Origin of the sequence: Burkholderia sp. E168m22, from assembly GCF_001319805.1 — a bacterium.
Lineage (GTDB): Bacteria > Pseudomonadota > Gammaproteobacteria > Burkholderiales > Burkholderiaceae > Burkholderia > Burkholderia orbicola.
This window is the reverse complement of the sequence record NZ_BBSK01000120.1, coordinates 1-54,180: the sequence shown is the minus strand read 5'-3', so window position 1 is coordinate 54,180 and position 54,180 is coordinate 1. Positions and strand designations below refer to the sequence as shown.

The 54,180-nt window shown below is 68.2% G+C and carries 57 protein-coding genes (1 of these 57 only partly in view); 20 read left to right on the top strand and 37 right to left on the bottom strand.

All coding sequences use genetic code 11. The features are described from left to right. Window positions 1–1,757 carry the 5' portion of a penicillin-binding protein 1A gene (locus AP428_RS28385; protein ID WP_011548983.1) on the bottom strand. It extends 373 nt beyond the left edge of the window, so only the first 1,757 of its 2,130 coding nucleotides appear in the window; its start codon is at window positions 1,755–1,757; its stop codon lies beyond the left edge, outside the window. Between the two features lie 229 nt (window positions 1,758–1,986). Here AP428_RS28385 and AP428_RS28380 point away from each other — a divergent pair, with 229 nt between their 5' ends. Continuing rightward, on the top strand, window positions 1,987–2,781 hold the full coding sequence (locus AP428_RS28380; protein WP_063827318.1) for an aminoglycoside phosphotransferase family protein: 795 nt from the start codon (window positions 1,987–1,989) through the stop codon (window positions 2,779–2,781). Window positions 2,782–2,929: 148 nt separating this feature from the next. Further along, window positions 2,930–3,196, top strand: coding sequence for a hypothetical protein (locus AP428_RS28375; RefSeq protein ID WP_077199992.1), 267 nt, complete (start codon window positions 2,930–2,932; stop codon window positions 3,194–3,196). Between the two features lie 147 nt (window positions 3,197–3,343). Here the strand turns inward: AP428_RS28375 and AP428_RS28370 are convergent, their stop codons facing one another. Next, complete coding sequence (locus AP428_RS28370) at window positions 3,344–4,249, bottom strand: LysR family transcriptional regulator (RefSeq protein WP_011694875.1); 906 nt, start codon at window positions 4,247–4,249, stop codon at window positions 3,344–3,346. A gap of 136 nt (window positions 4,250–4,385) precedes the next feature. Between AP428_RS28370 and AP428_RS28365 the strand changes: the two genes are divergently transcribed. Beyond that, window positions 4,386–5,111 (top strand): hypothetical protein, encoded by a 726-nt coding sequence (locus tag AP428_RS28365; protein WP_011694876.1) that lies wholly within the window; start codon window positions 4,386–4,388, stop codon window positions 5,109–5,111. A 258-nt stretch (window positions 5,112–5,369) separates the two neighbouring features. Here the strand turns inward: AP428_RS28365 and AP428_RS28360 are convergent, their stop codons facing one another. The 5 genes from AP428_RS28360 to AP428_RS28345 form a co-directional block, all read right to left on the bottom strand. Continuing rightward, window positions 5,370–6,206 (bottom strand): bifunctional allantoicase/(S)-ureidoglycine aminohydrolase, encoded by an 837-nt coding sequence (locus AP428_RS28360; protein WP_011548979.1) that lies wholly within the window; start codon window positions 6,204–6,206, stop codon window positions 5,370–5,372. A gap of 865 nt (window positions 6,207–7,071) precedes the next feature. After that, window positions 7,072–7,509, bottom strand: a complete 438-nt coding sequence (locus AP428_RS28355; RefSeq protein ID WP_006496212.1) for a hypothetical protein — start codon at window positions 7,507–7,509, stop codon at window positions 7,072–7,074. A gap of 377 nt (window positions 7,510–7,886) precedes the next feature. Beyond that, window positions 7,887–8,546 (bottom strand): isoprenylcysteine carboxylmethyltransferase family protein, encoded by a 660-nt coding sequence (locus tag AP428_RS28350; protein ID WP_011548977.1) that lies wholly within the window; start codon window positions 8,544–8,546, stop codon window positions 7,887–7,889. 154 nt (window positions 8,547–8,700) lie between these two features. Then, window positions 8,701–8,865 carry a hypothetical protein gene (locus AP428_RS37295; RefSeq protein ID WP_011548976.1) on the bottom strand — a complete coding sequence of 55 codons (165 nt, stop codon included), beginning with the start codon at window positions 8,863–8,865 and terminating at the stop codon, window positions 8,701–8,703. Between the two features lie 252 nt (window positions 8,866–9,117). After that, window positions 9,118–9,537, bottom strand: a complete 420-nt coding sequence (locus AP428_RS28345; protein ID WP_011548975.1) for an HIT family protein — start codon at window positions 9,535–9,537, stop codon at window positions 9,118–9,120. 269 nt (window positions 9,538–9,806) lie between these two features. Between AP428_RS28345 and AP428_RS28340 the strand changes: the two genes are divergently transcribed. After that, the gene (locus AP428_RS28340; protein ID WP_011548974.1) at window positions 9,807–11,228 is read left to right on the top strand and encodes a serine hydrolase; all 1,422 of its coding nucleotides are present in this window, start codon (window positions 9,807–9,809) and stop codon (window positions 11,226–11,228) included. An 80-nt stretch (window positions 11,229–11,308) separates the two neighbouring features. On the opposite strand, the gene AP428_RS28335 is transcribed toward AP428_RS28340, so the two are convergent. The 6 genes from AP428_RS28335 to AP428_RS28310 all read right to left on the bottom strand — a co-directional run bounded on the left by AP428_RS28335 (window position 11,309) and on the right by AP428_RS28310 (window position 16,871). Continuing rightward, window positions 11,309–11,932: a glutathione S-transferase family protein gene (locus AP428_RS28335; RefSeq protein ID WP_011548973.1), complete on the bottom strand. Its 624-nt coding sequence runs from the start codon at window positions 11,930–11,932 to the stop codon at window positions 11,309–11,311. Window positions 11,933–12,003: 71 nt separating this feature from the next. Then, a complete protein-coding gene (locus AP428_RS28330; RefSeq protein WP_011548972.1) occupies window positions 12,004–13,503 on the bottom strand; it encodes a TIGR01777 family oxidoreductase in 1,500 nt (499 codons plus the stop codon). Continuing rightward, window positions 13,500–14,369 carry a thiol-disulfide oxidoreductase DCC family protein gene (locus tag AP428_RS28325; RefSeq protein WP_011548971.1) on the bottom strand — a complete coding sequence of 290 codons (870 nt, stop codon included), beginning with the start codon at window positions 14,367–14,369 and terminating at the stop codon, window positions 13,500–13,502. The genes AP428_RS28330 and AP428_RS28325 overlap by 4 nt, the downstream gene beginning before the upstream one ends. 90 nt (window positions 14,370–14,459) lie before the next feature. After that, window positions 14,460–14,930, bottom strand: coding sequence for a DUF2269 domain-containing protein (locus AP428_RS28320; protein ID WP_011548970.1), 471 nt, complete (start codon window positions 14,928–14,930; stop codon window positions 14,460–14,462). Further along, entirely contained in the window at window positions 14,927–16,249 is a 1,323-nt protein-coding gene (locus AP428_RS28315; RefSeq protein ID WP_011548969.1) for an SDR family oxidoreductase, read from the bottom strand. Before AP428_RS28315 ends, AP428_RS28320 begins: the two co-directional genes overlap by 4 nt. 88 nt (window positions 16,250–16,337) lie before the next feature. After that, window positions 16,338–16,871, bottom strand: a complete 534-nt coding sequence (locus tag AP428_RS28310) for a GbsR/MarR family transcriptional regulator (RefSeq protein ID WP_011548968.1) — start codon at window positions 16,869–16,871, stop codon at window positions 16,338–16,340. Between the two features lie 160 nt (window positions 16,872–17,031). Between AP428_RS28310 and fabV the strand changes: the two genes are divergently transcribed. Further along, the gene (fabV, locus tag AP428_RS28305; protein ID WP_011548967.1) at window positions 17,032–18,234 is read left to right on the top strand and encodes an enoyl-ACP reductase FabV; all 1,203 of its coding nucleotides are present in this window, start codon (window positions 17,032–17,034) and stop codon (window positions 18,232–18,234) included. A gap of 58 nt (window positions 18,235–18,292) precedes the next feature. On the opposite strand, the gene AP428_RS28300 is transcribed toward fabV, so the two are convergent. Next, entirely contained in the window at window positions 18,293–18,997 is a 705-nt protein-coding gene (locus AP428_RS28300; RefSeq protein WP_011548966.1) for an SDR family oxidoreductase, read from the bottom strand. Window positions 18,998–19,337: 340 nt separating this feature from the next. Here AP428_RS28300 and AP428_RS28295 point away from each other — a divergent pair, with 340 nt between their 5' ends. Continuing rightward, window positions 19,338–19,925, top strand: a complete 588-nt coding sequence (locus AP428_RS28295) for a TetR/AcrR family transcriptional regulator (RefSeq protein ID WP_011548965.1) — start codon at window positions 19,338–19,340, stop codon at window positions 19,923–19,925. A 42-nt stretch (window positions 19,926–19,967) separates the two neighbouring features. Here AP428_RS28295 and AP428_RS28290 read toward each other — a convergent pair whose 3' ends face one another. Both AP428_RS28290 and AP428_RS28285 read right to left on the bottom strand, forming a co-directional pair. Then, window positions 19,968–20,546: a membrane protein gene (locus AP428_RS28290; protein ID WP_011548964.1), complete on the bottom strand. Its 579-nt coding sequence runs from the start codon at window positions 20,544–20,546 to the stop codon at window positions 19,968–19,970. Between the two features lie 25 nt (window positions 20,547–20,571). After that, the gene (locus AP428_RS28285; protein WP_011548963.1) at window positions 20,572–21,102 is read right to left on the bottom strand and encodes a GNAT family N-acetyltransferase; all 531 of its coding nucleotides are present in this window, start codon (window positions 21,100–21,102) and stop codon (window positions 20,572–20,574) included. Between the two features lie 203 nt (window positions 21,103–21,305). Between AP428_RS28285 and AP428_RS28280 the strand changes: the two genes are divergently transcribed. The 3 genes from AP428_RS28280 to AP428_RS28270 all read left to right on the top strand — a co-directional run bounded on the left by AP428_RS28280 (window position 21,306) and on the right by AP428_RS28270 (window position 22,724). Continuing rightward, window positions 21,306–21,671, top strand: a complete 366-nt coding sequence (locus AP428_RS28280; RefSeq protein WP_041489456.1) for a helix-turn-helix transcriptional regulator — start codon at window positions 21,306–21,308, stop codon at window positions 21,669–21,671. Then, window positions 21,643–22,128, top strand: coding sequence for an SRPBCC family protein (locus AP428_RS28275; RefSeq protein ID WP_011548961.1), 486 nt, complete (start codon window positions 21,643–21,645; stop codon window positions 22,126–22,128). The genes AP428_RS28280 and AP428_RS28275 overlap by 29 nt, the downstream gene beginning before the upstream one ends. 119 nt (window positions 22,129–22,247) lie before the next feature. Beyond that, complete coding sequence (locus AP428_RS28270) at window positions 22,248–22,724, top strand: SRPBCC family protein (protein ID WP_011548960.1); 477 nt, start codon at window positions 22,248–22,250, stop codon at window positions 22,722–22,724. Window positions 22,725–22,739: 15 nt separating this feature from the next. Here the strand turns inward: AP428_RS28270 and AP428_RS28265 are convergent, their stop codons facing one another. The 4 genes from AP428_RS28265 to AP428_RS28250 form a co-directional block, all read right to left on the bottom strand. Then, on the bottom strand, window positions 22,740–23,855 hold the full coding sequence (locus AP428_RS28265; protein ID WP_011548959.1) for an amidohydrolase: 1,116 nt from the start codon (window positions 23,853–23,855) through the stop codon (window positions 22,740–22,742). A gap of 1 nt (window position 23,856) precedes the next feature. Beyond that, window positions 23,857–25,164 carry an MFS transporter gene (locus AP428_RS28260; protein WP_011548958.1) on the bottom strand — a complete coding sequence of 436 codons (1,308 nt, stop codon included), beginning with the start codon at window positions 25,162–25,164 and terminating at the stop codon, window positions 23,857–23,859. An 83-nt stretch (window positions 25,165–25,247) separates the two neighbouring features. Continuing rightward, window positions 25,248–26,540, bottom strand: a complete 1,293-nt coding sequence (locus tag AP428_RS28255) for a CaiB/BaiF CoA-transferase family protein (RefSeq protein ID WP_011548957.1) — start codon at window positions 26,538–26,540, stop codon at window positions 25,248–25,250. Further along, window positions 26,537–27,523, bottom strand: a complete 987-nt coding sequence (locus AP428_RS28250; protein ID WP_011548956.1) for a hydroxymethylglutaryl-CoA lyase — start codon at window positions 27,521–27,523, stop codon at window positions 26,537–26,539. The genes AP428_RS28255 and AP428_RS28250 overlap by 4 nt, the downstream gene beginning before the upstream one ends. A 173-nt stretch (window positions 27,524–27,696) precedes the next feature. Between AP428_RS28250 and AP428_RS28245 the strand changes: the two genes are divergently transcribed. Together AP428_RS28245 and AP428_RS28240 are read left to right on the top strand one after the other, a co-directional pair. After that, on the top strand, window positions 27,697–28,515 hold the full coding sequence (locus AP428_RS28245) for an IclR family transcriptional regulator (protein ID WP_011548955.1): 819 nt from the start codon (window positions 27,697–27,699) through the stop codon (window positions 28,513–28,515). A 145-nt stretch (window positions 28,516–28,660) separates the two neighbouring features. Beyond that, the gene (locus AP428_RS28240; protein ID WP_011548954.1) at window positions 28,661–29,299 is read left to right on the top strand and encodes a 2-hydroxychromene-2-carboxylate isomerase; all 639 of its coding nucleotides are present in this window, start codon (window positions 28,661–28,663) and stop codon (window positions 29,297–29,299) included. 29 nt (window positions 29,300–29,328) lie between these two features. Here the strand turns inward: AP428_RS28240 and AP428_RS28235 are convergent, their stop codons facing one another. After that, window positions 29,329–30,312, bottom strand: a complete 984-nt coding sequence (locus AP428_RS28235; protein WP_011548953.1) for a LysR family transcriptional regulator — start codon at window positions 30,310–30,312, stop codon at window positions 29,329–29,331. A gap of 101 nt (window positions 30,313–30,413) precedes the next feature. On the opposite strand from AP428_RS28235, the gene AP428_RS28230 reads away from it, so the two are divergent. Further along, entirely contained in the window at window positions 30,414–31,652 is a 1,239-nt protein-coding gene (locus AP428_RS28230; RefSeq protein WP_011548952.1) for an MFS transporter, read from the top strand. A gap of 158 nt (window positions 31,653–31,810) precedes the next feature. Here the strand turns inward: AP428_RS28230 and AP428_RS37290 are convergent, their stop codons facing one another. Further along, on the bottom strand, window positions 31,811–32,110 hold the full coding sequence (locus tag AP428_RS37290; RefSeq protein WP_166488162.1) for a hypothetical protein: 300 nt from the start codon (window positions 32,108–32,110) through the stop codon (window positions 31,811–31,813). On the opposite strand from AP428_RS37290, the gene AP428_RS28225 reads away from it, so the two are divergent. Then, entirely contained in the window at window positions 32,069–32,761 is a 693-nt protein-coding gene (locus AP428_RS28225; protein ID WP_041489512.1) for a phosphatase PAP2 family protein, read from the top strand. The two genes, AP428_RS37290 and AP428_RS28225, sit on opposite strands and share 42 nt — an antisense overlap. 102 nt (window positions 32,762–32,863) lie before the next feature. Here the strand turns inward: AP428_RS28225 and AP428_RS28220 are convergent, their stop codons facing one another. Together AP428_RS28220 and AP428_RS28215 are read right to left on the bottom strand one after the other, a co-directional pair. After that, the gene (locus tag AP428_RS28220) at window positions 32,864–33,523 is read right to left on the bottom strand and encodes a glutathione S-transferase family protein (RefSeq protein WP_011548950.1); all 660 of its coding nucleotides are present in this window, start codon (window positions 33,521–33,523) and stop codon (window positions 32,864–32,866) included. 126 nt (window positions 33,524–33,649) lie between these two features. Next, a complete protein-coding gene (locus tag AP428_RS28215; protein ID WP_011548949.1) occupies window positions 33,650–34,720 on the bottom strand; it encodes a rhodanese-like domain-containing protein in 1,071 nt (356 codons plus the stop codon). Between the two features lie 287 nt (window positions 34,721–35,007). Between AP428_RS28215 and AP428_RS28210 the strand changes: the two genes are divergently transcribed. Continuing rightward, window positions 35,008–35,913 (top strand): HTH-type transcriptional regulator ArgP, encoded by a 906-nt coding sequence (locus AP428_RS28210; protein ID WP_011548948.1) that lies wholly within the window; start codon window positions 35,008–35,010, stop codon window positions 35,911–35,913. A 159-nt stretch (window positions 35,914–36,072) separates the two neighbouring features. Next, window positions 36,073–36,285, top strand: a complete 213-nt coding sequence (locus AP428_RS28205; RefSeq protein WP_006480352.1) for a DUF1059 domain-containing protein — start codon at window positions 36,073–36,075, stop codon at window positions 36,283–36,285. A 104-nt stretch (window positions 36,286–36,389) separates the two neighbouring features. Here the strand turns inward: AP428_RS28205 and ltaE are convergent, their stop codons facing one another. From ltaE to AP428_RS28190, 3 genes are all read right to left on the bottom strand, one after another. Further along, window positions 36,390–37,403, bottom strand: a complete 1,014-nt coding sequence (ltaE, locus tag AP428_RS28200) for a low-specificity L-threonine aldolase (protein ID WP_011548947.1) — start codon at window positions 37,401–37,403, stop codon at window positions 36,390–36,392. A 116-nt stretch (window positions 37,404–37,519) separates the two neighbouring features. Continuing rightward, window positions 37,520–38,071, bottom strand: coding sequence for a YMGG-like glycine zipper-containing protein (locus AP428_RS28195; protein ID WP_011548946.1), 552 nt, complete (start codon window positions 38,069–38,071; stop codon window positions 37,520–37,522). A 13-nt stretch (window positions 38,072–38,084) separates the two neighbouring features. Then, entirely contained in the window at window positions 38,085–38,411 is a 327-nt protein-coding gene (locus tag AP428_RS28190; RefSeq protein ID WP_012339266.1) for a hypothetical protein, read from the bottom strand. Window positions 38,412–38,880: 469 nt separating this feature from the next. Here AP428_RS28190 and AP428_RS28185 point away from each other — a divergent pair, with 469 nt between their 5' ends. Genes AP428_RS28185 through AP428_RS28175 form a run of 3 tightly spaced genes read left to right on the top strand, consistent with a single transcriptional unit; the run spans window position 38,881 to window position 41,481 of the window. After that, a complete protein-coding gene (locus AP428_RS28185) occupies window positions 38,881–40,293 on the top strand; it encodes a cytochrome ubiquinol oxidase subunit I (protein WP_011694879.1) in 1,413 nt (470 codons plus the stop codon). A gap of 29 nt (window positions 40,294–40,322) precedes the next feature. Next, window positions 40,323–41,330 carry a cytochrome d ubiquinol oxidase subunit II gene (gene cydB / locus AP428_RS28180; protein WP_011548943.1) on the top strand — a complete coding sequence of 336 codons (1,008 nt, stop codon included), beginning with the start codon at window positions 40,323–40,325 and terminating at the stop codon, window positions 41,328–41,330. Next, window positions 41,302–41,481: a hypothetical protein gene (locus AP428_RS28175; protein WP_011548942.1), complete on the top strand. Its 180-nt coding sequence runs from the start codon at window positions 41,302–41,304 to the stop codon at window positions 41,479–41,481. The genes cydB and AP428_RS28175 overlap by 29 nt, the downstream gene beginning before the upstream one ends. A 122-nt stretch (window positions 41,482–41,603) precedes the next feature. On the opposite strand, the gene AP428_RS28170 is transcribed toward AP428_RS28175, so the two are convergent. The 8 genes from AP428_RS28170 to AP428_RS28135 all read right to left on the bottom strand — a co-directional run bounded on the left by AP428_RS28170 (window position 41,604) and on the right by AP428_RS28135 (window position 48,046). After that, on the bottom strand, window positions 41,604–41,888 hold the full coding sequence (locus tag AP428_RS28170; protein ID WP_006480347.1) for a helix-turn-helix domain-containing protein: 285 nt from the start codon (window positions 41,886–41,888) through the stop codon (window positions 41,604–41,606). 14 nt (window positions 41,889–41,902) lie between these two features. Next, window positions 41,903–43,219, bottom strand: a complete 1,317-nt coding sequence (locus AP428_RS28165) for a type II toxin-antitoxin system HipA family toxin (protein WP_011548941.1) — start codon at window positions 43,217–43,219, stop codon at window positions 41,903–41,905. A 120-nt stretch (window positions 43,220–43,339) separates the two neighbouring features. Beyond that, window positions 43,340–43,534: a YqaE/Pmp3 family membrane protein gene (locus AP428_RS28160; protein ID WP_006480346.1), complete on the bottom strand. Its 195-nt coding sequence runs from the start codon at window positions 43,532–43,534 to the stop codon at window positions 43,340–43,342. Window positions 43,535–43,655: 121 nt separating this feature from the next. Then, window positions 43,656–44,111, bottom strand: coding sequence for a TIGR00725 family protein (locus AP428_RS28155; RefSeq protein ID WP_085962325.1), 456 nt, complete (start codon window positions 44,109–44,111; stop codon window positions 43,656–43,658). 76 nt (window positions 44,112–44,187) lie between these two features. After that, a complete protein-coding gene (locus tag AP428_RS28150) occupies window positions 44,188–45,018 on the bottom strand; it encodes an ABC transporter permease (protein ID WP_011694880.1) in 831 nt (276 codons plus the stop codon). A gap of 10 nt (window positions 45,019–45,028) precedes the next feature. After that, window positions 45,029–46,117 carry an extracellular solute-binding protein gene (locus AP428_RS28145; RefSeq protein ID WP_011548938.1) on the bottom strand — a complete coding sequence of 363 codons (1,089 nt, stop codon included), beginning with the start codon at window positions 46,115–46,117 and terminating at the stop codon, window positions 45,029–45,031. 26 nt (window positions 46,118–46,143) lie between these two features. Continuing rightward, a complete protein-coding gene (locus AP428_RS28140) occupies window positions 46,144–47,187 on the bottom strand; it encodes an ABC transporter ATP-binding protein (RefSeq protein ID WP_011548937.1) in 1,044 nt (347 codons plus the stop codon). A gap of 7 nt (window positions 47,188–47,194) precedes the next feature. After that, window positions 47,195–48,046, bottom strand: coding sequence for an ABC transporter permease (locus tag AP428_RS28135; RefSeq protein ID WP_041489454.1), 852 nt, complete (start codon window positions 48,044–48,046; stop codon window positions 47,195–47,197). A gap of 160 nt (window positions 48,047–48,206) precedes the next feature. Here AP428_RS28135 and AP428_RS28130 point away from each other — a divergent pair, with 160 nt between their 5' ends. After that, window positions 48,207–49,103, top strand: a complete 897-nt coding sequence (locus tag AP428_RS28130; RefSeq protein ID WP_011548935.1) for a LysR substrate-binding domain-containing protein — start codon at window positions 48,207–48,209, stop codon at window positions 49,101–49,103. 105 nt (window positions 49,104–49,208) lie between these two features. On the opposite strand, the gene AP428_RS28125 is transcribed toward AP428_RS28130, so the two are convergent. Beyond that, a complete protein-coding gene (locus AP428_RS28125; protein WP_011694882.1) occupies window positions 49,209–50,885 on the bottom strand; it encodes an alkaline phosphatase family protein in 1,677 nt (558 codons plus the stop codon). Between the two features lie 250 nt (window positions 50,886–51,135). Between AP428_RS28125 and AP428_RS28120 the strand changes: the two genes are divergently transcribed. Further along, on the top strand, window positions 51,136–51,357 hold the full coding sequence (locus AP428_RS28120) for a hypothetical protein (RefSeq protein ID WP_011548933.1): 222 nt from the start codon (window positions 51,136–51,138) through the stop codon (window positions 51,355–51,357). A 68-nt stretch (window positions 51,358–51,425) separates the two neighbouring features. Here the strand turns inward: AP428_RS28120 and AP428_RS28115 are convergent. Then, the coding region (locus AP428_RS28115; RefSeq protein WP_054928428.1) for a DUF748 domain-containing protein at window positions 51,426–54,180 on the bottom strand (2,755 nt) is incomplete at its 5' end.

The following is a 54,180-nucleotide window of genomic DNA, read 5'->3' as shown; positions in this document are numbered from 1 at the left end:
CCCGACGAATAGCCGGCGAACCATACGTCCTTCGATCCGTTCGACGTGCCCGTCTTGCCGGCCGCGTCGTCACGCCTGAGCGCGAGCGCGCCGCGTGCAGTACCGGCCCGTACGACGTCGCGCAGCATGCTGTCCATCACGAACGCATTGCGCGCCGATACGACCCGCTCGCCCGCCGGCACGGTCGCCTCGTACATCGCGCCGCCGTGACGCTGCTTCACTGACAGGATCAGGCGCGGCTCCATCCGCGTCCCGCCGTTCGCGAACACGCTGTACGCGCTCGCGAGTTCGAGCGGCGTCACGGCGCCCGCGCCGAGCGCGAGCGGCAGCGACGCCGGATTGCGCTGCGCGTCGAAGCCGAAATGCACCGCGTGCTGCTGCACGTAGCGCGCGTCGGTGGCCTGCATCAGGCTGACCGCGACCAGGTTCTTCGAGCGCACGAGCCCGCGCCGCACCGGGATGAAGCCTTCGTAGCGATTGCCGAAATTGCGCGGACGCCACGGCCGCGCGCCGGTTTCCGCGTGCGTGAGTGTGCGCTGCGTATCGTCGACGAGCACGCCGGGGAAGTAGCCCTTCTCCAGCGCCGCGGAATAGACGAACGGCTTGAAGCTCGACCCCGGCTGGCGATACGCCTGCAGCGCATGGTCGAACACGTTGCGATCGAAATCCGCGCCGCCGACCAGCGCGAGCATGTCGCCGGTGGCCGCATCGAGCGACACGAGTGCGCCTTCGAGACCGTTGCGCATATCGCGCTTCGCGCGGGACTGGCGGCTCAGCGTACGGTCGAGTGCGGCTTCGGCCGCGCGCTGGTCGCGCATCGAGATCGTCGTCGTCACGTCGAGGCCGAGCGTGTACGCGTCGTCATGAAACCGTTCGACCATCATCCGGCGCGCCCGCTCGGCGACGTACGGCGCCGCGACGATGCCGGGCGGCGGCGTGGTCGCCAATGCGATCGGCGCGTCGACGGCCGCGCGATACGTCGCCTCGTCGAGCTGGCCAAGCGCATGCATCCGGCCGAGCACGTAGTTGCGCCGCGCGGTCGCGCGCGCCGGGTTGACGACCGGATTGAATGCGGACGGCGCCTTCGGCAGCCCGGCGAGCACGGCCGCCTCGCCCGCGCTCAGCGCGTCGAGCGGCTTGCCGAAGTACACGTGCGCGGCGGCCGCGAAGCCGTAGGCGCGCTCGCCGAGATAGATCTCGTTCATGTACAGCTCGAGCAGCTTGTCCTTGCTGTATTCGCGCTCGAGCTTGGCGGCCATCAGGATCTCGGCGAGCTTGCGGCTCAGCACCTTGTCGCGCGTCAGGTAGAAGTTGCGCGCGACCTGCATCGTGATCGTGCTGCCTCCCTGCCCCGGCTGGCCCGTCACGACGTTCGCGAACGTCGCGCGCGCAAGGCCACCGATGTCGACCGGGCCGTGTTCGTAGAACTTCGCGTCCTCGGCCGCGAGCAGCGCATGCCGCATCAGCGGCGGGATGCGTTCGAGCGGCACGAACTCGCGCCGCTCGACGCCGTATTCGGCCAGCAGGTCACCATCGCGCGAGAAAATCCGCAGCGGCAAAGCGGGACGATAGACGGCCAGGTGTTCGACGGACGGCAACTGCGTCCAGATGCGATCGATCGTCCATGCGCCGATGCCCGCGCACGCGAGCGTCAGGCCGAGCAGCGCGCCCGCGAGCGTGCGCCAGATGCGACGGCGGCGCGGCGGTGTGGATGGCGGCGCGGGCGGCGGCGACGGGTTGGCGGTGGGATCGGTCATGTCGGGCTCCTTCTTCAGTGCCGCGACGGCCGGCGCGCGAGCGGCGCCGATCGGTCACGAAAGGCGCGCATTGTCGAAGGGATGGCGCGAAACCGGAACATTCTTTAGCCAAAGTTTGGCTGGCTAAATTTTATTTAGGAAAGCGCTTTAGGTCCTGCTTGGACCGGGTATGCGGGTCGGCGGCATGTCGTTGCGGGCGCGCGAGCCGGTTCGCTTGTACCATCGTCGGATGTTCGATCGATATCTTGACTTGTGGGGTCTCGTTCCCGACGGCGGCCCGATCCTGACCGCGAGCGGCGGCCTGCTGCCGGTCGTCTGGCACGCGCGGCCGGCGATGCTGAAAGTCGCCACGTGCGACGAAGAACGCCGCGGCAATGCGCTGATGGCCTGGTGGAACGGGCAAGGCGCCGCGCAGGTGTGGCAGCACGACGGCGACGCGATCCTGCTCGAACGCGCGCAGCCGGCGCCGTCGCTGGCTGCGTTGTCGGCTGCGGGCCACGACGACGATACGATGCGTATCGCCTGCGACGTCGTCGCGCGGCTGCACGCGCATCGTGCGCCGCTGGTGCCTCCGGTCGTGCCGCTGCACGACTGGTTCTACGCGCTGCTGTCGAACGATGTCGACAACGATGCGCTGCGCCGCTCGGCGGCGATCGCTCGTCAGTTGCTGGCTGGGCCGTCCGTCGACGAAGTCGTGCTGCACGGCGACATCCATCACGACAACATTCTTCATTTCGGCGATCGCGGCTGGCGCGCGATCGACCCGAAAGGGCTGCGCGGCGAGCGCGCGTTCGATTACGCGAACCTGTTCTGCAATCCTGCGCATGACATCGCGGTCGATCCCGTGCGATTCGAGCGACGCGTTGTGCTCGTGGCTGACGCCGCGGGACTCGATCGGCGCCGGCTGCTGCAGTGGATTCTCGCGTGGTCGGGACTGTCGGCCGTGTGGTTGATGGAAGACGAGTTGCCGGCCGATACGCGGCTGGCGGTTGCGATGCTTGCGGCGGGGGCGCTCGGGTTGTAACGATACGCATCGCCAATGAAAACAGGTCCGTCGCAGGTTTCTGGGGAACGCTGCGAAGACCACCGGTATTCGGCCTGTTTTAGGCACTCGACCATAAGGGCTAGATCGCCGACAATCTTCAGTACCCGCTTGCCTTTGGTCAATATCAATGAAAGTTTCGAGAGATTTCGGAATCGTTGTCCGGCGGGCTGCGCTAGCAGCCAAGAATGTCGAGCTATCCACGGTCATGGTCGAATTCAATTTTCGGGAATCTTTTGACGAATCCGATAGCCTCATATCGCTTGGCCCGTTCTTTGGAAGCGATGCGGCCGATGAGTGCACGAAGTCATTGGAGCGGCTTGGGCTGACATACATCGACGACTTTTTTGTCTTCGAGCAGTTTGTGCCCGACTGGTGTTCGTTCGAAGTATTTTGACGTGAGCGCCGATATCGAGTTTCCGAGGTCTGCTATCGGCCACAAGCTGACGTTCGATTGACACACACAGTGCATCTGAACAGCATTGACCGAGACGCATTACGCGATCTGCCTGGCGGCCGCTCCACCCATGAGCATCGAGGCCACCTAATCAGCACAGGTTTGCAGCAGGCAATCCCGCAGCCATCGGTGTGCGGGGTCCGGATCGACCTTCGGATGCCACATCATTGAGACCACGACAGGCTCGGTTTGGACGGGCAGCTCGAACGTATGCATGCCAATGCGACCTGACGCAGTCTGACGAAATGGCACGTTTGCAACAATACTGCCGCCTTGCGCCAGCGCGAGCGCAACCGGAAAACTCGATACCGTCGTTGCAACACGGCGCTTTGCGCCAAGCGCGCTCAGCAAAGCATCGATCGGGCCGTCGCGACGCCCCCTGCGCGAAACGCTCACGTGCGGGTATCGCGTGTATGCATCGATACTGACCGGATCATGGCCAGCAAGCGGGTGAGACATCGCAACCACACCGACAAAACGGTCTCTCAGTAGCGTCTGCACACGAATCTCCGGTCCACTTTTCCCAAGCACCCCAACTTCGATATCCGCCTTGTCCTCTCGCAGCGCGGTGGCGTCCTTCTCGTCCTGCATGGAAAAGCGCAGGTGAACGCCCGGCGCTGCCGTAGTGACGATGTCGAGTAGCTTCGCACCGAATTCCGTCGCAAATCCCTCGTTACAGCGGATGGTGAAGGTTTGCGTCAGCGATGCAGGGTCAACGAGCTCGGCCCGCGTGAGGATGTCCTGCGCCATTGCCAGCATGTCGAGTACGCGGGGATGCAATGACAAGGCACGAGGTGTCGGAATCAGCGAACGGCCGGCCCGGATGAGGATAGGGTCCCCGAACGCGTCGCGCACTCGGCTCAGGGTGCGGCTCATGGCGGATTCGCTCAGATGCAGACGTTTTGCCGCCTTGACAACGCTGCGCTCTGCTACCAGAACGCTGAACGCCTTGAGTAAGTTGAGATCGGCCGACATCCAGGTTTGACGTTTCATGGCAGGCGTTTGACGCAATGTGCACTTCGGGATTTTGCACTGGTGCGCGCCGCGAGGCCAATCAATACTTGATTCCAGCAGCTGGACCTTCCTGGGCCGGGGCTGCGCAGGCACATCTCGATCGCCAGAGGTAAATATGCAAATTGAAAAACCGGTCCAAACCGCGGGAAGCCACGACGGTTTCCCTGAGTTCATCTCCGATTGCTGGCAGGACCATACCCACCACCCCAAAGCCATCCGCACAAAATTGCATCGATTTCTTGCAGCCAACGCAAAAATTGAGCATCTCGTCGAACTATCGGCCCTTGCATGCCATATCAACGCCGAACATCTCGGGGACTGGCAATCGGTCATGGACTACTACGTCAGGTTGGATACCGCGTTTCCATCGTTGCCGAAGGAGGTCCGACATCGACTCAGGCGGCAGCGAGCAATCATCACAAAGGCTCTGGACGTGCGCGCCGACCTTGCCGGATTCGACGAGAGGGACGTGTTGTACATAACCGCATTGGCGCTGCCTGCCGCTACGCTGCAGATCGATGCTTCGGCAGGACAAGCCCTGCTTTCGCAAGTCATGGCATTGCTCGATATGATTGGCTCGGAAGCGGCCGAGCGGAGGCTGGTCGCCGTCGTCACAGCCAATCTGACGTGCGACATCGTCCAGAAGTATGAGCTTCCAGCGGACATGCGAGCGCTGTTGCTCCGCGTTGCGAAAACCAGCCATGAGCTTTGGAATCTTGTCGGCGACGCGTCGGACAGGTCTCGTTCAGCCTACCGCCTTTCCCTGGCGTACGTGCGCTCCGACGAACCGGTCGGCAACGGTAGTGGACGCTATCCGCGTTTCAGTCACATTGAAGCTTAGCCTCGACGTTCGGCCGGTCAGGCTCACGTTCTGTGATGGGCTTTCGTGGTTGGGGGCGATCATACCGATCCTCACCGGCCTGGCGCACGCGCTAAGATCCAGTTCCGATTGAGGTGACCGTGTCGAGTGGCACCTTTGGAGAAAACGGAAAGACCGCTTCGGGTCGCCACCCGACATCCAAGGAAACCCGCGCGGAACCCCGAAAAAAAACCCGCCGGCTCACACCGGCGGGTTTTCATATCCAACTTGCGCGACGCTTCAGCGCGCCGGATTCAACGTCAGGTTCATGTGACGGTTCACATCCTTGTACAGCAGATAACGGAACCGCCCAGGCCCACCCGAATAACATGCCTGCGGACAGAACGCGCGCAGCCACATGAAGTCGCCGGCTTCCACCTCGACCCAGTCCTGGTTCAAGCGATAGACAGCCTTGCCTTCCAGCACATACAGGCCGTGCTCCATCACGTGCGTTTCGGCGAACGGAATCACGCCGCCCGGCTCGAACGTCACAATGTTCACGTGCATGTCGTGACGCATGTCGCTCATGTCGACGAAGCGCGTCGTCACCCATGCGCCGTTGGTGCCCGGCATCGGGATCGGCTCGACGTCCTGCTCGTTGGTCACGAACGCGTCCGGCAGCGGAATGCCGTCGACGGCCTGGTAGTGCTTGCGCACCCAGTGGAAACGCACCGCGGCATCGCTGACGTTGTGCAGCGTCCAGTCCGCGCCCGGCGGAATGAACGCGTAACCGCCCGGCTTCAGCGTGTGCTTCTGGCCTTGCAGCGTCAGCTCGGCTTCGCCTTCGACGACGAACAGCACGGCTTCGGCGTTCTTGTCCTGCTCGGGCTTGTCGCTGCCGCCGCCCGGATTCACTTCGACGATGTACTGCGAGAAGGTTTCCGCGAAACCCGACAGCGGGCGGGCGATCACCCACAGGCGCGTGTGGGTCCAGAACGGCAGCCAGCTCGTGACGATGTCGCGCATCACACCCTTAGGGATCACCGCGTACGCCTCGGTGAACATCGCGCGATCGGTCAGCAGATCCGTCTGCGGCGGGTGGCCGCCATGCGGCGCGTAATACGTTGTCTTAGACATATTGCATCCAGGCAATGGGTTGGTCCGGCCCCGGGCGCAAACGGCATCGGGCGGTTCGCATGCGTGTGGGGCACGCATGCGACGGCGGGACATCGTTGCCGGGGTGGCTTGAAGGCGCATGCGCCTTCGGTCGGTCGGCCAGGCTTCGCGTCGGGTCCGTCCGGTTCAGCGGACACGGCGGCCCGGGTTGTCGGGCCGGCGGCCGGGCCGCGACGCTCGCCGGTCAGGCGGCGAGGCGCGGATGGCGGCACGGTTCGGCTCCGTACGCGAGCATCGCCGACGATAGCGAAGTCGATTGCGATCGACCAATTAAATGTTGCGATGACATCCATTCGATTTCCCACTATCGGCCGGCGGCCACGATACGCGGTCGGCATGCGTTGCGCGGCGTGCCGACTATCAGGGAAATCCTGACAGCGGCGATGTTCGCGCAATGCGCCAGCGCGGCAACGCGGCAACGCGGCGAGACACGCGCTGGTCTCGATGCATCCCGTTACGCAGGGCGAGGCGAAAGCAGTCGATACGTGCGCGGCAGCGGATCGCGGCGTGAGGGTCGCACGGAGACGGTCACGTCAGGTTGGAACGAGCCGACGTGTCGAAGAAAAAGCAGGCGTGATTCGGCCAACCCCGTCCGCGCGCATTGGGACGCGGCACGCGATATCGTCGAGAAGCGGAGAAAACAGCAGGAGGAGAATTGCCGGCCCGTCGATCGGGCATTTGGCAGCGGCTGATTGAAACCGGAAGAGAATCGCCGGTCTGGCCGGCGAAGCGGCCCGGCAGAGCGCCGGGCTGAAGCTCGCGTCGGGATACCGACGCCGTCGGCGCGCCGGTGCGCGAGTCGCGCACCGTGCCGCGCCAGCGACGATCAGTCCCAGTCGCGGTGGTGACGATGCTTGCGGTGACGGTAGCCGCGGTCGCCGTGATCGCGATCGTACGAGCTGCGCGACATGTTGCCGCCGAGCGCCGCGCCGGCACCGCCGCCGACCGCCGCACCCAGCAGGCCGCCCGTGCGGCCGCCCATCGCGTTGCCTGCCGCGGTACCCGCGCCGCCGCCGAGGGCGCCGCCGATGATCGCGCCGGTGCGCTCGCGACGGTTCGACGTCACCGCGCCGCCGGCGCCGCCGCCGATCGCGCCACCGATGACGGAGCCGGTGCTACCGCCGACTGCGCCGCCGACCGCTGCGCCGGCAACCCCGCCGAGCGCGCCGCCGAGCGCGTTGTTCAAGTCACCGGCCATTGCCGGCAGTGCAGTCGCGCCGGTCAACGCGGCGACGACGAGAGCGGGGGCGATTTTCTTCCACATTCCCGTATTCTTCCTTGTTCGCAATTCTGGTTATCGAGGTCCGCTCGGTACGACGATCTGAATCGATCGACGTCGGGCCAGGCATTGTGCCGGACTGCGGACCAATTCATTTCAATGAGCTTGCGGCGAAGAATAGCACCGGTCCCGCATTCCTGCCGTAGACATTGTGGTAACAAGTTGTTTACGAATCACAGACATTCAACGTGCCCGCCGAATCCGGCTGAAACCCTTGCCGGGATTTGCTCCGGCGGCAGTCTGACCCCACGTCGCGACACGCCGATCATGCACGCAGTCGCACGTTCGAGACACACGTGGCAACACATCCGCACACGCCGGTAACGGGCATCCGAACGACGGTAAGAGAAAAGATGACGGGGTCAGTACACGCCGGGCAGCAACCGCCACGTCCGCGCGCAATACGCGTCGTATTCGGCGCCGAATTGCGAACGCAGCAATGCTTCCTCCGAGCGGATTCGCGCGACGAGCGGCACGAGCGTCAGCACGACCAGCAGTACGCCGACGCCCGAGCGGAACACCAGCGCCCAGCCGAGCGAATTGATGACCAGGCCGAGATAGCTGGGATTGCGGATGCGGCTGTAGATGCCGCCGGTCACGAGCGTATGGCCCGGCTGGATCGCGACGAGCCCGCTGAAGCGTTTGCCTAGCACGAACACGGGCCACATGCGCAGCACGCCGCCCGCGAGGTACAGCCCGACGCCGATCCAGCGCACCGTATCGCCGCCGAAAGTCCAGACGTCGAACCGGTCGGTCAGCGCCGGCAGGTACGCGAGCAGGAAGCCGCTCACCCCGAAGGCCGCGAGCACCCAGCGGTTGTCGCGGTTCTCGCGTTCGCCGCTGCTCAGGTTGCCTTCGGTGAACAGCGCGGCGACGGCCATCACAAGGGTCGCGATCGCGACGACGGTCAGTTGCGGATGCGAGAAGAACGCGGCGAACCCGCCGCTGCCGAGCACGGCGAGCCCGAGATAGACGAGCGTGGCTACGCTCGACAGGACGATGACCTTGGGGGTGACTGTCATGACGGCCTCGCGGGGATGCGCTTTCCTGTGAAGTATAGGAACTGCGCACACCGGGTGCCGTGCGCGGCCGTCATGCGGCGCGGAAGTTCGCGCGCATCGTCAGGCCGAAGACGGCCGACCGGGCCAGGACGGCCGGCCGGCGCGCCGCGACGGGTCAGCGAATACGGAAGTTGCCGCCGATCCCGACACTGACGGGCGGCGCGTAATACGCGGGCGCATAGCCGTAGTAGGCCGGCGCGGGCGCGTAGCCGTACGGCGGCGCGACGTAGCAGCCGGACAGGCCGCCGATCAGGGCAAGCATGATGAGAAGTCTGGACATGGTTCGGTTCCCGGCGCGAAAGACCAATGGCACCGCGCGAAGGCCGCGCCGCCGCACCACGCGGCGGCCGGCACGAAGAGGCAACGCCCCTTCCTGTCGCTCGATGAAACGATGCGCGGAGTCTAGCGCCGGGCGTGGCCGGCCGAGTTTCCCGGGCCGTTACACGTGTTACCCCGTGTGACCGCTGAAACAGGCTGGGTCGGCGCAACGGCCCGCCGGTGGGCGGCGGCCGCGCCGACAGCGCTGGGGCTGTTACACGAAGCGGGCACGAATGCGCTGCGCGAGCGCTTCGAGCGTCGCCGCGTCGGCGACGTCGCGCGCATGCATCCGCAGCTCGGCGCCTTCCCAGCGCGGAATCACGTGGAAATGCACGTGCGGGACGGTCTGGCCGGCTGCCGCGCCGTTGAACTGGCCGATGAACACGCCGTCCGGCTCGAGCGCCGCGCGCACCGCCGCCGCGACGCGCTGCGTCATGCGGATACCGGCCGCGGCCGCGTCGCCGGACAGCTCGAAGATCTGCGCGGCCGGCTCCTTCGGGATCACGAGCACGTGACCGTCGGCCTGCGGCATCAGATCCATGATCGCGAGCGTCGCGTCGTCTTCGGCGACCTTCACGCACGGCAGTTCGCCGCGCAGGATTCGGGCGAACGGGTTGTTGTTGTCGTAGGACATGGCGTTTTCCGATCTCGGTTGGACAATTGGACTGGGAGAACAATGCCGGACGATTATCGGCCGATGGCCGGCCCGATATCAACTCGCCCGCCACGCGACGCCGGCCGAACCGTCGGGCACGCGGCAGCGCGAACGCCTGCGACCGTCATCACCGTCGCGCGTCACGCGTCACGCGTCACGCGTCACGCGGCCGCGATTGCACCGCCGCGCCCGAACCTGCGACACTGCCGGATCGTTGCCGGCCGGCACGCCACCGAGGACGCTCGCGCATGACGATTCCCCTCAAGAAGCTGATGCTGCGCGGTGTCGCGCTCGCGCTCGTAGCCGCGATCGGCTACACGGGATATATGCTGTCCCGGCTCGCGCCGATCGCGACCGGCTATGCGGCCAAGGCGCTGTGTTCGGGCGTGTTCGTGTCGGGCCGCCCGGCCGCGTCGGTGATCGACGTCGACATCATGGCCGGCGTCCATCCGTTGCTGAAACTGGTGCGACCGTCGCTCGATCCCGACCATCATCGTGCGGTGGCGACCTTCGCCGGCTTCGCCGAACGCGAAGCCGACTTCCGGCCCGGGCTCGGCTGCACGCTCGCTCTTGGGGCCCCGACCGGCGCGGCGGCGGCCACCTTGCCCGCCGCGTTGCCGCCCCTCCCCGATCCACCGCCCGCGCAGGTCGAGCCGCCCGCACCGGCCTCGCCGCCCGCCGGCGTCGACGCGCACCAGTTGCAGGCCGCGCTCGACCGCGCATTCGACGAACCCGATCCGGCGCGGCCGCGGCGCACGCGCGCGGTCGTCGTGATGTGGCGCGGCCACGTGATCGCCGAACGCTATGCGCCCGGCTTCACGGCCGATACGCCGCTGCCCGGCTGGTCGATGACGAAGACCGTCACGGCCGCGCTGGTCGGCGCGCTGGTCGCGCAACACAAGCTGTCGCCGGACGCGTCGGCGCTGCTGCCCGAATGGCGCGGCAGCGGCGATCCGCGCGCGGCCATCACGCTCGACGAGCTGCTGCGGATGACGAGCGGCCTGCAGTTCAACGAGGACTACGACGACCCGCTGTCCGACGTCGCGGTGATGCTGTTCACGCAGCCCGATACCGCGCGGTTCGCGTCGGCGAAGCCGCTGGCCGCGACGCCCGGCGCGCGGTGGTCCTACTCGAGCGGCACGAGTGCGATCGTGGCACGCGTGATGCGCGAAGCGCTGGGCGGCAGCGACGCGGACTATCTTGCGTTTCCGCGCCGCGCGTTGTTCGCGCCGCTCGGGATGCGCAGCGCGGTGTTCGAACCCGACGCGTCCGGCACGCTCGTCAGCGCGTCGTACATGTATGCGAGCGCACGCGACTGGGCGCGCTTCGGGCAGCTTCTGCTGCAGGACGGCGTGTGGAACGGGCAGCGGCTGCTGCCGGAAGGCTGGGTGCGCTACCTGACGCGCGCGACGCCGCAGTCGTCGCGGCAGGAATTCGGCGCGCAGCTGTGGGTCAAGGTGCCGGAGCCGTTCAACGAACGCGATCCGCACGCGCGGGCGATGCCGGCCGACGCGTTTCATGCGGTCGGCCATGAAGGCCAGTTCGTGAGCGTGGTGCCGAGCCGCGAGCTGGTGGTCGTGCGGCTCGGGCTGTCGCGGCCGGAAGCCGCGTGGAATCACGAGGCGTTTCTCGCCCGCGTGCTCGATGCGGTGCCGGCGCCCGGTGCGTGACGACGGAAGGCGCGCCGGTGAATCGATCGTGAAGCGGCGGCGATTGCACTACCGCCGCTTCAAGCGCGACCCGCGCTGCGTTACGGATTCGCGCTGCCGCCGTATTGCTTGAAACCTTCACGCGTCGCGAGACGTTCGACATAGCGCGACACCGCCGGCAGGTCCGGATGCTCGAACGGCGTGCCGAACCAGCGGTTCGCCGACAGGCCGATCGGAATATCCGCGAGCGTGAAGGTGTTGCCGGCCACGTACGCGCCGGTCCTTTCGAGTTGCGCATTCAGCACGCGCATGTGCGTCGTCCAGCCGGCGATCGACTGTGCGATGCCGTTCGGATCCTGGTGGTCGGGCGACTTGCGCACGAGGCCGAGGAAGGCGCCGACCCACGAGCGGTTCAGGTCCGAACCCTGCCAGTCGATCCACTGGTCGACCCGCGCACGCGCCTGCGGCTCGGCCGGATACAGCGCATCGCCGCCGTAGCGGTTCGCGAGGTAGCGGATGATCGTGTTCGATTCCCAGAGCACGAAATCGTCGTCCTTGATGACGGGCACGAGCGCGTTCGGATTCAGCGCGAGATAGGCCGGATCGTGGGTCGTGCGGAAGCCCGCGCCCCAGTCTTCCTGTTCGAACGGCAGGTTCAGTTCGGTGCACAGCCACAGCACCTTGCGGACGTTGATGGACGGAATCTTGCCGAGGACGTGCAGCATGCAGTCTCCTTGAGAGGTCGGGTGCGGCGTGTTCGGGGCGCACGGCACGCTCCGAACGCGTTCACGCCGATTTATACACGACCGCGCGGGAAACGGCAGACCGCGGGCGCGAAATCGGTGTGCGGCCGGTTCGTCAGGTCACGCAGCGCGTGCTCGGCGGTCGGGAAGCGGAACATGAACCCGTCCTGATGCAGGCGTGCCGGCATCACGCGCTGCCCGTCCAGCAGCAGCTCGGCCATCTCGCCCATCGCGGCGCGCAGCGGCGCGGCCGGCATGTGCAGAAATGCGGGGCGGCGCAGCACCTTCGTCACGACCTGCACGAATGCGCGCTGGGTCAGCGGCACCGGTGCGACCGCGTTGTAGACGCCGTGCATGCCCGGATTCGACATCGCGCGCGCCACGATTCGCAGCACGTCGTCGCGGTGAATCCAGCTCATCACCTGCGCACCGTCGCCGAAGCGGCCGCCCAGCCCGAAGTAATGCGGCAGCAGCATCGGGCGCAACGCCCCGCCGGGGCCGAACACGATGCCCAGCCGCAGCACCACCGCGCGCACGCCGTGGCGTTCGAGCGGCTCGGCGGCCGCCTCCCACCGCCGGCACAGATCCGACATGAAACCGGTGCCTGCGCTGCTGCCTTCGTCGAGCCGTTCGTCGCCCGGCCGCACGCCGTAGTAGCCGATCGCGGACGCCTGGATCCACGTGCGCGGCTTGACCTCGGCGGTTTCCACCCAGCGCATCAGCGCCTGCGTCACGCCGACGCGGCTGGCGAGCAGCAGCGCCTGCCGGCGCTTGCTCCAGCGCGCGCCCAGCACCGGCGCGCCGGCGAGATTGACGACCGTGTCGAAGCGCTCGTGCGGCTGCAACTGGTCGATGGACGTCACGCTGCGCACGCGGCCTTGAAAGAGGTAGGCGGCGCGCAGCGGATCGCGCGCCAGCAACGTGACCGTCTGCCCTGCGTCGAGCAGCTGGTTGACGAGCGTTTCGCCGATGAAGCCGGTGCCGCCGGTGACGAGCATGTGGCCGGGCCGCTGCCCCGCGAACGGGTTGGCGTCCGGCGCGCGGCGCGCGAGGCGGCACGCGGCGATCCCGTCGCGCACGCCCGATACCGTCACGCCGACGGCAAACAGGTTGAGCAGCCAGCCGCGCCAGCCGACGTCGATCGCGTGCAGCGCCGTCGGCTCGGCCGCCCACGCGGCGAGTTGCATCGCGATCATCCCGAACAGCGCGCCGCCGTTGACGGCCAGCAGCGTGTGCAGCACGCGCTCGGTCGCCGGCAGCTTGCGGCTCTGGTCCTCGACGAGGAAATCCCACAACGTCAGCACCACCTCGACGAACACGACCGCCGCGAGGGCCGCGACCCACGCGCCATGAAATGCGACGTTCGCGATCGACGCGAACACGAGGCCGTAGAGCACGGACCGTACCGCGTGAATCGTCAGTTCGAGCCGCGCGCGCGGGCTGTGCGGCAGGTCCTGCGTGAGTTCGTGATGGTAGAGCGTATCGAATGCGCCCATCGCGCCCTGCACGATCAGCAGGTTGAGCGCCCAGTCGAAAGCAGGCAACGTGTTCATGCGGTATCCCTCCTCCACAGCCAGACCAGCGGCGGCACCATCGCGACGAGCGCGACGACGTCGATCACTACATGGCCCCACACCTGCGCCTGCCACGACAACAGCATGTCCTGCGGCGCCCAGATCAACAGGCCGGCCAGCAGCCAGCCCCATACTTCCCGTTTCCGTAACCGGTTGCCGAGATGGACGAGCGCGAGCATCCAGACCGCGGCGCACTGCACCGTCGCGCCGAGCAGCGACATCCACCAGACCTGCTGGGCGCGCGCGGCTCCGGGTGCCGCTGCCGACCAGAAATGCCGCTCGATGCCGCGGTGATACGCGTCGAGCCAGGATGCGCCCGCGATCCACGGGAGCACCACGCCGACGAGCAGATGCACGATTGCGGCTGCGTACATCCAGCGCACGACGATGCGGCGCGGGATGTCTTGTGGCGGGCGATTCGCTGCTGCGCTTTCGGCGTTCCTGCCGATGCTGCACGTACCGCCTTCGCAGCAGGCTTCTGCGCGATACCCGAGCCACCGCGATACCGCTTGCCGATTGCCCGCCAGGCGGCGATACAGCGATGCGAATACGGCACGCATCGCCGGCACGCGAAGCAGCCGGACGAGCCCGCGACGGCCGAGTAGCGTGTGAGCAGCGAGGATGCTGTCGATGCCGGTCAGCATGCGTCCGTCGGGTAGACGCGCATGCAGTTCGCGATTCAGCGCGGGCAGGTCGACGTCCAGCGGCACCGGATCGAAACCCGGCTCGGCGATGTCGACGAACGCGAGCCGGTGTCGCACGTCGTGCTCGCCGAGACGCCGGATTTCCGCGACGCATAACGGACATCGCCCATCGAAATACAGCACCAATTCATTTGCATTCATGCTTTGCACTCCTTCTTGTTTTTTCAAGCATCATGAATCGATCGACTGCTGTCCCGCGTACGCCGTCGCTCCCGTGCGACGACGACCGGCTTACATCGGCTTGACCACCATCAGGAAATAGACGGTCAGCATCGCGAAGAACGCCGGATAGCCGAGCAGTTCCCAGCGCTTCGCGTAGCGCCAGTAGCGCGCCGGCAATGCGGCATCGCCGTTCGCGTGCGCAAGCTTCGCCATCGATGCAAGTTCGAGTTGCAGCCAGACGACCGGCAGCCAGCACGCACCGGCAACCGCGTACAGCACGATCGACGCGAGCAGCCACGGCGTATGCCACGGCCAGCCCGCCGTGTGCGCGAGCCACAGCCCGGACGCCGGCTGGAAGATCACGGCCGGCGTCGTGAACCACCAGTCCGCGCGCACCACGAGCCGCGACACGGCCGCGATCGCGGGCACCGACCGCGTGCGGTTCGCGAAGAACAGGTAGAACGCGGTGCCGAACCCCGTGCCGACCAGCAGCACCGAGGACAGGATGTGAAGGGCCTTGATGACGAGATAGGTGTTCATGCTTGTTCTTCTTCTGAATAGAGGATCAACAGGATGGCGAGAATCGGCACGTTCTTGAGCACGGGGCCGAACGGTTCGGCCAGCAGGCCCGGCATCGTGACCGCGATGACCGCCGAGTACGCGACGATCAGCGCCGCCTGCGCGGCCCACAGGCGCCGCGACGGCGCGACGACGGTCGCGATCCCGAACGCGAAATCCACCGCGCTGGCCGCGTAGAGCGCGATCAGCGCGGGCATGCCCGTCAGGTGCGCGGGCGCAAGCAGCGCGAGGCTCGCGTGCAGCGGATGGATGAATGCGCTGGCGATGGCCGTCCAGATCCACACGATCGCGAGCGCGCCCAACAGCAACGGGCGCCGCCACATCGCGAGCGCGTCGCGGCGCAACGCGGCGGCTTCCGCGCCGATGAAGCTGTCGATGCCGCGCGGCGGCCGGCCGAGCACGGCCGCGGTGGCCACCGGATCGCCGGTGTTGCCGCCGCGCAGCATCGTCCACGTGTCGCGCGTCAGCATCGCCCCCGGCCACACGCCGAGCAGCGCGGCCGCCGCGCCGACCAGCCGGCCCGGCAGCGTCACGCGGGCCGCCGGCGGAAATCCGAGCGCGGCGCGATAGGCGGCCAGCATCTCGCGGTATTCGACTTCGTCGCGGCCGACCACGTCGATCACGCGGCGGGCTCGCGCCGGCGGCGAATCGCTCGGCTGCATCACGAGCCGCGCGACGACTTCGGCGAGATCATCGACATGCACCGGGCGCAGTCGCTGATGCCCGCCTGCCGGCAGCACGTGCACGGGCAGGCTCGCGAGCATCCGGAAAAACCGCGCGGACGCGCCGGCCGCCCCGTAGACGAGCGCGGGGCGCACGATGCGGAAGTCGATCGGCAGCGTCTGCAGGAAACGGTCGGCCGCCTGCTTGCTCGCGAAGTACCGCGTGTCGCCGCGCTCGACGCCGAGCGCCGAGATCTGGATCACGCGCCGCACGCCGGCCCGGCAGCACGCGGTAAAGAGCGCGCTCGGCGCGGCGCGATGCACGGCATCGAGCGTCGCGCCGCGTCGATCGGCCAGCATGCCGACCGCGTTGATCACCACGTCGACGCCCTTCAGCCGCGCGAGCCACGCGTGCGGATCGACGTCGTGCGCGAAGTCGATCGCGACGTCGTACGGGCCGGCCGCGTGACGCACGCCGCGCAGCACGCGATGCCCGCCGGCTTCGAGCTGCGCGCACAGCGCCCGCCCGATGAAGCCGTTCGCGCCGCAGACGAGCACGGTCACGCCGCGTACGCCGGTGCGCTCGGGCGGGCAGATCGACGGCAAGGCTGCGTTCATTTTCACTCTCTATTTACAGTTATTTCTGTACAGACAGAAATAACAACCCCGAAAAAAGCGGGCTGCGTGCCCGCTCTCCCGTTACCGCTTACTTCGACGGCTTGCGCCTGACCGTCTGGCTGATCTTCGCGCCGATGCCGAGCGCCTTCATCAGCGTATCGGGCTTGAGCCGCAGCATTTCGTCCGACCAGGTCGTCAGCGTCTCGACGAACTGCAGCGTGTCGCGGATGCGCTGTTCGGTCTCGCGGCTCTCGTTCGCGATCTCCGGGCTCGTCAGGCAATCGCGCAGCACCGTGAGCGTCGGCTCGATCTCGCGCTGCCGCCGCCCTTCGACGATCAGCTTGAACAATTCCCAGATGTCGGTCGACGTCTCGAAGTGGTCGCGGCGGTCGCCGAGCACATGCACGACCTTCGCGAGCCGCCACGCCTGCAGCTCCTTCAGGCTCGTGCTGACGTTGGAGCGCGCGACGTTGAGCGTCTCGGCGATCTCGTCGGCCGCAACCGGCCGTCCGGCCAGGTAGAGCAACGCGTGAATCTGCGAGACGGTGCGGTTGACGCCCCACCGCGAGCCCATTTCGCCCCAGTGGAGAATGAATCGTTCGGCAATCGGTGTGAGTTCCATGGTGGGGAATTTAGTTTTTTCAGTTATTTCTGTCAAGAGAGAAATAACCGGGCGATCCGGCACCTTCCGGTCGCGCCCGCCCGCGATCGGCCGCTTCCTTTACAATGCGCGGGATTTTTCCGATTTCAGGCCGTCCCCGCCTTTCAGACAAGAGGTTTCCATGATCATCAAACCGCGCGTGCGTGGCTTCATCTGCGTGACGACTCATCCGGTCGGCTGCGAAGCCAACGTCAAGGAACAGATCGACTACGTGACTTCGCACGGCCCGATCGCCAATGGCCCGAAAAAGGTGCTCGTGATCGGCGCGTCGACCGGCTACGGCCTCGCCGCCCGGATCTCGGCCGCATTCGGCTCGGGCGCGGACACGCTCGGCGTGTTCTTCGAGCGTGCCGGCAGCGAGACGAAGCCGGGCACGGCCGGCTGGTACAACAGCGCCGCGTTCGAGAAATTCGCCGCGGAAAAGGGGCTGTATGCACGCAGCATCAACGGCGACGCCTTCTCCGACAAGGTCAAGCAGGTCACGATCGACACCATCAAGCAGGATCTCGGCAAGGTCGATCTGGTCGTCTACAGCCTCGCCGCACCGCGCCGTACGCACCCGAAGACCGGCGAAACCATCAGCTCGACGCTCAAGCCGGTCGGCAAGGCCGTCACGTTCCGCGGCCTCGACACCGACAAGGAAGTAATCCGCGAAGTGTCGCTCGAACCGGCGACGCAGGAAGAGATCGACGGCACCGTCGCGGTGATGGGCGGCGAGGACTGGCAGATGTGGATCGACGCGCTCGATGAAGCCGGCGTGCTGGCCGACGGCGCGAAGACCACCGCGTTCACGTACCTCGGCGAGCAGATCACGCACGACATCTACTGGAACGGCTCGATCGGCGAAGCGAAGAAGGATCTCGACAAGAAGGTGCTGTCGATCCGCGACAAGCTGGCCGCGCACGGCGGCGATGCGCGCGTGTCGGTGCTGAAGGCCGTCGTCACGCAAGCCAGCTCGGCGATCCCGATGATGCCGCTGTACCTGTCGCTGCTGTTCAAGGTGATGAAGGAAACCGGCACGCACGAAGGCTGCATCGAGCAGGTGTACGGGCTCCTGAAGGACAGCCTGTACGGCGCGACGCCGCACGTCGACGAAGAAGGCCGCCTGCGCGCGGACTACAAGGAACTCGATCCGCAGGTGCAGGACAAGGTCGTCGCGATGTGGGACAAGGTGACGAACGAGAACCTGTACGAGATGACCGACTTCGCGGGTTACAAGACGGAGTTCCTGCGCCTGTTCGGCTTCGAGATCGCCGGCGTCGACTACGACGCGGACGTGAACCCGGACGTGAAGATCCCGGGCATCATCGACACGACGGTCTGACGCGTCGATCCGCCGCCGCGCTCACGGCGCGGGCGGCGGGTTCGCACGACCGGCGGCGTCAACGCGGCGCCGGTTCTTCCAGATAGACGCCCGACGACAGCGTGGCCTTCACCTGCCGCGTGAACTCGTCGGTCGACACTTCCTCCGCCCCCGCTTCGATGGCGTCGTACGCCTGACGCACGACGTCGGCCGGCGTGGCCTTCGGCACGTCGAGGCCGGCCGTCAGGTCGGTATCGATGAAACCGGCATGCAGCCCGACGACCTGCGTGTGCTGCTCGCGCAGCGAATGGCGCAGCCCGTTGGTCAGCGCCCATGCGGCCGATTTCGACACGCCGTAGCCCGACAGGATCGGCCGGTTCACCCAGCTCGCGACCGACAGGATGTTCAGGATCGCGCCGCCACCGTGGGCCGCGAGGGTGCCCGCGAACGCGCGCGACATCGCCAGCATCCCGAACACGTTGGTCTCCAGGTGCGCGCGCAATGCGTCGACGGCGCCCTCGTCGGTCAGGCTGCCGAGCCGCGCGATGCCGGCATTGTTGATCAGCAGCGTGACGTCGCGCGCCGCATCGGCCGCCGCGGCGACCGCCGCCGGATCGGTCACGTCGAGCTTCACGGGCACGACGCCCGGCAGCGTCACGCTGGCCGGATCGCGCGCGCCCGCGTAGACCTTCCGCGCGCCCCGTTCGAGCGCCTGCTTCGCGAACTCGAGGCCAAGCCCGCGGTTCGCGCCCGTGATGAAAACGACTGCACCTTCGATCTTCATGACCCTTCCTTTCGGAGATTGAATCCCGCGCGTGCCGGTTCGCCGCACGCCCGGAATCCGGTGAAAAACCACGCTGCCATCGTGTACCGAACCGTTGCCCCGCCGGTGCCGACAGCCGGGCCGTCCCGCCGCCCGCGCCTCGCCGCACCCCAGACCCCGACCGACTTCGATCCATGCTGCGCCGGTTGCTTCGCTTCGTCCGCGAAGTCGGCTACACTCGAATCTCAATGTCGATCACCATCGTCTTTGCGATGCATGGTGCCAGCGCGACTTCGGCACGTCAATGGTGATCGCCATTGTGTTTTCAATCGACGCAATTGCAGGAATGAGGGAGGGATCGATGGGCGTCTCGAGACAACAGGCGGCGGAAAACCGCCACGCGATCGTCGCGGCCGCCGAGCGGCTGTTCCGGCTGCGCGGCGTCGACGCCGTCGGGCTGACGGAATTGATGAAGGAAGCCGGCTTCACGCAGGGCGGCTTCTACAACCATTTCAAGTCGAAGGACGCGCTGGTCGCCGAAGTGATGGACAAGGCGATGCAGGATCGCGCGGATTCGCCGAACGCCGGCAGCGTCGCGAAACAGGTAACGGCGTACCTGTCGGGCGCGCATCGCGACAACGTCGAGGGCGGCTGCCCGCTGTCGGGCTTCGCGGGCGATGCGCCGCGGCTGACCGACGCGGCGCGCGCCTGCTACACGCGCGGCGTCGCCGCGTATCTCGAGCGACTGGAACGCATGGTGGCCACGGAAGGCTCGGCCGCGGCCGACGCGCGCGACGACGCGATCGCCGTTCTCAGCCAGATGGTCGGCGCGCTCGTGCTGTCACGCGCTGTCGCCGGCACCGATCCCGCGTTGGCCGACGAGATTCTCGATGCGGCGCGCCGCACGCTCGTCGGGCAGCCGGACGATCCAGCCGCCGTGCCGGCATAGCGGCTCATCGGCATTCGCGCGCGACCGCGTCGCCATCGCGCGCTATCGGACTGCCCGCGCGGCGTCCCACAGCGGCTGCGCACCGCGCGCCGCATTCCACGCGGCAAACTGCGTGCGCCACGATTCGAACGGCTGCGCGAGCGGATGGCGCGGGTCGTCGCTGAGCGCATACGCCATCCCTTCGATCAGCCAGCGCGGCTTCGTCACGACGGCGAGGTTGCCGAGCACTTCCGCCTGCCGGTGATGGATCAGCTCGTGCGCGAGAAAGTAGGTCTGCCAGCCGCGCGGCGCGATCACCACGCCGAAATCGCCGAGCGTCAGCCCCGCGCGCGCGCCGAGGCCGAACGCATCGGCGCACGTGCGCGTCGAGCAGAACACGACGCGCGGCGCGGCCCGGAACGGGCCGACGGCCGCCGCCGCGCGCGCGGAGCCGTCGCGATAGAGCTGCTGCGCCGCGCCGAGCTTCGCGACATCGTCCGTGCAGATGTCGGCGCTCGGGCACGACACGCCCGGAATCAGCGCGGGCGCGACGACGCGCAACGGCTTGACGAGCGCATACGCGGCAATCGGCAGCGCGACGAGCAGGCCCGTGAGGGCGAAAGCGACGTGGGCGCGTTTCATCGAGGCGGCGGTTCGACGGATGCCATTACGCGAGCTGCTTGTGGAAAAACGTCGTCGCGCACAGCGCGCCGTCGGGCATCAGCGCATAGTTCGGCACGACGCCGACGCGCTGCCAGCCGGCCCGCTCGTACAGCCGTTCGGCGTCGCCGCCCGTCACCGTGTCGAGCACGAGCACGGTCTTGCCGGCGTCGCGCGCGGCCGCTTCGGCGGCCGCCATCAGCCGCGCGGCGACGCCCTGCCGGCGCGCGTACCGCGACACGAGCATCTTCGCGATGTCCGCGCGATGCGGCTGGTTCTCCGGCTGCGCGGTTACGACCTGCACGGTGCCGACGATCCGGCCGGACGCATCCTCGGCGACGAGCAGGATGCGCTCGTCGTTCGCGACGCCCTCGGCCACGCGCGTCCAGAACGCGACGGCGGTCGGCCGCGCGATCGGCAACATGAAGCTGACGGATGCGCCACCTTCGACGCAATCGATCAGCACGTCGGCCAGCGCGTCGACACAAGCCATCGCTTCGCTCGCGCCGACGCGGCGCACGGTAACAGGTTCGGTCATGCCTTCTCCGGTAGTCAGGTGGGCCGCACGCACGGGTTCGGCGTGGGCCGGAATCGGAAACGACACCGGCCAGGCGTCGAGGCGGGCTCAACGGCGACGGGCGTCCGGCAACGCGGCGCCCGGTCGGCGCGTGTTACCGCCCCACTATCGTACGTGACGAAAATGTTCGCTGCATGCCTGCAACATCGCCTACACTTAGCCGAATGGATAACCTTCAAGCCGGCCTCAGCGACGTGTTCCATGCCCTCGCCGATCCGACGCGCTGCGCGATCGTCAGCGCGCTCGGCCAGGGCGAGCGGACCGTCTCCGCGCTGGCCGCGCCGTTCGACATGGCGCTGCCGTCGTTCATGAAGCACGTCGCGGTGCTCGAGCGCAGCGGCCTCGTCGCGACCCGGAAAACCGGCCGCTCGCGCACCTGCGTGCTGGTCGGCAGCCGGCTGACCGAGGCCGAGGCATGGCTCGCCGCGCAGCGCGCGCAATGGGAAGCGCGATCCGATCGTCTCGTCGAATTCGTCGAACGCCGTCACCAGGAGGAGCAAGATGTCAGCCAGCCACGTCGAACCCGCTGAAGCCCACGATCTCGTCATCACGCGCACGCTGCGCGCCCCGCGCCAGGCGCTCTGGCGCGCCTGGACCGACCCCGCGCTGCTGAAGGAATGGTGGTGCCCGAAACCATGGACCACCGAGGTGCGCGCGTTCGACCTGCGGCCGGGCGGCGCTTTCCATACGTTCATGCGCGGCCCCGACGGCGGCACGAGCGACAACCCCGGCTGCTTCCTCGAGATCGTGCCGGAATCGCGGCTCGCGTTCACGTCGATGCTCGCGGGCGGCTGGCGGCCGCAGACGCCGTGGCTGGGCTTCACGGCGATCATCACGATGGCCGACGACGACGCGGGCAGCCGCTACGAAGCGCGCGTGATGCATCCCGACGCCGCGACGCGCGAGCGCCACGAAGCGCTCGGCTTTTTCGAGGGCTGGAACACCTGCATCACGCAGCTCGACGACTTCGCCGCCGCGCTGCGCTGACCGCCGCCTCGCGTGCGGTCATTGCATGCCGCCGCGCCCGCGCCTAGGATTCCTGAAGGAAGCATGACGACACGCCGGGCGCCGGCGTGCACCGTCTCGCACGCTTCGCGGGAGGCGACATGTTGCACACGCACACGCATTCGACCCGGGTCAGCCGGCACCTGAACGCGCCGCGGGGGCGCGTCTATCGCGCGCTGCTCGACCCGCACGCGGTCGAGCAATGGAAGGTGCCCGACGGCATGACCTGCCGCGTGCACGCCTACGACACGCGCGAAGGCGGCGCGCTGCGCGTGTCGCTGAGCTACGACGCACCGTCGGCCGGCAACGGCAAGACCACCGCGCGCACCGACACCTATCACGGCCGCTTCGTCACGCTCGTGCCCGACCAGCAGATCGTCGAGATCGATGTATTCGAAACCGACGATCCGATGCTGCGCGGCGCGATGACGATCACGATCACGCTGTCCGACGAAGCGGGCGGCACGCGCGTGGACGCCGTGCACGACGGCGTGCCGCCCGGCGTGCCGGCCGCCGACAACGAGACCGGCTGGCAGATGGCGCTGGCGCGGCTCGCGGCGCTGGTGGAAGCCGGGTGACGCCGCGCCCGCGCGTCAGCCGAGCCGGTACGCGTGCGTGACCGTGCCGCGGAACAGCGCGTCGCGCTCGTCCGCGCTGGCCTGCGCGGTCAGTCGCTTGAACGCGTTCCAGCCGTTCACGAACGAATACGAGCCCTTGTCGACCGGGAAATTGCTCTCGAACATGCAGCGCCCGGGGCCGAACGCGTCGATGCAGGTCATCATCCACGGCTTCCACGCGTCGGCGAGTTGCGCCGAAGACGGCGGCTTCGCGCCTTTCTCGAAATCGAACCCGTTGATGCGCATCCCGAGGCCGCCGACCTTCACGTACACGTTCGGCAATTGCGCGAGCGTGCGCATCGACGCCGACCAGCGCTCGAACACCTCCGGCCGCTTGTCCGCATAGCTGCCGATCCGCACGACGCCGCCGCAATGGTTGACGATGATCCGCGTCTCCGGGTTCGCTTTGGCGAGATCGAATAATTCGGGCAACTGCGGGAAGAACAGCCACGCGTCGTACGACAGCCCGAGCGGCGCAAGTTGCGCGACGCCGGCCCGGTACGCGGGATCGAGCAGCAGCCCGCGCGGCACCGCCGACAGCGGATTCGCGAGCGTCGGATCGGCATCCCACGTACTCAGGTGCCGCACGCCGCGAAACCGTCCGCGCCCCGCTTCGAGATGCGCTTCCAGCACGTCGCGCACGCGTTCGCCGAGCCGCAGGTCCGCATGGCCGACGATGCCTTTCGCGACAGCCACGGGGCCGTGCTGAAGCGGCTCGGTCACGCCGGCGACGTAAGCCGTCTCGCCCACCGGCTTCAGTTCGGCCGGGCCCGAATCGCGGTAACGCGTCTGCGCCTGCATGTAGACGGACGCCTGGATGTTGTGGCCCGAGCGCGCGTCCCGCAGATAGTCGTCGAGCATGTAGATCCAGCCCGGCCGTTCGTAGAAGTGATGATGCGCGTCGACGATCGGCAGGTCGGGCTCGAGCGCGGGTTCGAGCGCCGACGCGAGCCAGTCGGGGCGGACCGCGAGGTAGTTGCTTTGCGTCATGCGGGAGGCTCCATCATGGGCCGGCGTCTCGGCGAACGCGGGCAGCGCGAGCGAGGCGGCGGCCGCACCGATCAACCGGCGCCGTTTGATCGAAAAGGTCATGTCATTCGCTCCGGTCGAACGCGTACAGCGACAGCGTGAGCAACGTCGTGATCGCCAGCACGATCGCGAGGCCGAGCATCCCGGCCGTGAAGGTGCCGAAGCTGTCCTTCAGGTAGCCGACGAGATAGGGGCCCGCGAAGCCGCCAAGCGCGCCGATCGAATTGATCAGCGCCAGCCCGCCGGCCGCGGCCTGGCCCGACAGGAAGCGCGACGGCAGCGTGTAGAAGATCGTGCGGCCGGCAATCGTGCCGATCAGCGCGAGCGTGATGCCGACGAGCGCCGGCCCGAGCGTCAGGAAATGCGTCGACACGCCGAGCGCCACCGCGCCGATGCACAAGCCGATCGCCAGGTTCGCGACCGGGCCGCCGCGACGGTCCACCCGCTTCGCCCACCACAGCAGCGCGATCGTGGCGAAGAAGTACGGCACCGCGGAGAGCCAGCCGGTCTGCATCGTCGACATCCCGTGCGCCTTCAGCATTTGCGGCAACCAGATGCCGATGCCGTACGAACCCATCGTGAAGCCGAACGAGATCAGCGCAAGCACGTAGACGCGTACGTCGCGCAGCGCGACGCCGAAGCGCTTCTTGCGGCCGGCGGCCGCGCCGTCACGCTCGAACGCGCGCTGCAGCGCGGCCCGCTCGTCGTCCGACAGCCACGCGGCATTCGCCGGCGAATCCGACAGCAGCTTCAGCACGAGGAAGCCGAGCGCGCACGCGGGCAGCCCTTCGACGATGAACATCCACTTCCAGCCGGCGAGCCCGAACGTGCCGTCGAGCTGCAGCAGCCACGTCGACAGCGGGCCGCCGACCAGCGACGACAGCGGCGTCGACACGGTGAACCACGCGAGCACGCGCGTGCGGTAGCTCGCCGGAAACCACACGGCGAGGAAGAAGATCACGCCGGGAAAGAACCCGGCCTCGCCGATGCCGAGCAGCAGCCGGATCGCGTAGAAGCTGGTCGGCCCGGTCGCGAGCGCGGTCGCGGCCGCCATCAGCCCCCACGTGATCATGATGCGGGCGAGCCAGCGGCGCGCGCCGAAGCGGTACAGCGCGAGATTGCTCGGCACTTCGAACACGCAGTAGCCGGCGAACATGATCCCCGCACCCCAGCCGAACTGCGTCGCGGTCAGCCCGAGATCGCGGTTCATCGTGAGCGCCGCGAAGCCGACGCTGGTGCGATCCAGGTAGTTGAAGAAATACGCGAGCGCGAGCAGCGGGATGAAGCGCCACGCGGCCTTGCGCACGGCCCGTTGCTCGATCGACGTGTCGGTCTCGCGATCGGCGGGCAGCGCCGGGGAAGCGGATGTCATGGTTGTCTCCGTGGATGCGGCGCTCCTCTGCCGCGCGGTGCGCGGCCCGGACGCCTTTGTTCGTTCGATGAATCGCGGCCGCGCTACGCGCTCGCCACTTCGTTCGCCGACGGCGCGCCGCCCGGCGCGTCGCCGTGCGCGGCGGCGTCCGCGCCGTACCGCCCCGCGACGACGCCGGCCTCGATCAGCGCACGCGCGTCGTCCGGCGTGTAGCCGAGTTCGCCGAGCAGCGCGCACGTGTCCTGGCCGAGCGCGGGCGGCGCCGAGCGCAGCCGCAGGCGTTCGCCCGCGAGCGTCAGCGGCAGCAGCGCGGTGCGCGTGTCGACCGGCCGCCCGGCGCTGCTCGCGTCGGCCGGCAGCGTCACGGCTTCGAGGCCGCCCGTGGCGAGCAGATGCGGATCGTCGAACAGGTCCTGCGGCTTCGTGATCGGCGCATACGGCAGGCCGGTCGATTCGAAGATCGCGCCGATCTCCGCGGCCGGGTACGGCGCCAGCCGCGAACGCAGCTCGGGCAGCAGCCATTCGCGCGCCTGCACGCGCAGGTTGTTGGTCGCGAGCCGCGGATCGTCCTTCAGCGCGGCCAGGCCGAACGCGTCGCAGAACAACACCCACTGCGTGTCCGACACGACCGCGAGAAAAATCTGTTCGTCGTCCTTGACGGAGAACACGTCGTAGACGGCCCACGCCGAAATCCGGCTCGGCATCGGCGACGCGGCCTGCCCCGTCACCGCGAACTGCATCATGTGCTGCGCGACGAGGAACACGTTGTTCTCGAACAGCGAACTCTGCACCTGCTGGCCGCGGCCCGTACGCTCGCGCTGCGCGAGCGCGGCCATCGCGCCGATCGCGCCGAACATGCCGCCCATGATGTCGTTCACGCTCGCGCCCGCACGCAGCGGCCGCCCTTCGGGGCCCGTCATGTAGGCCAGGCCGCCCATCATCTGCACGACCTCGTCGAGCGCGGTGCGATGCTCGTACGGCCCCGGCAGGAAGCCCTTGTGCGACACGTAGACGAGGCGCGGATTCAGCGCGTCCAGTTGCGGGTAACCGAGCCCGAGCCGGTCCATCGTGCCGCTCTTGAAGTTCTCGCTGAAGACGTCCGCCGTCGCAACGAGCCGCCGCACGATCTCGAGCCCGCGCGGGTCCTTCACGTCGACCGCGACGCTCTTCTTGTTGCGGTTGAACATCCCGAAGAAGCCCGCGCCGGAACCGCGCAGCGCGCGCGTGCTGTCGCCCGCGATCGGTTCGATCTTGATCACTTCCGCGCCGAGATCCGCGAGCAGCATCCCGCACGTCGGGCCCATCACCATGTGCGTCATCTCGATCACGCGCACGCCCGCGTACGGCAGCGCGGCAGCCTGTTGTCGATCGTTCATCGTGCGACTCCCGTCACGCATCCTTCCGGTTGCGCGGCCGACGGCGCGCGGCCATCCGCATAGCGGAAGCCCTTCGGCAACCCTGCGTCCGGCACGTGGCCGTACAGCGTCTCGGACGGCAGCGCCGCCTGCAGGATCGCGCGCGCGGCGAGCAGTGCGTCGACGTCGATGCCCGTGTCGTATCCCATCGCTTCGAGCAGGAACACGAGATCCTCGGTGACGATGTTGCCGGTCGCGCCCGGCGCATACGGGCAGCCGCCGAGGCCGCCCTGACTCGCGTCGATCGTCGTCACGCCGACGTCGAGCGCCGCGACGACGTTCGCGAGCCCCTGCCCGCGCGTGTTGTGGAAATGCGCGCCGCCGGCCTTGTCGCCGACTTCGCGCCGCAGCCGCGTGAACAGCCGGCGCACCTGCGCGGGGTTCGCATAACCGCTGGTATCGGACAGGCCGATTTCGTCGACACCGCATTCGGCCATCGCGACGGCCATCGCGATCGTCTCGTCGTCGGAGACCGCGCCCGCAATCGTGCAACCGAACGCGACCGACACGCCCGCCTCGATCTGCACCGACGGAAACCGTGCATCGCGCAATGCGACGATCGCGCGCACCTCGTCGATCATCTGCGCGGGCGTCTTGCGGATGTTCGCCACCGAATGGGCTTCCGTCACCGAGACCGGCAACGTCAGCTTGTGCACGCCCGCGTCGAACGCGCCCTCGGCGCCGCGCAGATTCGGCGCGAGCGCGGCGACGTGCAGCCCGGGAATCGCAAGCGCGTGCGCGACGACTTCGCGTACGTCGGCCATCTGCGGCAACAGCGCGGGCGGCACGAACGACCCGACCTCGATCTCGCGCAGGCCGGCCGCGGCCAGCGCGGTGATCCAGCGCAGCTTGGCGGCTGTCGGCATCACGGTCTTGATGCTCTGCAGCCCGTCGCGCGGGCCGACCTCGCTGACCAGCACCTTCGTGTTTTCTGAAACCTTCATTCGACACCTCATCGTTCTGCCTGAAAGAACATAGTTCTGTTTGACAGAACTTTAAGCGTGCATCGAATAGGCGATAAGCGGGGTATACCCGTGAAATCGCGTTTTTCTGGAACTTGTGTTCTGTCAGATAGAACGATATAGTCCACCGACCATCATTCGAAGGAAGCAGGTCCGTGCCCAGGAATCCAGCAGATCACGCCGGCGACGCAGCCGATCCGGCGACGGAAGAAACGTCCAGCGGCGTCGCGGTGCTCGACCGCGCGTTCGCGATCCTCCGTGCGTTCGGCCAGACCGACGACCGGCTGTCGCTCGCCGAGTTGTCGCGCCGCACCGGGCTGTACAAGAGCACGATCCTGCGCCTGCTCGCCGCGCTCGAGCATGGCGGATTCATGCGCAAGCTCGACGACGGCCAGTACGCGGTCGGGCACGAGCCGTTGCGGCTCGCCGCGCTGTACCAGCGTTCGTTCCGTGTCGGCCCGGTGGTCGAGCCGCTCCTCGAGACGCTGAGCCGCGAGCTCGGGGAAACGGCGTCGTTCTACGTGCGTCAGGGCGACGTGCGCTCCGTGCTGTATCGCGTCGAGCCCGCGCGGGCGGTGCGCGTGTCGATCCGCGTCGGCGAGGAGTTTCCGGTCGGCCAGGGCGCATCGGGCAAGGTGCTGCTGGCCTTCACCGACACGCACGACGCCCGCTGGAACGACGTGCGCGAACAGCTGTGGGCCGCGTCGTACGGCGAGCGCGACCCGGAAACGGCCTCGGCGTCCGTGCCCGTGTTCGGCGCGGCCGGCGAATGCGTCGGTGCGCTGACGGTGTCGGGCCCGAAATCGCGGCTCGCCGCCGCGCCGGCGATGACGGCGGCGCTCGCGATGCTGCTGCCGCTCGCGCAGAAGGCGACCGTCGCCCTCGGCGGCGCGGGCGCGCGCTACGACGCGCCGGCCGTGCGCGACAGTCTCGCGCGGCTCGCATCGTCGACGGACGACGACGCCCGGTCGTAGGACGCCGGTTGCGGGCGGCACGCGATACGGCAGCGCGAAAAGCGGCCGCATGCGACACTGGCCGCCGATGCACGCAGCGCGCCGTTTGCCGGCGACGCACCGAACGTGCAACCGTCAACCGGACCCGCCCGAGGAGACACCCGCGATGAACGCCGCGCGCACCGCCAGCTGGTATTTCGATTTCGTTTCGCCATTCGCCTACCTGCAACAGGAGCAGTTCGACCGGTTGCCGCCCGCCGCCGCGTTCGAACCGCGGCCGATCGTGCTCGGCGCGCTGCTCGCGCACTGGGGCCAGAAAGCGCCGGCCGAGATCGCGGCCAAGCGCGTGTTCACCTATCGGCATGCGCAATACCGCGCGGACAAGCTCGGCATTGCGTTCCGGATGCCGCCCGCGCACCCGTTCAATCCGATCAAGCCGCTGCGCCTCGCGATCGCGATGGGCAGCTCGCGCGACGCGATCCGGCGGATCTTCCGGCATATCTGGCGCGACGGTCAGGACGTATCGACGCCGGAAGGCTTCGCCGCGTTGTGCGAAGCGGTCGGCTTTCCGGAGGGCGTGACGGCCGTCGAGGCCCAGCCGGTGAAGGACGCGCTGCGCGCGAACACGGATCGCGCGATCGCCGAGAACGTATTCGGCGTGCCGACTTTCGTGCTCGACGGCGACCTGTTCTGGGGCGAGGACGCGACCGACATGTTCGTCGACTGCGCGACGTCGCGCGCGTGGCTCGATTCGCCCGAGGTACGCCGCATCAGTGCCCTGCCGGAAGGAATCCGGCGCGGCTGACCGCGAGCCGCCGCCCGGCACCACCCGCTTCAGCTGTCGCGCCCTTCGACCAGCGCCGGCACGGCCTCGCGCATCATCGCGGCGAACCGCACGAGCCGCGACGGATAGAACTGCGCATGCGGATAAGTGAGGTAGACCGGTAGCGGCGCGGCCTGCCACTCCGGCGCGAGGTGCACGAGATCGCCGCGCGCGAGATCGTCGGCCAGCATCCACGACGACCCGACGCACGCGCCGACGCCCAGCAGCGCCGCGCTGCGCAGCGCATACAGGTTCGCGGTCGTGATGCGCGGGCGGATCGCGATGCGCCGCGTGTCGCCGGTGGCCGCATGCGTCAGCGCAAGCTCGGTGCGGTAGTACGTGCGCAACGCGAGCCACGGCAGCGCGGCGAGCGCGTCCGGATCGGCCGGCACGTCGGCGCCGTTCAGCACGGACGGCGCGGCGACCACGAAGCGCGGCACCTTCGTCAGCCGGATCGCGACCACGCCCGGATCGGTCGGCTCGCCGACCTGGATCGCGCAATCGATGCCGCTGCCGACGAAATCGCGCACCTCGTCCTGCAGCAGCCATTCGACCGACACGCGCGGATAGTCGCGCAGGAACTGCGCGAGCGGCGCGACGAAACGCTGCTGGCCGAACGCGTGCGGCACCGCGACGCGCAGCAGCCCGTCCGGCTCCTCCTGCGCGCCGCGCAAATCGGCCTCGAACGCCGCCCAGCTCGCCAGCAACTCCTTCGCCTGCTTGAAGCACCGTTCGCCGTCGACGGTCAGCCGCATCGTATGGGTCGTGCGTTGCAGCAGCCGCATGCCGAGCGAATTTTCCAGCGCCTGCAGCCGCCGGCTGATGGTCGGCTGCGTCGTATGCAGTTGCACGGCGGCCGCCGACAGGCTGCCGGCCTCGACTATGCGCACGAAGGTTTCCATCAGCTCGAAACGATAGCCGGCGCCGTCCACCGGCACCGCCTGGATGCGCCGAGACCCGCCAGCAGCGGGAGAAGGAGAGGATTTTTCGGTCATTCGTGGAGCGTATAACAAATCTGCGCGGGGTGGCACTACCGTCGCCGGCCGCGTACCGCCACACTCGCGTCCATCCCATTCTTCCACCGAGGATGTACGCGATGTCCACCCCGACCCGTCTCGATGCCGCGCCGCGCGCGGCGCACGCCCCGGCCCGTCCGGCCGCGGCCGCCCATTCGATGCCCGATCGCCGGCTCGTGCTGCTGCTCGCGGCCGCCGCCGGCCTCGGCGTCGCCCCGCTCTACTACGCGCAGCCGATGCTCGGCGCGCTCGCGCCCGATCTCGGCGCGTCGGCGCGGGCGATCGGCTTCGTGCCGACGCTCACGCAGCTCGGCTATGCGCTCGGCATCCTGCTGCTCGCGCCGCTCGGCGACCGCTTCGACCGGCGCCGCGTGATCGTGACCAAGGCCGCCGCGCTGGTCGTCGCGCTGCTGTTGGCGTCGATCGCGCCGTCGCTCGGGCTGCTGCTCGCGGCGAGCTTCGCGATCGGCCTCGCCGCGACGATGGCGCAGGACGTCGTGCCGGCCGCCGCGACGCTCGCGCACGACGCGCATCGCGGCCGGATCGTCGGCACGGTGATGACGGGGTTGCTGCTCGGCATCCTGCTGTCGCGCGTCGTGGCAGGATTCGTCGCCGAGACGGCCGGCTGGCGCGCGATGTTCGCGCTCGCGGCCGCCAGCGTCGCCGTGATCGGCGCCGTGGCCGCACGCGGATTGCCGCGCTTCGAGCCGACCACGCGGCTGCCGTATCGCGCGCTGATCGGCTCGCTCGGCGCGCTGTGGCGCGCGCATTCGGCACTGCGCCGCGCCGCGCTCGCGCAGGGGCTGCTGGCCGTCGGGTTCAGCGCGTTCTGGTCGACGCTCGCGGTGATGCTGCACGGCGCGCCGTTCCACCTCGGCAGCGCGGCCGCCGGCGCCTTCGGCCTCGCGGGCGCCGCCGGCGCGCTGGCCGCGCCGGTCGCCGGGCGCCTGGCCGACCATCACGGCCCGGAGCGCGTCACGCGCATCGGGATCGGCATCGCGACGCTGTCGTTCGCATCGATGGCCGCTGCGCCGCTGATGTCGCCGCATGCGCAGCTCGTGCTGCTCGCGGTCGCGACGATCGGCTTCGATCTCGGCGTGCAGGCGACGCTGATCGCGCACCAGTCGATCGTCTACCGGATCGATCCCGCGTCGCGCAGCCGCCTCAACGCGGTGCTGTTCGTCGGCATGTTCATCGGGATGGCGGCCGGCGCCGCGATCGGCAGTTTGTTGCTCGCGCAACTGGGCTGGAATGCGGTGACCGCGCTGGCCGTCGCGACGTCGCTGGCCGCGCTCGCCGTGCGGGTGTGGCGCAACTGAAGTCGGGCATCGCGTCACGCCGGCGGGCAAGCCCATGAGGCTTGCCCGTTTTTTTATCGGTGCGCGTGACGCTGCGCCGCCCGGCAGATTCGCGCCGCGCCAGCACGGCAATCGTTCATCCGGCGCAAGGTCCGCGGCGGCATACCGAATTGTCCAGTTCACCCAAATATTTTTCCGGCGGCCCTGTACGCCCGCACGCAAACGTCGGACGATTCGGCCTTGCCGCGCCGCACGGCGCGCCCCCATCCGGCCCCACCACCCAGCCCCGCTTCATCAGGGGAATCCCGGTATTTTTTCGCATTTTCTTCGAAATAACGGGTGACATACTTGCCCCCCATTGCGCTCCGTGCGAGCGCGCTTTCCGATCCAGCCGGCCGCCTGTCATGCGCTGCGCGTCCGTCCGGGTCGCACAGGACATGAACAATTTCGACACCACGATCCAGGTCTTCCTCACTCATGTGACGTTCGGCCCGCTGATGAATCACACAATCCGCGTGATCGCGGGCCTCTACACGTTCAAGGGCTTCGTGCTCATTCCCGTGCTGTGCTGGCTGTGGTTCCAGCCCGGCCCGACCCGCGAGCGACAACGCGAGCTGGTCGTCGCCACCGTCGCGAGCGGGCTCATCGCGCTCGCCGTCGGCCGCGTGCTGGCGCAGGTGCTGCCATTCCGCGTGCGGCCGATCTACAACCCCGACCTCCACCTGCACTTTCCGTCGGCCGGATTGCGTGCGGCAACGCTGCAGACATGGAGTTCGTTTCCGAGCGATCACGCGATGCTGTGGATGGCGATCGCGACCGGCATCTTCATCATCGCGCGCCGCGTCGGCATCGTCGCGCTGCTGTATTCGGTCGTGTTCATCTGCCTGCCGCGCGCGTATCTCGGCTTTCACTATCCGACCGACCTGATCGCGGGCGCGGCGATCGGCATCGCGATCGCGTGGCTGCTGACGCGCGACGCGATCCGCTCGCGCTTCGCGCCGCAGGTGCTGGAGATGATCCGGCGCTTCCCCGCGCCGGCCTATACGCTCGCGTTCCTGCTGTGCTTCGAGTTGATCACGCAGTTCGACGAACTGCTGACGCTCGCGCAGTCGGCCACGCGCACGATGTGACGGCCACCCGCGCGATGCTGCCGCTGCTGCTGTCGCTCCGTCGCCCCGGCGCACGCTGCCGGCCATGCGCGGCAGCGGCACGCTGTGCGACGGCCCCGCCTGTCAATCGCGATCGGGCGCGCCAAGCGGAAAGAACGAACGATACGGCCGTGCCTCGTCGACCGCGCGTGCAAACGACGGCCGCGCGAGCAGACGCTTGCGGTACGCGATCACGTTCGCGAACGCCGGATCGATCCGGTGCGTCCAGTCCGCGTAGAACAGGAACGGCGCCGCGCCGCAATCGGCGAGGCTGAAACGATCGCCGGCCGCCCATTCGCGATCGGCCATCGTCTTGTCAAGCCACGCATACGACGTGTCGAGCATCGCACGCGCATCGGCCACCCCGCGCGCATCGCGCTCGGCTTCCGGCCGCAGCGCATCGAACACGACCTTCTGCTGCGGCGTCGCCACGTAGTTGTCGAAGAAGCGGTCCATCGTGCGCACCTCGAGCGCGGCGCGCGGATCGTCGGGCAGCAGGCGCACGGGGCCCGGATGGTTCAGGCCGAGATACTCGATGATGATCGTCGCCTCGATCACCGTGCGGCCCGCATCGACGAGCACCGGGAAGCGCTTCAGCGGCCACAGCCTGGTCAGTTCCTGCATCGGTTTCGGATCGTCGTGCGCGAGCACGCGATACTCGAACGGCGTGCCGTTCTCGTACAGCGCGGTCAGCACCTTCTGGCAGTAGGACGAAAAGGGATGGGCGTAAAGCGTCGGCATCATCGTGGGGTCTCTCTGGGTTTCGGCGCCACGTCGTGCGGCGCCACGTGATCGGATACCTTGACGACGAACGGCGCCCGGCCGTTTCGACATCGGTCCGACATTTTTTTCGAGGGACTGCCTGGGCCGCTACGATCGGCCGTCCATCACGACACGCCCTTCGGCGCGCCAGCGCAGCATCCCGCCGCCGAGGTTCGCGACCGCGTCGAAGCCGGCCTTCTTCAGGATCACCGTCGCCTGCGCGGAGCGCCCGCCGGCCCGGCACACGGTCACCACCGGCCGGTCGTGCGCGATTTCGCCGATGCGCGCGGCCAGTTCGCCGAGCGGGATCGGCGTCGCGCCGGGCAGATGGCCGAGCGGGCCCGCGAATTCGTCCGGCTCGCGCACGTCGACGACCTGCACGGCCGGCAGATGATCCTCGAGCCATTGCGGATCGATTTCCCAGAAGCCGGCGAACGTATAGACGAGCGGCGCCCAGTCGGCTGCCGCCTGCGCATCGGGCGCGTTCGCGGCGACGCCGCACTGCAGGTTCGCCGGCACCGCGACGTCGATCTGGCGCGGATGCGCGAGGCCGAGGTTGCGCATGTAGCCCGCGAAATCGTCTTCGCTGAGATCGCCGCCGAGACGCGGGTTGAAGCGCCGCTCCTCGCCGACGCTCGTCACCGTGAGCCCCCGATAGTCGTGCGCGGGATACAGCAGGCACGCGGCCGGCAGCGTGAAGAGCCGGCCGTGCACCGCGCGATACAGCGCACGCGGGTCGCCCTGCTGGAAGTCGGTGCGGCCGGTACCGCGGATCAGCAGGCAATCGCCGGTGAACGCCATCGATTCGTCGTCGAGCACGAGGCTGATGCAGCCGCTCGTGTGGCCGGGCGTCGCGCGCACGGTCAGGTAGCGCGGGCCGAATGCACAGCGGTCGCCGTCGTTCAGGTAGCGGTCGGCGCCGTGCGCGCCGCTCGCGGCCGAGATCGCGATCGCGCTGCCCGTGCGCTGCTTCAGCAGCCACGCGCCCGTCACGTGATCGGCATGCACGTGCGTATCGACGGTCGCGACGAGCCGCAGCCCGAGTTCGTCGAGCAGCGCCGCGTCGCGACGCACCTGCTCGAACACGGGATCGATCAGCAGCGCCTCGCGCGATGCGGGGTCGGCGAGCAGATACGTGTACGTCGACGATTGCGGATCGAAAAGTTGCCGGAAGATCATTGCTTTATGGCTCCGTCGCTTGTTCTTCAGTGGGGTGTAGTCGGATCGGCATACTGCATATCCTCGTCGGGCACCGTCGGCATGACGACCTCGCCGCCACGCGGGCGGCGTCGCGCACGTTCATATAGCCTAGATCAAAATGCCCGCATCGCCGCGCATCCCCTACGCGGTGCGCGATTCCGACGACGAATCGCGCACCGCGGGACGATTCGCCGCGCCGGGACCGCATCGCACGCTGCCTTACACTACCGCCTGTTCTCGTCTCCGATCACAGGAATGCTCCCGACATGTCGATGACGATCGATCCGAAGCAGGCCGCCGCGCTGCTGGCCGTCGCCGACACCGGCAGCTTCGAGCAGGCGGCCGTGCGCCTGCACGTGACCGCGTCCGCCGTCACGCAGCGGGTCCGCGCGCTGGAGGCGAGCCTCGGCACGCCACTCGTCTTGCGCACGCGGCCGTGCCGCCCGACGGTGGCCGGGCAGCGCGTGCTGCAGCACCTGCGCCGCGTCGCGCTGCTGCAGGCCGACTTGCAGAGCACGCTCGCGGCCGAGCGCGAATCGCCGATCTCGGTCACGATCGCGCTGAACGCCGACAGCCTAGGCACGTGGTTCCTGCCCGCGCTGACGTCGGTGCTCGCCGGCGAGCGAATCCTGTTCGAGCTGATCGTCGAGGATCAGGATCACACGTTCGCGCTGCTCGAAAGCGGGATGGCGGTCGGCTGCGTGACGACCGAGCCGAAGCCGATGCGCGGCTGCCTCGCGACGCCGCTCGGCACGATGCGCTACCGGCTGCTCGCGGCCGCCGCGTTCGCGGTGCGCTGGTTTCCGCGTGGGCTGAACCGCACGAGCGCGCGCCACGCGCCCGTCGTCGCGTATTCGCGGCGCGACACGCTGCAGTCGTCGTTCCTGAAGGAGAAGTTCGGGTTGCCGGACGGCGCGTACCCGTGCCATTACGTGCCGGGCACCCATTCGCACTTCGCGGCGGTGCGGCACGGGCTCGGCTACGCGATGGTGCCCGAGCCGCTGATCGGCACCGCGCCGCTCGATGCGCAGGGGCTCGTCGATCTCGCGCCCGCGCATCCGACCGACGTCACGCTGTACTGGCACGCGTGGACCGTGCAGTCACCGACGATGGCGTCGCTGTCCGAACGGGTGGTCGAAGCGGCGCGGCGGTTGCTCGCACCGTTGCCGTAACGCGCCGGCAGTCGCGCCGGCGATCGACACGGCCGGCCCGGTACGCACTCCGACGAGAAAGTCGGCCGTGCCGCCTATACTTTTTCCATCGGCCTCGCGAACGCGCCGCGCGGCCGATCATCCCGATCCGGCCGTTCCCTTTCATGTGAGGAGAACATCATGTCCCGCCGCTATATCGATTGCCGCGAGTTTCCCAGCGCGATGCATTGCTCGGTCGCGATTTCCGCCGACTCCGACAACGAACTGCTGGAGGCCGCCGTGCAACACGCGGTCTCGGTGCACCAGCACACCGACAGCGCCGAACTGCGCACGCAGTTGAAATCGCTGTTCCACGACGGCACGCCGCCCGCCGACACGCCGCGGCAGGCGTAACCCGCCGGCACGGCACCGATCGACCGACGACGCGCCGCGTCAACCCTCCGCGTCTTGCGTCATGCCACGTCGCGCCGGCCCGTCGCCGGCCGGCGCATTCCGCTTCACGCGCGACGCTGCGAGAAATACTCGCCGACCTCGCCGAGGAACGTGTCGATGTCCGCGCGCGACACGTCACAATGCGTGACGAAGCGCGACGCGTACAGCATCTGCGTGAGAATCCCGCGTTCCTTCAGCCACGCCTCGAGCGGCGCGCAATCGGCTTCGGGGAATTGCGCGAACACCATGTTCGTCGCGTGCGACAGCACCTTCACGCCGTCGATGCGCGCGAGGCCGGCCGCGAGATGCGCGGCGTTCGCGTGATCGTCCGCGAGCCGCTCGACGTTGTGATCGAGCGCATACAGGCATGCCGCCGCGAGAATGCCCGACTGCCGCATCCCGCCGCCCAGCACCTTGCGCCAGCGCTGCGCGCGCTCGATCAGCGCACGGCTGCCGACCAGCACCGAGCCCACCGGTGCACCGAGCCCTTTCGAGAAGCAGATCGACACGGTGTCGAACGGCGCGCACAGCTCGGCGATCGGGCGCCCCGACGCGACGGCCGCGTTGCACACGCGCGCGCCGTCGAGGTGCGTGGCCAGCCCACGGCTGCGCGCGAACGCAACGGCTTCCTGCACATAGCCTTCCGGCAGGACCTGGCCGCCGATCGTGTTTTCGAGCGCGAGCAGGCGCGTGCGGGCGAAGTGATTGTCGAGCGGCTTGATCGCCGCGGCGATCTTCGCGAGCGGCAGCGTGCCGTCCGGCGCGTTCTCGATCGGTTGCGGCTGGATGCTGCCCAGCACGGCCGCGCCGCCGCCTTCGTACTTGTAGGTGTGCGCGAGCTGACCGACGATGTACTCGTCGCCGCGCTCGCAATGCGACATCAGCGCGGCCAGGTTGCTCTGCGTGCCGCTCGGGAAGAACAGGCCGGCTTCCTTGCCGGCCCGCTCGGCCGTCACCGCCTGCAGGCGCAGGACGGTCGGGTCGTCACCCCAGACGTCGTCGCCGGTTTCGGCGGCGGTCATGGCGGCCAGCATCGCCTGGCCCGGACGTGTCACGGTATCGCTGCGTAAATCGATCATCGCTGTGCCCTGAGTGAACGCGGGCCGGCCTTCCTGCGCCCGGCCCCGCCGAAAACGAGACTCAGAGTGTACGCAATTCACGCGGCATGTGCCGAGCGATACGCCGCGATCGCGCGTCAATATCGCGGCGGCGGCGGCTGGACGCCCGCCGGCGGCATCGGCGGCGCCGCGCGCGGCGCGGTGCCGTATCCGCCGCCGCCATATCCGCCGCCACTACCGCCGCTCATCCCGCCCGGCACCGGCACGCGATTGCCGGTCGCATACATGCACTGCAGATACGCGTAGTCGTAGCGGCGCTGGACGTCATAGGCCGAGCCCTGCGCGGCGCCCGCGCCGACGACGCTGCCCGCGAGCAGCCCCGCGCCCGCGCCGACCGCCGCGCCGGTGCCGCCGTTGAACGCGGCGCCGGCCGCCGCCCCGAGCGCGGTGCCGACGGCCGCGCTGCCGACCGCGCTCGCGGTCGACGCCTGCCCGGCGCTCACGCCGCCCGATTGCTCGAACGCGTACTGCCGGCAACTGCCGTCGTCGGCACGGAACTGGTCGAACGACTTGCCGGTGCCCGGCAGCGCCATCACGCTCGGGCCGGTCGGCAGGTAGGCGCACGCACCGAGCAGCGCGGCGAGCGACAGTACCGCCGGCACGCGCAGCGGTCGAAATACGGTTTTCATCGTTGCGCCTCCGTCACTGCGGCCGCGCCGGCACCGAGCGCCAGCCCGACTTGCAGGTCTTCACGTACGGGTAGTAATGCTTCGACGCGTCGCAGTAGTACCAGAGGTTCGCGTCGCCGTTGTCCTGCGGCTGCCCCTGCTCGACATACTCGGGCGGCGGCGGCGGAGCGACCGGCACCGCGACGACGGGTGGCGGGTAGTAGTAAGGCGCAGGGACGACCGGGGCGTAATACGGGTAGCCGGGGCCGATATAGACCCCGACCCGGGCGGCATGCGCCACGCCGCCCGTCGCGACCGCCACCGCAGCCGCCGCGCCCAGTGCGAGCTTCAATCCATTCACGTCACGTTCTCCGGCTGGCCGGTTCGCCGATGCGAACCCGGCATCCCGAACGCTACGCCGCACGCGATCCGGCATCCATTACGAGCGAGCGCGCGAATGTTGCGCGACGTTACCCGTGTGACAAACGGCCCCGCCCGTCCGGACGGTCGCGTTACGCGCTAACGGATCGAAACCGATCGCCGTCCCGGCATGCGGTTGGCGCATGCGCAAAACCGTTCCAATGACGCGACGCGCCATATTGACGCACGTGCGTCAGACCGCCACGCCGCGACCGCACGCACTGCGAACGACCTTCTTGATACGAATCAACGATTTATCCCGAAATCGCGCGCGACGGGCTGTACATCTGCGACGAGTTGGCGCATTTCGCGGTGCAACATCACGGCCCATACTCCAGCCAACCCCGACGCCTGTCCGCCGGGGTCCGCCGGCACCCGCCGGCGGGTATCGTCAGCTTCGGTCATCTGGTATGGACACCGCACTTTCGGCCCTCGATCTGGCCCGCCTGCAATTCGCGTTCACCGTCTCCTTTCACATCGTCTTCCCGGCGCTGAGCATCGGCCTCGCCAGCTTCATCGCCGTGCTCGAATATCGCTGGCTGAAGACCGGCAAGCAGTACTACAAGACCCTCTGCCTGTTCTGGTCGAAGATCTTCGCGGTCGCGTTCGGAATGGGCGTCGTGTCCGGCGTCGTGATGAGCTATCAGTTCGGCACCAACTGGTCGGGCTTCTCGAGCTTCGCCGGCGCCGTCACCGGCCCGCTGCTGATGTACGAGGTCATGACCGCGTTCTTCCTCGAGGCCGGCTTCCTCGGCATCATGCTGTTCGGCTGGAACCGCGTGAGCCCGCGCGCGCACTTCGGCGCGACGCTGATGGTCGCGATCGGCACGCTGATCTCGACGTTCTGGATCCTCGCGTCGAACAGCTGGATGCAGACGCCGCAGGGCTTCGAGATCGTCGACGGCCGCGTCGTGCCGACCGACTGGTTCGCGATCATCTTCAACCCGTCGTTCCCGTACCGCCTGTTCCACATGGCGATCGCCGCGTTCATCGTCGCCGCGCTCGTGGTGGCCGCGACCGGCGCGTGGCACCTGCTGAAGGGCCGCCGCGACAAGGGCGTGAAGAAGATGTTCTCGATGGCGCTGTGGCTGCTGCTGGTGCTCGCGCCGCTGCAGGCCGTGATCGGCGACCAGCACGGCATCAACACGCTGAAGCACCAGCCCGCGAAGATCGCCGCGATCGAGGGGCTGTGGGAAACCGAGAAGGGCGGCACCGCGCTCAACCTGTTCGGCATTCCGGACATGCAGGCGGAAACGACCCGCTACGCGGTGAAGGTGCCGCACCTCGGCAGCCTGATCCTCACGCACAGCTGGGACGGCGAGATCCGCGGGCTGAAGGACTTCCCGCCGCAAGACCGCCCGAATTCGACGGTCGTGTTCTGGAGCTTCCGGATCATGGTCGGCCTCGGCTTCGCGATGATCGGCCTCGCCGCGCTCGCGTGGCTGCTGCGCCGCCGCGGCCGCCTGTATGAATCGAAGTGGTTCCAACGCTTCGCGCTCGTGATGGGCCCGACCGGTTTCGTGTCGCTGCTCGCGGGCTGGGTCACGACCGAAGCCGGCCGCCAGCCGTGGGTCGTGTATGGCGTGATGCGCACCGCGCAGGCCGTGTCGCCGCTGTCGGTGCAGCAGGTCAGCCTGTCGATGATGACGTTCGTGATCGTGTACTTCCTCGTGTTCGGCACCGGCGTGTACTACATGCTGAAGCTGATGAAGGCCGGCCCCGCGCTGCCCGACGTCGAGCACGACGATAAACCGGACACGCGCCCCGATCACACCGCGCGCCGCCCGATGTCCGCCGTCGACGAGCTGATCGAGACCGTCTGAGCCTACCCCATTCGCAAACGAGAAAACCTATGGACGTCACCGTAATCTGGGCCGCAATCATCGCATTGGGGCTCTTCATGTACGTCGTGCTCGACGGCTTCGACCTCGGCATCGGCATCGTCTTCCCGTTCTTCCCGGACGAAAAGGAACGCGACCTGATGATGAACACGGTCGCGCCCGTGTGGGACGGCAACGAGACGTGGCTCGTGCTCGGCGGCGCCGGGCTGTTCGCCGTGTTCCCGATCGTCTATTCGACCGTGCTGTCGGCGCTGTACCTGCCGCTGATCTTCATGCTGGTGTGCCTGATCTTCCGCGGCGTGTCGTTCGAGATCCGCGCGAAGGCGCGGCGCACGAAGCAGCTGTGGGATCTCGCGTTCATCGGCGGCTCGGCCGGCGCGACGCTGTTCCAGGGCATCGCGCTCGGCGCGTTCCTGCAGGGCATCGACGTGAAGGACGGCGTGTACGCGGGCGGTGCGTTCGACTGGCTCACGCCGTTCAGCCTGCTGACCGGCCTCGGCCTGATCGTGACATACGCGCTGCTCGGCTGCTGCTGGCTCGTCGCGAAGACCGAAGGCGACCTGCAGCGCCGCCTGCATCGCGTCGTGTGGCCGCTGACCGTCGTGCTGCTCGGCTTCATCGCGATCGTCAGCCTTTGGACGCCGCTGCAGGACCCGGCCATCGCGCAGCGCTGGTTCGAATCGGGCCTGTTCTGGCGCCTGCTGCCGGTGCCGTTCCTGGTCGCCGCGTGCGCGGTGTGGATGCGCCGCGCGGTGCGCGACCGGCACGACATGACGCCGTTCGTGCTCGCGCTGGCGCTGGTGCTGCTCGGCTACGTCGGCCTGCTCGTCACGCTGTTCCCGTATGCGATTCCTCAGACGATGACGATCTGGGAAGCGGCGGCGCCGCGTTCGAGCCAGACCTTCACGCTGGTCGGCGCAGCGGTTATCCTCCCGATCATCATCGCCTACACGACGATGGGTTATTGGGTATTCCGAGGCAAGGTGCGCCATGAAGACCAGCATTACTACCACCACTGATTCCACCGCCGGCCAGCCCGAGGCGCCGCGGCTGCGGATGCGCGGCTGGATGTGGTTCGTCGTTCTGTGGGCGGGCGGCGTGGTCGGCGCCGTCACGCTCGGCTATGCGTTCAAGATCTTCATGAACCTGACGCTGTTTGCGGTGAAGTAGGCGGAGCGGCCGCCCGGTCGAACGATGGACCGGGCGGCCGTTTTGTCGTTGGGCCGCGGCTTCGGCTGGCTGCAGCAAGCGCCGCAATAACGAGGGACCCGCGGACGACACGTCCCGCCCGGCTATGGGCTCTGTCGCACCACACCCAATTTAAGCCCCAGCATGCCGAAGATGCGATTCATCGTCTGTACCGTCCCGTCGCTGCGACCCTGCTCGATATCTTGAATCGTCTTGGTCGACACGCCGGCCAGCTTGGCCACTTCGGCACTCGTCAACCGCATCGTCTTCTTCAAATGACGCACCGATTCGCGCAGCGTCCATTCAGGGTGTGCAAGAACCTCCTCGACCGCTTGCCGCCGCAGTGCGAGCTGCTCGGGAAGCGGCATCGTGTTATAGCGTTTGTCCATGGTGCCATCCCCGCTTAGCGCAGCGCATCCAGTTCGCGCGCAAACCGCTCCAGGCCCGGTTTAAGAAAGGCATGCACATCGGGCTCCAACCCAAGATCCGTTCCTTGATCGGCGATCTCCTGTAGGCGCGGTGCCATTGCCCGCAGCCGCGTCTGCAGTGCATCGCGATCAAGCTCGGGGCGCTCGCTCCCCGCCCAGGATTCGCTCGACCGGACCACCGTGTCGAGCACTCTCGCCCAGTCCGGCCGGCCACCGTCATTTCCCTCCCAGCGAATGCGTCGGGCAATGCCATCGGGATGCAGATACATCGGCGCAAAGTCGAAAAGCGGCGTCAACGCAATGCGCCCTTGGAAATCGCGTTGCAACGCGGTGTTTCGCGCATGATTGTCCTTATTGCCCAACGCAAGATTGGCGACGTCGCGACACAAGTACTCCGCAACCTCGGCCTGGGGATCGGTACATTGCCGTACGAGATGCGCGCATACCTCGTCGTGACTCGGCACGACGCCGAAGCCGGCTTTGCCCGTCAACGAAGCAATGCTTTCCTGGGCGAACCGGACAACGCCGTCACCCACTCGCGCGCGATCGAACCGCGGAATGAACAGCGCCCGATCACGCAGCGTCAGCGGTGCATGCACGCGCAGACCGAGACGCCGGGCCAACGCCATGTAGGGTGCTTCGTGGCGCAGAATCTGTGCAAGACGCTCGTTGCTGCCGCGTCCGAACTTGACGATGTAGTGTGCAACCGCACGCTCGTCGGGCAGCGTGTGATCGAGATAGAGCAGCCCATCGTCGGCGCGGGTCAGCAATAGCTTCGGCCATTCACCCTGCACGCCGGAAGAGCCTGCAACGAAGAATCCGTGTTCGGCGAGATACTCGCTGAATGCGTCTCCGCGCATGGCCACTTCGTCGTCCGTGAAACCGTGCTGCGGCCCTTGTCGCTCGGCGAGCCACTGGGCGGCTTCCTTGATTCGCAGATTGCCGATCGAATTACCGGCTCCCGCCAGCAGTAAGGGCCAGTCGGCTCGCTCCTCCGCCGTTTCCGGCAAATCGAGGCGGCGCAACAGTTCCTGGCGACCGAAACCCTGGGGCAACAAATCGATCAGGAAAACCGGCCAATGGGATGTCACCAGCGGCTCGAGTTCGACGGGAAAGGTGCACGACATCGCATGCGCATCGCGCGCAGCCTGATGACGGACGATCCATTCAACGCCGTAGCCCGAGTAGGCGCGAGCGCGCCATCCTTCGTCAGGCTCGCCGAACAAGATGACGCTGCCGATGTCGTGCCAGTGACCGGCGGCGTGAAGCTGAATGGTGCAGGAATTCGTCATTTCGGCAAAAATCTATACATATCATGCCCCCTCGATATGAATAAAATATATAAATTTCTACCGAAATGCAAACTACTCGGCCGAACTACCCCGAAAGAGTTCTGATGCGCTCATTGCGCCTCAGCCCCGCCCGCGCAACGCCGCGTCGATCTTCCGATCGGTCTTGTACTGACTCAGCGCGTACACCGACCAGATCGCGGCCGGCAGCCAGCCGATGATCGTGAGTTGCAGGAGCAGGCAAATGATCCCGGCGATCGGGCGACCGATCGTGAAGAACTGGAACCACGGGAGCAGCAGGGCAAGCAGTAGGCGCATGAACGATCCTCTCGGTACGTCGTTGAACGGGTGACACCCGGCCAATATGGCGGGTTGCGCGCCCCGTTTCAAGCCCGCGCACGATGCTCGCCGGGCAAAGCCCTGTGCCGACGCCCGCGCGCTACGCGAAATCGGCCAGCCATTGCGCGACCCGCAGGACGAGCCCGTCCGCTTCGTCGAAGCACTCGACGCCCGCGACCTGCGGCGCACCGCAGATCGTGAACACCGGCTTGCCCCACTGCAACCCGAGCGCGATTTCGGACAGCGTGCCGAGCCCGCCGCCCACCGCGATCAGGCACACCGACGCACGCGCGACCAGCGCATTGCGCGTGATGCCGAGCCCGGTCGGCAGCGCGACGCTCAGGTACGGATTCGCCAGCGTCGCATCGTCTTCGGGCAACAGCCCGATCGCGCAGCCGCCGGCCGCGTGCGCACCGCGCGCGGCGGCCTCCATCACGCCCTGCTTGCCGCCGCCGACGAGCGCGATACCCGTGGCCGCCACCGCATGCGCGATCCGCTCCGCGACCCGCATCTGTTCATCCGTCGCATCGCGCGGGCCGATCACGCCGACCGGCATCCGGTGCCGGTGCGTGCCGCGTTGCCGTTGCGCGAGTCGTGCGAGCGCGTCGCGTGCCGGTTCGGACCACGCGCATTCAATGACGTCGTTGGCGAACAAGACCTTCCCCTAGTGCCAAAACGCAGGTACAGATGGCCGTCAGCACGATCGACAGCACGGCCGCCTGCGAGAAATCGGTTTGCCCGTCCGACAGCTTCAAATACATCAGCAGCGGCAGGATGTTGATCTGCGTACCGGCCAGCGCGAGCGCCGTGCCGTACGTGCCGAGCGCGATCGCGGTCACGAGGCACCATGCGGATGCGACCGACGGCCACAGTTCGCGCCACGCGACGTCGAGCCATGCGCGCCACGGTCGCGCGCCGAGCGTCAGCGCCGCTTCGAGCGGCCGCCGGTCGAGATTCGCGAGCGTGGGATAGATCATCAGCGCGACGCGCGGGATCAGGTAGTACGCATAGGCGACCGCGAGCCCCGGCATCGTATAGATCGCGCCGCCGACCACGGTCGGATCGGCGCCCAGCGCGGCCAGCAGCGTGGTCACGAAGCCCGCGCGGCCGAATGCGAGGATGAACCCGTACGCGATCACCAGCCCGGAAAACGCCAGCGGCACGCCGAGCAGCGCGAGCGACCAGTGGCGACGGGCCGGCGACTGTCCGGCGAGCGCGAATGCGACCGGCACGCCGACGGCGACCGACAGCGTGCCGGCGCCCACCGCCAGCGCCAGCGAGCGCGCGATCGCATCCGCGACGAGCGGATCGCGCCACACCGCCGCGAACGCGCGGCCGCCGCCCGCGCATGCCACATCGACCAGCGCGGCCAGCGGCAGCACGAAGCACACCGCGAGCAAGGCCACCGCGGGCAGCGCGCCGAAGCGGCGCAGCACGCCGCGCTCGGGTAAGGACGCCTGCATCCCGTGCTCCTTACTGGCCGAGCGTGGCCTGCGACCACAGCTGGTCGACCTCGGCCTTGCGTGCCGCCGCCTTCGCGACATCGAGCGGGCGCACCTGCGGCGCGTTCGGCAGCTTCGCCGCGACGTCCGCCGCGACCGGCGTGCCGGGCACCGCCGGGCGCACGTAGCCTTGCGCGAACAGCGCCTGCCCGACGTCGCTCATCACGAGGTTGAGCCAGAGCTGCGCGGCGGACGGATTCGGGCCGTTCTTCACGAGACTCATCGCATAGGGCGCCGACACGCTGCCGTCCTGCGGAATCACGACGTCGGCCGCCTCGCCCATGCCGTCCGCGTACTTCGCCTTGAGGCCGTCGTTCTCGTAGCCGATCAGGATCGGGATCTCGCCCTTCACGAACTTCGCGTACGGCGTCGTGCCCTCGACGCGCAGCACGTTGCCGGCCTGCTTCAGCTTGCCGAAGAAGTCGGCGCCCGGCTTCGGGTTCTCGACGCTGCCGCCGTTCGCATAGGCCGCCGCGAACACCGCGACCTGGCCCTGCCCGGTCGAGCGCGGATCGAGGTAGACCACCGCGTTGCGGTACTCGGGCTTCAGCAGGTCGGACCAGCGCTGCGGCACGTTCTTGACGAGCTTCCGGTTGACGAGGAACGCGATGTTCAGCGAATGCACGGCGAACCAGCGGGCGTCGGCCGCGCGGAACACGCCCGGCAGCTTGTCGAAGTTGATGGGCCGGAACGGCGCGACGACGTCCTTGCCCGCGGCGTCGAGCGCCGACGCCGCGAAGTAGTACGCGGTATCGGCCTGCGGGCGGCGGCGCGACTTGTCGAGCGCGACGACGGTCGCGGCCGAGCCGATGTCGTTGTAGGTGATCTCGACCTTCGGGTAGCGCTTGCGGAATTCGGCGAACAGCGCCTTCCAGTTCGCCCACTCGGGGCCGGTATCGAACGACACGACGAGCCCTTCGTCGGCCGCCTTCGCGTACAGCGCGTCTTCGCCCGGATACAGCGGCGCGGCCTGCGCCGCCGCGCAGGAAAGCGCCGCGAGCGCGCACAGCGCGAGCACGCGGGCGCGCATGGCCTTCACAAGAGGGGAGCCTGCAAACATCGTGAATCTCCGTTGAACGAAAGGAATCAGTGCGCGTCCGGCGATGCCGGCAGCACGAGCAGATGGCAAGGGTCGATCGCGATGCTGCGCGAGGCGGGCTCGCGCCCCTCGCACAGCAGCACGTCGGCCGAGCCGTCCGGAATGAAGTCGTAGCGCTGCGTCGCGCCGAAGTAACGCACCTCGCCGCGACGGCCGTCGATGCGGTTGGCGCTGTGTTCCGGCGGATCGGCCTGCACATGCTCGGGCCGCACCAGCACCGCGACCTCCGCACCCGGCCGATGCGTGCCCGTGTCCGCGCGCAGCGTCGCGAAGCGCACGTCGATTTCGCCGTGCGCGAGCACACGCCCGCGCAGCAGCGTCGAGTGCCCGACGAAGCGCGCGACCTGGGCGGTCGCCGGGCGCTCGTACAGGTCGCGCGGCGTGCCGGCCTGCAGCACGCGGCCGCCGTCGACGATCGCGACGCGGTCGGCCATGCTCAGCGCCTCGTCCTGGTCGTGCGTGACGAACAGCGTCGTCGCGCCGCAAGCGCGCTGCAGCCCACGGATCTCGTCGCGCAACTGATGACGGATACCGGCATCGAGCGCCGCCAGCGGCTCGTCGAGCAGCAGCAGCTTCGGCTCGATCACGAGCGCCCGCGCGAGCGCGACGCGTTGCTGCTGTCCGCCGGACAGCATCGCGATGCCGCGCGTCGCGTGCGCCGACAACCCGACCCGCTCGAGCATGTCGAGCGCGCGCCGGCGCCGGACGTCGGCCGCGACGCCGCGCATCCGCAGCCCGTACGCGACGTTGTCGACGACCGACAGGTTCGGGAACAGCGCGTAGTGCTGGAACACCATCCCCACCTCGCGCCGCCACACGGGCACGCCGGCCACGTCATCGCCGCCGATCGCAATGCGGCCGCGCCAGCCGTCGAGCAGCCCGGCCGCGAGCCGCAGCAACGTGGATTTGCCGGACCCGCTGCGCCCCATCACCGCGAGCAGTTCGCCCTGCGCGGCGGACAGCGTGACGTCGTCGACGCCATGACGGGCGCCCGGATACTGGAAACTGACGTGTTCGAATTCGAGACTCATGGATGACTCACTTCAGACGTTGCACGGTGCCGACGGACACGAGCGTCGCCAGCACGGCGAGCACGAGCAGCACGACGGTGGCGGCGCACGCCATCCCCGTCGCGCCGTAGAACGCCTGCAGCAGCACGATCGGATAGTTCCGGTAGCGAAAGCCGGCGATCAGGTTCGAGATCTGGAATTCGCCGATCGACAGCGCGGCCACCATCACGAGGCCGGAAAACAGGCTGTGCCGCAGGTTCGGCAGCACGATCGTGACGAACTGGCGCAGCGGCGTCGCACCGAGCGTCGCCGCGCAAGCTTCGAGCCGCGCGAGGCCGAGATGCCGCAGGTCGCCGAGCAGCGTCTGCAGCAGATACGGCAGCGTCAGCACCGCGTGCGCCGCGATCATCAGCGGCAGCGTGCCGAGCCACGGCAACGTGTCGCCGCTGAAGATCGCGATGTAGCCGAAGCCGAGCGTCAACGCCGGCACGGCGACCGGCATCAGCATCACGACGCGCGTCGCGAATCCGCCGCCGGCCTGCGCACGATGATGCAGCGCATACGCGAGCGGCAGGCCGATCACCGCGTTGAGCGCGCAGCACGCCAGCGCGACGATGAAGCTCACGCCGAACGCGCGCGTGAAGCTCCGGTTCGCGGCCAGATCGGCGAACCAGTGCCCGGTGACGCCGGCGGGCAGCAACGTGTTCGTCCACGATTCGCCCACGGCACCAACCAGCAGCAACGCGATCGGCAACAGCAGGTAGAGGCCGAACACCGCGAGCAGCGCCTGCAGCAGCAGGCGCCCGACGCGCGGCCGGGCCGGTTTGTTACGACGAATCGGAATACCGTCGGCCGGAGCCGGGGTGGTTGACGCAGGCATGAATACACTCGCTGACGATCGGAAAAACCTCGCGCAACGCCCGCCGGACGGGCCTGCATGCGTTGTCGAAGCCGGCGCAGTGTGCGGTTTCGACATGGCATCGTCATGAAAAAAACGTAAAAAGCGCGCATCGACCTGTGCAAGGACGGAACAGCCCGCGATGAAGCACCTGTATCCGAACGTGGCGGAGCTGCATGCCTTCGCCACGTCCGCGAAGTATTTGAACTTCTCCTATGCGGCCCGGGAACTGGGCCTGACGCCGAGCGCGGTCAGCCGGCAGATCGCGAACCTCGAGGCGCTGTTCGGCGTGAAGCTGTTCGTGCGCGAGGGGCGCGGCCTCGCGCTCACTCGGGCGGGCCAGGTGTATCACGCGCGCGTCGTCGGGCCGCTGCGCGAAATCGGCAACGCGTCGATCGAACTGCTGAGCGCACGGGAGAACAGCGACCTGCTGACGATCGCGAGCGTGCCGACGTTCACGACCAAGTGGCTGCTGCCGCGGCTCACGCGCTTTCTCGCCGCCGCGCCGGGCGTCACGCTGAGCTTTCGCCGCCATCTCGCGCCCGGCGACGTGTTTCCGTTCGGGCTCGACGCGGCGATCCGCTACGGCGACGGCGGATGGGAAGGCGTGCGAAGCGACTATCTGGGTGGGCGGACCTTCGTGCCGGTCTGCTCGCGCGAATTCGCCGACCGGCATGCATTGCATGTGCCCGCCGACGCGGCGGCGGCGCCGCGCCTCGTGCACGAGCAGGCGGAGATCGCGTGGTCCGCGTGGGCGGAACGTCATCGCGCGACGCAGATGAACGCGCTGGCCGGGCCGCGCTTCGAGCAGTATTCGGTGCTGATCCAGGCGGCGCAGGCCGGGCTCGGGATCGCCCTCGTGCCGCGCTTCCTGATTCTCGACAATCTCGCGGCGGGCACGCTGGTCGAGCCGTTCGACGCACCGGTCGACGTGGACGCGCAGGGGCACTACCTGTGCTACGCGCCGGAGCGCCTCGACACGAGCGATGCGTTGCGGCGCTTCAGGGAATGGATGCTGGACGAAGCGGCGCGCGCGTAAGGCGGCACGGCGCCGCCCCGGAAACGAGTGGCGCGCACCGCCGCACGGCTGCGCGCGCCGCTTGCCGGCCGGACACCGCCTCACGGCGGCATCCGGCATACCACGTCAACGCCCGATACCGAGCCCCGGCAGCACCGGCGTGTTCTCGGCCACGACCGCCTGCAGCAGGCGCGGATCGGCGCCGAGCAGCGCGAGGATCGTCGGCGCGACCTGCTTCGTGCCGACGAGATCGTTCACCGTGCGCGCACGATGAATGCCCGGATACGACACGAGCAGGCCGAGGTGGCTGTCGTCCGGCGCGTTGCCGCCGTGCTCCTCGTCCTTCTTCGTGCTCGACGTATAGATCACGCCCGGATTCGGCTGGACGACGATGTCCGGCGTGCGGCCGTTGGCCGGATCGCCGAAGCGGTCGGCCAGCGCCGCGCCGTACAGCACGTACGCCTGCGGGCCGTCCGCGCAGATCCCCGGCGCGTTGCAGCCGAGATTCGCCTTCAGCGTCTGCACGACGGCCGTGCGCTGGCTGCGGTCGCGCAGCCAGATCAGGCCGACGTCGTCGGTCTGCACGAAGCCCGTGCCGACCAGGCCCGAACCGTCGTTCAGGTTGCCCGTCGTCGTGTTGTTCTGGCCGAAGTTGCCGTTCGGATCGAGGAAATTGTTCGCTTCGAGCAGCTTCGTCAGCGTGTCGCCGTTCTTCACCAGCTTCGTGTGATCGCTCGGCGACTGGCCGTGCTTCGACGTGACGATCACGGCCGTCGACGAATACAGGTTCGCCTGCTTCAGCGCCGCGACGACGTGGCCGATCGCGTCGTCGACATACGTGATCGCGTTCGCGACCTGCCCGTTCGGCGTGAAGTCGGCGTCGAGATAGCCGCCGCCCTTCGCGACCGGCGCCTTCTGCGCGACGCTCAGCGTCTGGAAGTTCGCACCGAACAGCGTCGGCACCGGCGCGGTCTTCGTGCCGGTCGAATCGCGGCCGCCGATCTGGCGGATCAGCGCCTGCACGTGCAGGTTGTCGAAGCGCGCGGTATGCGAGTAGACGTCCGTATAGTCGGTGTTGGTCGCCGGGTCGATCGAATTGATCTCGGTGCGCATCAGGTCGTCGACGCCGGTGCCCGACGGGCCGTTCAGCCAGTCGTAGCCCCACGCGTGCTTGTCGGCCCACGCGGTGCGCGCATTCGGCACGCCGGCCTTCACGGCCTCGAACACCGTGTTGGTCTTCACGTAGTCGTGCGGGTAGACCGGCACGCACTGGCCGTTGACCTTCGCATGCGGGATCGCCTGCGGATTGAACGCGCCGCCGCCGTCGAGGTGCACGAGCGCGCCGCCGTTCTGCGCATCGATGCCGGTCGTCTCGTCGAACACGACGTTCCAGCCCTGCTTGCCCGAGCACGTCGTGTCGCTCGGCGCGTACAGGTTGCGGTCGTACGACACGTCGTAGAACAGGCCGGCCGTCTTCGGCGAGCCGCCCGTCACCAGTGCGGCGAGGCCGGGAAACGAATCCGACAGCCCCGGCGTGTACGCATTCGCGTACGTCACGCCGCTCTTCGCGAGTACCGCGAGGTTCGGGCACGTATTCGCGCCGATGCAGCGCGCCAGATCTTGCTCGTGCAGGCCGTCGATGCTCAGCAGCAGCACGTGCTTCACGACGCGGCTCGGCCGGCCGTTGCTCTCGCCCTGAGCGTTACCGTCCTGTTGCGCCGCATGCACGCCCGCGCTTGCGAGCGCCAGCGCGCCCGCCGCCATCACCGCCATGTTTCGTTGCTTGACGAACCTGGAAATCATCACCCCACCTCATCGATTGATGTTGAACTGCGTGACCTGCCATCAGGCGCGCAAAATATCGCCGGGCCATGCGGCGGTCGGATGAAGCGGGGCTTTCTGTTCTCTGTCAAACGTAACCAATCGCAAATGACATGAAGGGGTCGCAATCCGCGGCCCTCGCGTGCGCCGGCCCGTGCGACGGGATTTTTTTCGACTTGGCCCGCGACTATTGGCGTGTGATAAAGGGTTTTCCCTGACCCGGAGCACGACTATGTCAACCCTGGAAGCTCTCCGGTTCGTGCTGGACGATGCACGTACCCCCGAAATCATTCGCCATCACGTCGTCGACGCGCTGCAGTACGCGTTGCGCAATTACGGACAGGTGTTTACCGCGAAAGAAGTCGAATGGCTGACGCAGTGGGACGACGCGCGTCTGCCGCTGGCCGCGAGGAAGGAGCTGGACAAGCGCGAACCGGCGATCGCCGGACGCTGAAAAAAAGCCGCCACGCCCGACGGGTGCGGGCACGGCGGCGGATGAGGGATGACGGGCGGCGGTAACGCTTACTGCAGCCCGAAGTCGACGCGGGTCGTCGCGCCCTTGTCCGAGATGCCCTTCGCGTCGAGCTTCGGCGCGACGACGAACATGCGGCTCGAATCGATCTTGCCGTCGAGATACTGGCGCACGGCCTGCGCGCGCTGCTGCGCGAGCGCACGCAGCGCGTTGTCGTCGGCCGGCGCGTGATCGGCGAGCGCCTGCTTCATGTCCGCATCGGGCAGCGTCTTCTGCAGGCCCACCAAGTTGCGCGGCTTCTTGAAGTCGGCGGCCTTGTAAGCGCGCGTCAGGTACTTCGAGTATTCGGCCTTGTCGACCTTCACCGACATCGGATCGATGCTCTCGCCCTGGCCGACCACGTCCTTCAGCTTCTGCTGGCGCACCAGCCGCTCGACGTACGCGTCGCGCAGGCCCGGCGTGTCCTGCGCCGGATCGACGCGGCCGATCAGGTCGAGGCGGATCGACGGCTTCTCGGTTAGCATCTTCACCACGGTGTCGAGCTTCTTCTGCTGCGCGTCGGTCAACGCGTACGAGCCCGGCGCGAACTCGACGTAGCCGAGATCCTCGCCGCCGCTGCCGCCGAACGCATTCGCGAGCAGCGTGAACGGCGACGTGACGGCCTTCGCGATCAGGTTCAGCACCGCGTGCCAGATCAGCCCGCCGACGCTGAACTCCGGATTCGACAGCGAGCCCGACACCGGCAGATTCACGTCGATCTGGCCGCGCGTGTTCTTCAAGAGCGAGATCGCGAGCTTCACCGGCAGCTTCGTCGCGGTGTCGTTCTCGACGCGATCGCCGAACGTCAGCTGGTCGATGAAGATGTGGTTGTTCGCCGACAACTGGTCGTTCGCGAGCTGGTAGTGCAGGTCGACGTTGAGCTTGCCCTTCGTGATCGGATAGCCCGCGTACTTCGCCGAATACGGCGTCAGGTTGGTCAGTTCGATGTCGTGCGCGGTGGCCGTGAGGTCGAGCGCCGGCTTCTCGATCAGCGGGTTCACCGAGCCCTTGATCGAAATCGGCCCGTTGCCCGCGAGGTTCGCGGCGACGTCGACCGGCGCGGACGTCGTCGAATCCGTGCCGAACGCGCCGACCGTGCCCTTGATCGCGACGAGGTTCGCCGTGTAGTTCGGCTTGATGAAGTTGTCCGTGTACGTGACGCGGCCGTTCTGCAGCAGCAGTTCGCCGAAGTGCATCCGCACCGGGTTCTGCGGCTGCGGCGCGGCCTTCACGACCACCGTCGCCGACGCGGCGGCCGGCACGGACGCCTGCTGCGCGGCCGCGGCCGAGGCGGCCTGCGCGGCGGCCGGCGGCGTCACGCCCGGCGACAGCGGCACCGGCTCGCCCTTGCTCGCGTCGCGCGTGAGCGACTGCGCGGGGCCCGTCTCCTTCGCGACCACGTCCTTCAGGTTCAGCCGGCCCTGCGCGTCGAGCAGCACGCGGCCGTAGAAGTTCGAGAACGTCACGCGCGCGGCGTCGACGTCGGTGCCCTTCTCGTCGTAGTTCGCCTTCAGGTTCGACAGCGCGAGCGAGCGCCAGCCGGCGAACGGGTCGGAAGTCGCCTTGTCGAGCATCCGCACGTCGACCAGCGCGAGGTCGCCGCGATAGGTCGCGCGCGGCGTGTCCTTCACCTGCGCGAACGTCAGGTTGCCCTGCGCGTTGAGCAGCGCGCTCGCGATCGTCGCGTTCAGCGCGCTGCCGAAGTATGGCTCGAACGCGGCCGCATCGAGGCGGTTGCCGTTGATCTTCAGGCCGAGCTTCAGCGGCTGCGCGGTCACGTCGCCCGACACGTTCAGCGAGCCCTTGCGGTTCAGCGTCGCCTTCAGCTGCACGGGCAGCGGCTTCGTCAGGTCGTCGCTCACCTTCTGCACCGACAGCTCCAGCGGCTTGATCGCCAGCTTCACCGGGCGCGGCGTCGACAGGTCGGTGAAGTTCGCGGACGCCTCCTTCACGTTCAGCGCCTCGATCCGGTAGTGCCACGACGGCGCGGCGGCCTGGGCCTTGCGCGCGACCGTGCGCGGCGGCACCGCGGCTTGCGCGGGTTCGGCCAGCGCCGCGAGGTCGATCTTGCCGTCCTTCAGGCGCTTCACGTCGAGCGCGAGCCCGCTCGTGTCGACGCTCGCGATCTCGGCGGTGCGCGCGGCGACGTCGATCTTCGCGATCTTCGCGCTCGCGTCGGGCAGCACGATCGCGGGCGCCTTGTTGTCCGGCGCGGCGATCTTCAGCGACTTGAGGCTGACCGTGCTGTCGGCGACTTCCGCGGCGAGCGGCGTCTTGCCCCAGTCGGTCTTCGCGTTGACGGTCGCGCCGAGCGTTCCGTCGAGCACGCGCGCGCGCGTCGCCTCGCCGAGATACGGCTGCAGCGCCGGCAGCGCGAGCGCGGCGACCGTCAGCTTCGTGTCGGCCTGCTTCGCGGCGAGGTTGAACGCGCCTTCGGCCTTCACGTCGCCGCCGCGCGACAGCGACGTCGACAGCGTGTACTTGGCGGGCGTCTTGCCCTGCAGCGAGAAGCCGTCGAGCGTCGCGGCGAGCTTCGTCAGCGACAGCGCGGTCGGCGTCGCCGGCACGCGGTCGTCGACGTTGATCGTGCCCCCGTCGATCGCGACATGGCGAATCGTCAGGTCGAGCGGCGGCGCGGCCTTCGCGGCGGCGCTTCCTTCGGCCTTCGCGCCGCTGGCGGCGGCGACGGTGGCGCCAGACGCGGCCGACGCACCGGAAACGGCGACGGCCGACGCGCCCGGCTTGCCGGCTGCGGCCTGCGCGCGG

Excerpts from the sequence above, each read along its gene's own strand:
- AP428_RS28380 (WP_063827318.1), top strand. The coding sequence starts at position 1,987 with ATGTTCGATCGATATCTTGACTTGTGGGGTCTCGTTCCCGACGGCGGC.
- AP428_RS28375 (WP_077199992.1), top strand. The coding sequence starts at position 2,930 with ATGAAAGTTTCGAGAGATTTCGGAATCGTTGTCCGGCGGGCTGCGCTA.
- AP428_RS28370 (WP_011694875.1), bottom strand. The coding sequence starts at position 4,249 with ATGAAACGTCAAACCTGGATGTCGGCCGATCTCAACTTACTCAAGGCG.
- AP428_RS28365 (WP_011694876.1), top strand. The coding sequence starts at position 4,386 with ATGCAAATTGAAAAACCGGTCCAAACCGCGGGAAGCCACGACGGTTTC.
- AP428_RS28360 (WP_011548979.1), bottom strand. The coding sequence starts at position 6,206 with ATGTCTAAGACAACGTATTACGCGCCGCATGGCGGCCACCCGCCGCAG.
- AP428_RS28355 (WP_006496212.1), bottom strand. The coding sequence starts at position 7,509 with ATGTGGAAGAAAATCGCCCCCGCTCTCGTCGTCGCCGCGTTGACCGGC.
- AP428_RS28350 (WP_011548977.1), bottom strand. The coding sequence starts at position 8,546 with ATGACAGTCACCCCCAAGGTCATCGTCCTGTCGAGCGTAGCCACGCTC.
- AP428_RS37295 (WP_011548976.1), bottom strand. The coding sequence starts at position 8,865 with ATGTCCAGACTTCTCATCATGCTTGCCCTGATCGGCGGCCTGTCCGGC.
- AP428_RS28345 (WP_011548975.1), bottom strand. The coding sequence starts at position 9,537 with ATGTCCTACGACAACAACAACCCGTTCGCCCGAATCCTGCGCGGCGAA.
- AP428_RS28340 (WP_011548974.1), top strand. The coding sequence starts at position 9,807 with ATGACGATTCCCCTCAAGAAGCTGATGCTGCGCGGTGTCGCGCTCGCG.
- AP428_RS28335 (WP_011548973.1), bottom strand. The coding sequence starts at position 11,932 with ATGCTGCACGTCCTCGGCAAGATTCCGTCCATCAACGTCCGCAAGGTG.
- AP428_RS28330 (WP_011548972.1), bottom strand. The coding sequence starts at position 13,503 with ATGAACACGTTGCCTGCTTTCGACTGGGCGCTCAACCTGCTGATCGTG.
- AP428_RS28325 (WP_011548971.1), bottom strand. The coding sequence starts at position 14,369 with ATGAATGCAAATGAATTGGTGCTGTATTTCGATGGGCGATGTCCGTTA.
- AP428_RS28320 (WP_011548970.1), bottom strand. The coding sequence starts at position 14,930 with ATGAACACCTATCTCGTCATCAAGGCCCTTCACATCCTGTCCTCGGTG.
- AP428_RS28315 (WP_011548969.1), bottom strand. The coding sequence starts at position 16,249 with ATGAACGCAGCCTTGCCGTCGATCTGCCCGCCCGAGCGCACCGGCGTA.
- AP428_RS28310 (WP_011548968.1), bottom strand. The coding sequence starts at position 16,871 with ATGGAACTCACACCGATTGCCGAACGATTCATTCTCCACTGGGGCGAA.
- fabV (WP_011548967.1), top strand. The coding sequence starts at position 17,032 with ATGATCATCAAACCGCGCGTGCGTGGCTTCATCTGCGTGACGACTCAT.
- AP428_RS28300 (WP_011548966.1), bottom strand. The coding sequence starts at position 18,997 with ATGAAGATCGAAGGTGCAGTCGTTTTCATCACGGGCGCGAACCGCGGG.
- AP428_RS28295 (WP_011548965.1), top strand. The coding sequence starts at position 19,338 with ATGGGCGTCTCGAGACAACAGGCGGCGGAAAACCGCCACGCGATCGTC.
- AP428_RS28290 (WP_011548964.1), bottom strand. The coding sequence starts at position 20,546 with ATGAAACGCGCCCACGTCGCTTTCGCCCTCACGGGCCTGCTCGTCGCG.
- AP428_RS28285 (WP_011548963.1), bottom strand. The coding sequence starts at position 21,102 with ATGACCGAACCTGTTACCGTGCGCCGCGTCGGCGCGAGCGAAGCGATG.
- AP428_RS28280 (WP_041489456.1), top strand. The coding sequence starts at position 21,306 with ATGGATAACCTTCAAGCCGGCCTCAGCGACGTGTTCCATGCCCTCGCC.
- AP428_RS28275 (WP_011548961.1), top strand. The coding sequence starts at position 21,643 with ATGTCAGCCAGCCACGTCGAACCCGCTGAAGCCCACGATCTCGTCATC.
- AP428_RS28270 (WP_011548960.1), top strand. The coding sequence starts at position 22,248 with ATGTTGCACACGCACACGCATTCGACCCGGGTCAGCCGGCACCTGAAC.
- AP428_RS28265 (WP_011548959.1), bottom strand. The coding sequence starts at position 23,855 with ATGACCTTTTCGATCAAACGGCGCCGGTTGATCGGTGCGGCCGCCGCC.
- AP428_RS28260 (WP_011548958.1), bottom strand. The coding sequence starts at position 25,164 with ATGACATCCGCTTCCCCGGCGCTGCCCGCCGATCGCGAGACCGACACG.
- AP428_RS28255 (WP_011548957.1), bottom strand. The coding sequence starts at position 26,540 with ATGAACGATCGACAACAGGCTGCCGCGCTGCCGTACGCGGGCGTGCGC.
- AP428_RS28250 (WP_011548956.1), bottom strand. The coding sequence starts at position 27,523 with ATGAAGGTTTCAGAAAACACGAAGGTGCTGGTCAGCGAGGTCGGCCCG.
- AP428_RS28240 (WP_011548954.1), top strand. The coding sequence starts at position 28,661 with ATGAACGCCGCGCGCACCGCCAGCTGGTATTTCGATTTCGTTTCGCCA.
- AP428_RS28235 (WP_011548953.1), bottom strand. The coding sequence starts at position 30,312 with ATGACCGAAAAATCCTCTCCTTCTCCCGCTGCTGGCGGGTCTCGGCGC.
- AP428_RS28230 (WP_011548952.1), top strand. The coding sequence starts at position 30,414 with ATGTCCACCCCGACCCGTCTCGATGCCGCGCCGCGCGCGGCGCACGCC.
- AP428_RS28225 (WP_041489512.1), top strand. The coding sequence starts at position 32,069 with ATGAACAATTTCGACACCACGATCCAGGTCTTCCTCACTCATGTGACG.
- AP428_RS37290 (WP_166488162.1), bottom strand. The coding sequence starts at position 32,110 with ATGAGTGAGGAAGACCTGGATCGTGGTGTCGAAATTGTTCATGTCCTG.
- AP428_RS28220 (WP_011548950.1), bottom strand. The coding sequence starts at position 33,523 with ATGATGCCGACGCTTTACGCCCATCCCTTTTCGTCCTACTGCCAGAAG.
- AP428_RS28215 (WP_011548949.1), bottom strand. The coding sequence starts at position 34,720 with ATGATCTTCCGGCAACTTTTCGATCCGCAATCGTCGACGTACACGTAT.
- AP428_RS28210 (WP_011548948.1), top strand. The coding sequence starts at position 35,008 with ATGTCGATGACGATCGATCCGAAGCAGGCCGCCGCGCTGCTGGCCGTC.
- AP428_RS28205 (WP_006480352.1), top strand. The coding sequence starts at position 36,073 with ATGTCCCGCCGCTATATCGATTGCCGCGAGTTTCCCAGCGCGATGCAT.
- ltaE (WP_011548947.1), bottom strand. The coding sequence starts at position 37,403 with ATGATCGATTTACGCAGCGATACCGTGACACGTCCGGGCCAGGCGATG.
- AP428_RS28195 (WP_011548946.1), bottom strand. The coding sequence starts at position 38,071 with ATGAAAACCGTATTTCGACCGCTGCGCGTGCCGGCGGTACTGTCGCTC.
- AP428_RS28185 (WP_011694879.1), top strand. The coding sequence starts at position 38,881 with ATGGACACCGCACTTTCGGCCCTCGATCTGGCCCGCCTGCAATTCGCG.
- cydB (WP_011548943.1), top strand. The coding sequence starts at position 40,323 with ATGGACGTCACCGTAATCTGGGCCGCAATCATCGCATTGGGGCTCTTC.
- AP428_RS28175 (WP_011548942.1), top strand. The coding sequence starts at position 41,302 with ATGAAGACCAGCATTACTACCACCACTGATTCCACCGCCGGCCAGCCC.
- AP428_RS28170 (WP_006480347.1), bottom strand. The coding sequence starts at position 41,888 with ATGGACAAACGCTATAACACGATGCCGCTTCCCGAGCAGCTCGCACTG.
- AP428_RS28165 (WP_011548941.1), bottom strand. The coding sequence starts at position 43,219 with ATGACGAATTCCTGCACCATTCAGCTTCACGCCGCCGGTCACTGGCAC.
- AP428_RS28160 (WP_006480346.1), bottom strand. The coding sequence starts at position 43,534 with ATGCGCCTACTGCTTGCCCTGCTGCTCCCGTGGTTCCAGTTCTTCACG.
- AP428_RS28155 (WP_085962325.1), bottom strand. The coding sequence starts at position 44,111 with ATGCCGGTCGGCGTGATCGGCCCGCGCGATGCGACGGATGAACAGATG.
- AP428_RS28150 (WP_011694880.1), bottom strand. The coding sequence starts at position 45,018 with ATGCAGGCGTCCTTACCCGAGCGCGGCGTGCTGCGCCGCTTCGGCGCG.
- AP428_RS28145 (WP_011548938.1), bottom strand. The coding sequence starts at position 46,117 with ATGTTTGCAGGCTCCCCTCTTGTGAAGGCCATGCGCGCCCGCGTGCTC.
- AP428_RS28140 (WP_011548937.1), bottom strand. The coding sequence starts at position 47,187 with ATGAGTCTCGAATTCGAACACGTCAGTTTCCAGTATCCGGGCGCCCGT.
- AP428_RS28135 (WP_041489454.1), bottom strand. The coding sequence starts at position 48,046 with ATGCCTGCGTCAACCACCCCGGCTCCGGCCGACGGTATTCCGATTCGT.
- AP428_RS28130 (WP_011548935.1), top strand. The coding sequence starts at position 48,207 with ATGAAGCACCTGTATCCGAACGTGGCGGAGCTGCATGCCTTCGCCACG.
- AP428_RS28125 (WP_011694882.1), bottom strand. The coding sequence starts at position 50,885 with ATGATTTCCAGGTTCGTCAAGCAACGAAACATGGCGGTGATGGCGGCG.
- AP428_RS28120 (WP_011548933.1), top strand. The coding sequence starts at position 51,136 with ATGTCAACCCTGGAAGCTCTCCGGTTCGTGCTGGACGATGCACGTACC.